Source organism: Streptomyces litmocidini (assembly GCF_014649755.1).
Classification (GTDB): Bacteria; Actinomycetota; Actinomycetes; order Streptomycetales; family Streptomycetaceae; genus Streptomyces; species Streptomyces litmocidini.
Genome location: NZ_BMTQ01000005.1, coordinates 283,034 through 340,704, shown reverse-complemented (window position 1 = coordinate 340,704; position 57,671 = coordinate 283,034). Strand labels below are relative to the sequence as shown.

Annotated in this window: 53 protein-coding genes (2 of these 53 running past the window's edge); 37 read left to right on the top strand and 16 right to left on the bottom strand. The window is 72.4% G+C overall.

All coding sequences use genetic code 11. From position 1 onward, the window contains the following. The 4 genes from IE180_RS13770 to IE180_RS13755 form a co-directional block, all read right to left on the bottom strand. Nucleotides 1-88 carry the 5' end (the start) of a transglutaminase TgpA family protein gene (locus IE180_RS13770; protein WP_190157139.1) on the bottom strand. The gene continues 2,261 nt to the left of window position 1, outside the view, so the window shows 88 of its 2,349 coding nt (coding positions 1-88); it begins with the start codon at nucleotides 86-88; its stop codon lies beyond the left edge, outside the window. Next, complete coding sequence (locus tag IE180_RS13765; RefSeq protein WP_190157138.1) at nucleotides 85-1,437, bottom strand: DUF58 domain-containing protein; 1,353 nt, start codon at nucleotides 1,435-1,437, stop codon at nucleotides 85-87. Before IE180_RS13765 ends, IE180_RS13770 begins: the two co-directional genes overlap by 4 nt. Next, nucleotides 1,437-2,453 (bottom strand): AAA family ATPase, encoded by a 1,017-nt coding sequence (locus IE180_RS13760; protein WP_190157137.1) that lies wholly within the window; start codon nucleotides 2,451-2,453, stop codon nucleotides 1,437-1,439. Before IE180_RS13760 ends, IE180_RS13765 begins: the two co-directional genes overlap by 1 nt. Before the next feature lie 111 nt (nucleotides 2,454-2,564). Next, nucleotides 2,565-3,104 (bottom strand): beta-class carbonic anhydrase, encoded by a 540-nt coding sequence (locus IE180_RS13755; RefSeq protein ID WP_190157136.1) that lies wholly within the window; start codon nucleotides 3,102-3,104, stop codon nucleotides 2,565-2,567. Between the two features lie 326 nt (nucleotides 3,105-3,430). Between IE180_RS13755 and rsmH the strand changes: the two genes are divergently transcribed. The 16 genes from rsmH (at nucleotide 3,431) to IE180_RS13675 (ending at nucleotide 21,171) form a co-directional block, all read left to right on the top strand. After that, nucleotides 3,431-4,387: a 16S rRNA (cytosine(1402)-N(4))-methyltransferase RsmH gene (rsmH, locus tag IE180_RS13750; protein WP_190157135.1), complete on the top strand. Its 957-nt coding sequence runs from the start codon at nucleotides 3,431-3,433 to the stop codon at nucleotides 4,385-4,387. Then, complete coding sequence (ftsL, locus tag IE180_RS36410; RefSeq protein WP_229860466.1) at nucleotides 4,384-5,004, top strand: cell division protein FtsL; 621 nt, start codon at nucleotides 4,384-4,386, stop codon at nucleotides 5,002-5,004. Before rsmH ends, ftsL begins: the two co-directional genes overlap by 4 nt. A gap of 6 nt (nucleotides 5,005-5,010) precedes the next feature. Beyond that, entirely contained in the window at nucleotides 5,011-6,996 is a 1,986-nt protein-coding gene (locus IE180_RS13740) for a peptidoglycan D,D-transpeptidase FtsI family protein (RefSeq protein ID WP_190157134.1), read from the top strand. A gap of 16 nt (nucleotides 6,997-7,012) precedes the next feature. Beyond that, a complete protein-coding gene (locus IE180_RS13735) occupies nucleotides 7,013-8,686 on the top strand; it encodes a UDP-N-acetylmuramoyl-L-alanyl-D-glutamate--2,6-diaminopimelate ligase (protein WP_190157133.1) in 1,674 nt (557 codons plus the stop codon). A gap of 4 nt (nucleotides 8,687-8,690) precedes the next feature. Next, nucleotides 8,691-10,115 (top strand): UDP-N-acetylmuramoyl-tripeptide--D-alanyl-D-alanine ligase, encoded by a 1,425-nt coding sequence (locus tag IE180_RS13730; protein WP_190157132.1) that lies wholly within the window; start codon nucleotides 8,691-8,693, stop codon nucleotides 10,113-10,115. Next, entirely contained in the window at nucleotides 10,112-11,182 is a 1,071-nt protein-coding gene (mraY, locus tag IE180_RS13725) for a phospho-N-acetylmuramoyl-pentapeptide-transferase (protein ID WP_030693454.1), read from the top strand. The genes IE180_RS13730 and mraY overlap by 4 nt, the downstream gene beginning before the upstream one ends. Further along, complete coding sequence (gene murD / locus IE180_RS13720) at nucleotides 11,164-12,603, top strand: UDP-N-acetylmuramoyl-L-alanine--D-glutamate ligase (protein ID WP_190157131.1); 1,440 nt, start codon at nucleotides 11,164-11,166, stop codon at nucleotides 12,601-12,603. The genes mraY and murD overlap by 19 nt, the downstream gene beginning before the upstream one ends. 55 nt (nucleotides 12,604-12,658) lie before the next feature. Then, entirely contained in the window at nucleotides 12,659-13,996 is a 1,338-nt protein-coding gene (ftsW, locus tag IE180_RS13715) for a putative lipid II flippase FtsW (protein ID WP_190157130.1), read from the top strand. A gap of 6 nt (nucleotides 13,997-14,002) precedes the next feature. Next, nucleotides 14,003-15,088 (top strand): undecaprenyldiphospho-muramoylpentapeptide beta-N-acetylglucosaminyltransferase, encoded by a 1,086-nt coding sequence (murG, locus tag IE180_RS13710; RefSeq protein WP_123451410.1) that lies wholly within the window; start codon nucleotides 14,003-14,005, stop codon nucleotides 15,086-15,088. Nucleotides 15,089-15,124: 36 nt separating this feature from the next. Beyond that, a complete protein-coding gene (locus IE180_RS13705; protein ID WP_190157129.1) occupies nucleotides 15,125-15,928 on the top strand; it encodes a cell division protein FtsQ/DivIB in 804 nt (267 codons plus the stop codon). Nucleotides 15,929-16,206: 278 nt separating this feature from the next. Continuing rightward, on the top strand, nucleotides 16,207-17,421 hold the full coding sequence (gene ftsZ, locus IE180_RS13700) for a cell division protein FtsZ (protein WP_190157128.1): 1,215 nt from the start codon (nucleotides 16,207-16,209) through the stop codon (nucleotides 17,419-17,421). Continuing rightward, nucleotides 17,418-18,158 (top strand): peptidoglycan editing factor PgeF, encoded by a 741-nt coding sequence (pgeF, locus tag IE180_RS13695; protein WP_190157127.1) that lies wholly within the window; start codon nucleotides 17,418-17,420, stop codon nucleotides 18,156-18,158. Before ftsZ ends, pgeF begins: the two co-directional genes overlap by 4 nt. Continuing rightward, complete coding sequence (locus tag IE180_RS13690; protein WP_190157126.1) at nucleotides 18,155-18,874, top strand: YggS family pyridoxal phosphate-dependent enzyme; 720 nt, start codon at nucleotides 18,155-18,157, stop codon at nucleotides 18,872-18,874. The genes pgeF and IE180_RS13690 overlap by 4 nt, the downstream gene beginning before the upstream one ends. A 122-nt stretch (nucleotides 18,875-18,996) precedes the next feature. Next, nucleotides 18,997-19,617: a cell division protein SepF gene (locus tag IE180_RS13685; protein WP_190157125.1), complete on the top strand. Its 621-nt coding sequence runs from the start codon at nucleotides 18,997-18,999 to the stop codon at nucleotides 19,615-19,617. Between the two features lie 80 nt (nucleotides 19,618-19,697). Continuing rightward, nucleotides 19,698-19,988: a YggT family protein gene (locus tag IE180_RS13680; protein ID WP_190157124.1), complete on the top strand. Its 291-nt coding sequence runs from the start codon at nucleotides 19,698-19,700 to the stop codon at nucleotides 19,986-19,988. Between the two features lie 67 nt (nucleotides 19,989-20,055). Beyond that, a complete protein-coding gene (locus IE180_RS13675; RefSeq protein WP_190157123.1) occupies nucleotides 20,056-21,171 on the top strand; it encodes a DivIVA domain-containing protein in 1,116 nt (371 codons plus the stop codon). 632 nt (nucleotides 21,172-21,803) lie between these two features. On the opposite strand, the gene ileS is transcribed toward IE180_RS13675, so the two are convergent. After that, nucleotides 21,804-24,941: an isoleucine--tRNA ligase gene (gene ileS, locus IE180_RS13670; RefSeq protein ID WP_190157122.1), complete on the bottom strand. Its 3,138-nt coding sequence runs from the start codon at nucleotides 24,939-24,941 to the stop codon at nucleotides 21,804-21,806. 541 nt (nucleotides 24,942-25,482) lie between these two features. Here ileS and IE180_RS13665 point away from each other — a divergent pair. The 6 genes from IE180_RS13665 (at nucleotide 25,483) to IE180_RS13640 (ending at nucleotide 30,816) form a co-directional block, all read left to right on the top strand. Then, complete coding sequence (locus tag IE180_RS13665; RefSeq protein WP_190157121.1) at nucleotides 25,483-26,292, top strand: TraR/DksA family transcriptional regulator; 810 nt, start codon at nucleotides 25,483-25,485, stop codon at nucleotides 26,290-26,292. Between the two features lie 80 nt (nucleotides 26,293-26,372). Continuing rightward, nucleotides 26,373-27,029, top strand: a complete 657-nt coding sequence (lspA, locus tag IE180_RS13660) for a signal peptidase II (RefSeq protein ID WP_190157120.1) — start codon at nucleotides 26,373-26,375, stop codon at nucleotides 27,027-27,029. 17 nt (nucleotides 27,030-27,046) lie between these two features. Beyond that, entirely contained in the window at nucleotides 27,047-27,988 is a 942-nt protein-coding gene (locus IE180_RS13655) for an RluA family pseudouridine synthase (RefSeq protein ID WP_123451392.1), read from the top strand. Further along, nucleotides 27,985-28,452 (top strand): GNAT family N-acetyltransferase, encoded by a 468-nt coding sequence (locus IE180_RS13650; RefSeq protein ID WP_190157119.1) that lies wholly within the window; start codon nucleotides 27,985-27,987, stop codon nucleotides 28,450-28,452. The genes IE180_RS13655 and IE180_RS13650 overlap by 4 nt, the downstream gene beginning before the upstream one ends. Before the next feature lie 169 nt (nucleotides 28,453-28,621). Further along, nucleotides 28,622-30,208 carry a Na+/H+ antiporter gene (locus IE180_RS13645; protein WP_190157118.1) on the top strand — a complete coding sequence of 529 codons (1,587 nt, stop codon included), beginning with the start codon at nucleotides 28,622-28,624 and terminating at the stop codon, nucleotides 30,206-30,208. Between the two features lie 38 nt (nucleotides 30,209-30,246). Continuing rightward, complete coding sequence (locus tag IE180_RS13640) at nucleotides 30,247-30,816, top strand: dienelactone hydrolase family protein (RefSeq protein ID WP_190157117.1); 570 nt, start codon at nucleotides 30,247-30,249, stop codon at nucleotides 30,814-30,816. 72 nt (nucleotides 30,817-30,888) lie between these two features. Here IE180_RS13640 and IE180_RS13635 read toward each other — a convergent pair whose 3' ends face one another. The 5 genes from IE180_RS13635 to IE180_RS13615 form a co-directional block, all read right to left on the bottom strand. After that, complete coding sequence (locus IE180_RS13635) at nucleotides 30,889-31,836, bottom strand: zinc metalloprotease (protein ID WP_190157116.1); 948 nt, start codon at nucleotides 31,834-31,836, stop codon at nucleotides 30,889-30,891. 338 nt (nucleotides 31,837-32,174) lie between these two features. Next, a complete protein-coding gene (locus tag IE180_RS13630) occupies nucleotides 32,175-33,824 on the bottom strand; it encodes an alkaline phosphatase D family protein (RefSeq protein ID WP_190157115.1) in 1,650 nt (549 codons plus the stop codon). Between the two features lie 189 nt (nucleotides 33,825-34,013). Then, nucleotides 34,014-34,829 (bottom strand): DsbA family protein, encoded by an 816-nt coding sequence (locus IE180_RS13625; protein ID WP_190157114.1) that lies wholly within the window; start codon nucleotides 34,827-34,829, stop codon nucleotides 34,014-34,016. Nucleotides 34,830-34,881: 52 nt separating this feature from the next. Beyond that, nucleotides 34,882-35,568: a hypothetical protein gene (locus IE180_RS13620; RefSeq protein ID WP_190157113.1), complete on the bottom strand. Its 687-nt coding sequence runs from the start codon at nucleotides 35,566-35,568 to the stop codon at nucleotides 34,882-34,884. A 37-nt stretch (nucleotides 35,569-35,605) separates the two neighbouring features. Then, entirely contained in the window at nucleotides 35,606-36,964 is a 1,359-nt protein-coding gene (locus IE180_RS13615) for a DUF2252 domain-containing protein (RefSeq protein WP_190157112.1), read from the bottom strand. 168 nt (nucleotides 36,965-37,132) lie between these two features. Between IE180_RS13615 and dnaE the strand changes: the two genes are divergently transcribed. Next, on the top strand, nucleotides 37,133-40,672 hold the full coding sequence (dnaE, locus tag IE180_RS13610; RefSeq protein WP_190157111.1) for a DNA polymerase III subunit alpha: 3,540 nt from the start codon (nucleotides 37,133-37,135) through the stop codon (nucleotides 40,670-40,672). 114 nt (nucleotides 40,673-40,786) lie between these two features. Here the strand turns inward: dnaE and IE180_RS13605 are convergent, their stop codons facing one another. Beyond that, nucleotides 40,787-40,960 carry a hypothetical protein gene (locus tag IE180_RS13605; protein WP_190157110.1) on the bottom strand — a complete coding sequence of 58 codons (174 nt, stop codon included), beginning with the start codon at nucleotides 40,958-40,960 and terminating at the stop codon, nucleotides 40,787-40,789. Between the two features lie 240 nt (nucleotides 40,961-41,200). On the opposite strand from IE180_RS13605, the gene IE180_RS13600 reads away from it, so the two are divergent. From IE180_RS13600 to IE180_RS13585, 4 genes are all read left to right on the top strand, one after another. Further along, nucleotides 41,201-42,526: an NYN domain-containing protein gene (locus tag IE180_RS13600; RefSeq protein ID WP_190157109.1), complete on the top strand. Its 1,326-nt coding sequence runs from the start codon at nucleotides 41,201-41,203 to the stop codon at nucleotides 42,524-42,526. Nucleotides 42,527-42,546: 20 nt separating this feature from the next. Next, nucleotides 42,547-43,518 (top strand): ABC transporter ATP-binding protein, encoded by a 972-nt coding sequence (locus IE180_RS13595; protein ID WP_190157377.1) that lies wholly within the window; start codon nucleotides 42,547-42,549, stop codon nucleotides 43,516-43,518. Between the two features lie 40 nt (nucleotides 43,519-43,558). Further along, nucleotides 43,559-44,386: an ABC transporter permease gene (locus IE180_RS13590; protein ID WP_373302757.1), complete on the top strand. Its 828-nt coding sequence runs from the start codon at nucleotides 43,559-43,561 to the stop codon at nucleotides 44,384-44,386. A 98-nt stretch (nucleotides 44,387-44,484) separates the two neighbouring features. After that, a complete protein-coding gene (locus IE180_RS13585) occupies nucleotides 44,485-45,123 on the top strand; it encodes a DUF2567 domain-containing protein (protein ID WP_190157108.1) in 639 nt (212 codons plus the stop codon). A gap of 34 nt (nucleotides 45,124-45,157) precedes the next feature. Here IE180_RS13585 and ybaK read toward each other — a convergent pair whose 3' ends face one another. From ybaK to IE180_RS13565, 4 genes are all read right to left on the bottom strand, one after another. Continuing rightward, nucleotides 45,158-45,655, bottom strand: coding sequence for a Cys-tRNA(Pro) deacylase (ybaK, locus tag IE180_RS13580; protein WP_093876569.1), 498 nt, complete (start codon nucleotides 45,653-45,655; stop codon nucleotides 45,158-45,160). Between the two features lie 38 nt (nucleotides 45,656-45,693). Continuing rightward, nucleotides 45,694-46,431: an LON peptidase substrate-binding domain-containing protein gene (locus IE180_RS13575; protein ID WP_190157107.1), complete on the bottom strand. Its 738-nt coding sequence runs from the start codon at nucleotides 46,429-46,431 to the stop codon at nucleotides 45,694-45,696. Between the two features lie 11 nt (nucleotides 46,432-46,442). Then, the gene (locus tag IE180_RS13570) at nucleotides 46,443-47,531 is read right to left on the bottom strand and encodes a hypothetical protein (protein ID WP_190157106.1); all 1,089 of its coding nucleotides are present in this window, start codon (nucleotides 47,529-47,531) and stop codon (nucleotides 46,443-46,445) included. Nucleotides 47,532-47,610: 79 nt separating this feature from the next. Further along, nucleotides 47,611-49,224, bottom strand: a complete 1,614-nt coding sequence (locus IE180_RS13565; RefSeq protein ID WP_190157105.1) for an oxidoreductase — start codon at nucleotides 49,222-49,224, stop codon at nucleotides 47,611-47,613. A 215-nt stretch (nucleotides 49,225-49,439) separates the two neighbouring features. On the opposite strand from IE180_RS13565, the gene hisD reads away from it, so the two are divergent. From hisD to IE180_RS13515, 10 genes are all read left to right on the top strand, one after another. Further along, nucleotides 49,440-50,783 carry a histidinol dehydrogenase gene (hisD, locus tag IE180_RS13560; protein WP_190157104.1) on the top strand — a complete coding sequence of 448 codons (1,344 nt, stop codon included), beginning with the start codon at nucleotides 49,440-49,442 and terminating at the stop codon, nucleotides 50,781-50,783. Continuing rightward, nucleotides 50,780-51,892: a histidinol-phosphate transaminase gene (locus tag IE180_RS13555; RefSeq protein ID WP_190157103.1), complete on the top strand. Its 1,113-nt coding sequence runs from the start codon at nucleotides 50,780-50,782 to the stop codon at nucleotides 51,890-51,892. The genes hisD and IE180_RS13555 overlap by 4 nt, the downstream gene beginning before the upstream one ends. Further along, a complete protein-coding gene (hisB, locus tag IE180_RS13550) occupies nucleotides 51,889-52,482 on the top strand; it encodes an imidazoleglycerol-phosphate dehydratase HisB (protein ID WP_030492957.1) in 594 nt (197 codons plus the stop codon). The genes IE180_RS13555 and hisB overlap by 4 nt, the downstream gene beginning before the upstream one ends. Before the next feature lie 2 nt (nucleotides 52,483-52,484). Next, nucleotides 52,485-52,649, top strand: coding sequence for a CG2302 family histidine operon protein (locus tag IE180_RS13545; protein WP_030693488.1), 165 nt, complete (start codon nucleotides 52,485-52,487; stop codon nucleotides 52,647-52,649). Then, nucleotides 52,646-53,293, top strand: coding sequence for an imidazole glycerol phosphate synthase subunit HisH (gene hisH / locus IE180_RS13540; protein ID WP_190157102.1), 648 nt, complete (start codon nucleotides 52,646-52,648; stop codon nucleotides 53,291-53,293). The genes IE180_RS13545 and hisH overlap by 4 nt, the downstream gene beginning before the upstream one ends. Continuing rightward, nucleotides 53,290-54,015: a bifunctional 1-(5-phosphoribosyl)-5-((5-phosphoribosylamino)methylideneamino)imidazole-4-carboxamide isomerase/phosphoribosylanthranilate isomerase PriA gene (priA, locus tag IE180_RS13535; protein ID WP_190157101.1), complete on the top strand. Its 726-nt coding sequence runs from the start codon at nucleotides 53,290-53,292 to the stop codon at nucleotides 54,013-54,015. The genes hisH and priA overlap by 4 nt, the downstream gene beginning before the upstream one ends. After that, nucleotides 54,012-54,410 (top strand): RidA family protein, encoded by a 399-nt coding sequence (locus IE180_RS13530; protein ID WP_190157100.1) that lies wholly within the window; start codon nucleotides 54,012-54,014, stop codon nucleotides 54,408-54,410. Before priA ends, IE180_RS13530 begins: the two co-directional genes overlap by 4 nt. Next, nucleotides 54,407-55,162: an imidazole glycerol phosphate synthase subunit HisF gene (hisF, locus tag IE180_RS13525; RefSeq protein WP_190157099.1), complete on the top strand. Its 756-nt coding sequence runs from the start codon at nucleotides 54,407-54,409 to the stop codon at nucleotides 55,160-55,162. The genes IE180_RS13530 and hisF overlap by 4 nt, the downstream gene beginning before the upstream one ends. Nucleotides 55,163-55,279: 117 nt before the next feature. Beyond that, on the top strand, nucleotides 55,280-55,867 hold the full coding sequence (locus IE180_RS13520; RefSeq protein WP_190157098.1) for an ArsR/SmtB family transcription factor: 588 nt from the start codon (nucleotides 55,280-55,282) through the stop codon (nucleotides 55,865-55,867). 4 nt (nucleotides 55,868-55,871) lie between these two features. Beyond that, nucleotides 55,872-57,107, top strand: a complete 1,236-nt coding sequence (locus IE180_RS13515) for an MFS transporter (protein WP_190157097.1) — start codon at nucleotides 55,872-55,874, stop codon at nucleotides 57,105-57,107. Here the strand turns inward: IE180_RS13515 and IE180_RS13510 are convergent. Continuing rightward, on the bottom strand, nucleotides 57,104-57,671 hold the 3' portion of the coding sequence (locus IE180_RS13510) for a TIGR03085 family metal-binding protein (protein WP_190157096.1). 68 nt of this gene lie beyond the right edge of the window; the window shows 568 of its 636 coding nt (coding positions 69-636); its start codon lies beyond the right edge, outside the window; the stop codon is at nucleotides 57,104-57,106. The genes IE180_RS13515 and IE180_RS13510 overlap by 4 nt on opposite strands.

Here is a 57,671-nt window from a genome sequence, read left to right as displayed (position 1 = left end):
TCGCCGGCTTCACCAGGGGGAGCAGCGCCCCGGCCGCCATCAGGGTGGCGCCCCAGGAAGCGAGCGTCAGCCGTGTGCGGCCGCTCATGACCATCCTCCGTAGGTGTCGGCGGCGGTGGTCTCCGGACGGAGCCCGGCCGCCTGCTGCCACAGGTCGGCGAGCGAGGCGCCGGGCGGTACGGCGAGCGCCGTCCAGCCCGCTTCCCGCAGTTGCCGCACCCGGTCCTCGACGGCTCCGGCGGCCGTGCCGCCGGTGAGCCAGGCGTCGGAGTCCAGGACGAAGGCGACGGCCGCGCCGGTCCGCCCGCGCATCCGGGCGGTGAGGGCGGCCTGCTCCTCGTCGAGGTCGCCGAGGAAGGCGATGAGCAGTCCGTCGCCGCCTCGCAGCACGTCGGAGGCGCGGGAGAGTCCGGCTCCCTCGGAGTGGTCGACGACCGCGAGGGTGTCCATCATCAGCCCGGCGGCCTCGGCGGAGTCCTGCGCCGAGCCGGCGAAGCCCTCGGCCCCCTCGCCGGGGATCGCGCTGCCGGTGTCGGTGAGCAGCCGGACGGCGTAGCCGCGCTCCAGCATGTGGACGAGCGCGGAGGCGGTGCCGGAGACCGCCCATTCGAAGGCGGAGTCGGGGCCGGCGCCCTGGAAGGCGATCCGGCGGGTGTCGAGGAGGACGGTGCAGCGGGCCCGCTGGGGCAGTTCCTCGCGGCGGACCATCAGCTCGCCGTAGCGGGCGGTGGAGCGCCAGTGGACCCGGCGCAGGTCGTCGCCGTGGCGGTAGGCGCGCGGGAGGACGTCGTCGTCGCCGGCGAGCGCGAGGGAGCGCGACTGCCCGTCCCCGTACCCCGAGGCCTCGCCGAAGAGCTTCACCGGCGGGAGGGCCTCGGTCCGGGGCACGACGGTGAGGGTGTCGTACGCGCTGAAGGAACGGGTCAGCTCGCACATCCCGAAGGGGTCGTCGAGCCGCAGCTGGAGGGGGCCCAGCGGGAAGCGGCCGCGCAGGTCGGAGCGGACCCGGTAGGACACCTCGCGCCGTCCGCCGGCCTCGACCCGGTCGAGGACGAAGCGGGGGCGGGGCCCCAGCACGTACGGCACGTGGTCCTGGAGCATCAGGAGGCCGGTGGGGAGTTTGGAGACGTTCTCCATCCGGAGCTGGACCCGCGCCTCGGTACCGGCCTCCGCCCGCTGGGGGGTGAGCCGGCGGGCGGTGGCGACCCGGTAGCGGGTCCGGTGCAGCGCGAGGACGCAGATCAGCGGGAGGGCGGCGAGCAGCAGTCCGACGCGCAGCAGGTCGGCCTGGCCGAGGACGTACGCGCAGGCGGCGGCGGCCACCCCGGCGGCGAGGAAGGAGCGGCCGCGGGTGGTGAGACCGCCGAAGGCGGCCCGCAGCCCGCCCCGGTCGTCCTCGTCGCCCCGCTGTCCGTCCGGCACGGCGGCGCCACTCATCACAGCCGCCGGGCGCCGGGCTGCTGGCCGTAGAGCGGTCCGGAGGGCGGGGCCGCGGTCGGGACGGGGGTGCGCTGCAGGATGTCCTGGACGACCTGTTCGGCGGTGCGGCGGTTCAGCTGGGCCTGCGCCGTCGGCAGCAGCCGGTGGGCGAGGACGGGCGAGGCGAGGGCCTGGAGGTCGTCGGGCAGCACGTACTCCCGGCCGCTGAGCGCCGCGGAGGCCTTGGCGGCCCGCAGCAGGTGGAGCGTGGCCCGGGGGGAGGCGCCGAGCCGCAGGTCGGGGTGGGTGCGGGTGGCGGCGACGATGTCGACCGCGTACCGGCGGACGGCGTCGGCGACGTGCACCCCGCGCACCGCGTCGATCAGCTTGAGGACGTCGTGGGCGTGGGCGACCGGCTGGAGGTCGTCCAGCGGGGAGACCGAGCCGTGCACGTCGAGCATCTGGAGCTCGGCCTCGGCGCTCGGGTAGCCGATGGACACCCGGGCCATGAAGCGGTCGCGCTGGGCCTCGGGCAGCGGGTAGGTGCCCTCCATCTCGACCGGGTTCTGGGTGGCGACGACCATGAACGGGCTGGGCAGCTCGTACGTCTGGCCGTCGACCGTGACCTGGCGCTCCTCCATGGACTCCAGGAGCGCGGACTGGGTCTTCGGCGAGGCGCGGTTGATCTCGTCGCCGATCACGATCTGGGCGAAGATCGCGCCCGGCTTGAACTCGAAGTCCCGCTGCTGCTGGTCGAAGATCGACACGCCGGTGACGTCCGAGGGCAGCAGGTCGGGGGTGAACTGGATGCGGCGCACCGAGCAGTCGATGGACCGGGCCAGCGTCTTGGCCAGCATGGTCTTGCCGACGCCGGGGACATCCTCGATGAGGAGGTGTCCCTCGGCGAGCAGCACGGTCAGCGAAAGCCGTACGACCTCGGGCTTGCCCTCGATCACGCTCTCCACCGATCTGCGGACTCTCTCCACGGTGGTGGTCAGATCAGCGAGGCTCGCTCGATCGTCATAGGTCGTCACCCCGGCCCTCCTCGGCCTTTCGGAACTGTCGTCCGGGCATTCTGGTTGGCGCGGCGGGGCCGTGTCACTTGGCTGCGGGCAAGTGGGAGGGAAATGCCGGGGTTTGACTGGTTACGCCGGGTCGATCTCGCGCAGCAGGCCGGTCGTGACGTCGAAGACGAAGCCGCGGACGTCGTCGGAGTGCAGCAGGAAGGGGGAGGTCCGCACCCGCTGCATCGACTGCCGGACGTCCTGGTCGACGTCACGGAAGGCCTCGACGGCCCAGGCCGGGCGCTGGCCGACCTCGTCCTCCAGCTCGTGCCGGAAGTCCTCGGTGAGCGACTCGAGACCGCAGTTCGTGTGGTGCACCAGCATCACGCTGCGGGTGCCGAGGGCGCGCTGGCTGATGGTGAGCGACCGGATCACGTCGTCGGTGACCACGCCGCCCGCGTTGCGGATGGTGTGGCAGTCGCCGAGTTCGAGGCCGAGGGCCGCGTGCAGGTCGAGACGGGCGTCCATGCAGGCGACGACGGCGACGCGCAGCACGGGCCGCGCGTCCATTCCCGGGTCGGTGAAGTCGGAGGCGTAGCGGGCGTTGGCCTCGACGAGGCGGTCGGTGACCGTGGGGGCGGCGGGTATGACGTCGGCGGAGGGGTGCGCGGAGGTCGACATGGTTCCGACGTTAATGGTCACGGGCTTTCCGGGCCTGCTGTGAGAGGGGACAAAGAACCTCAATGGGTGTTGTTGTGACCCACGTCACAGACGTGGCGGCTCCGCCCCCGAACGGGTGAGCCGTCCGGAACGTCCGGACCGGCCGCCGGTGCCGGGCGACGCGCCAGTCGGTTGATTGACCGGCGGGTCCCGTGGACTAAAGTGACGCGGAGTTCACGGAGACAACGAGCGATTTCCCGCGGTTTCTCCCCCCGTGTGTGCGGCGGTACCTCCGGCTCGGCCTCCGCCCGCGGTACGTGCCTCCGCGCCGGACCTGAGAGGGCGCATTGAGCAACGACCGACACGTCCCGGTGATGCTCCAGCGGTGCCTGGACATGTTGGCCCCCGCACTGCAGCGCCCCGGCGCGGTCGTCGTCGACTGCACCCTGGGCCTCGGCGGCCACAGCGAGGCCCTGCTGGAGCGGTTCCCCGAGGCGCGGCTCGTCGCCCTCGACCGCGACAAGGAGGCCCTGCGGCTCTCCGGCGAGCGACTCGCCCGGTACGGGGACCGGGCCACCCTCGTCCACGCCGTGTACGACGAGCTGCCCGAGGTCCTCGACCGGCTCGGCATCCCGAAGGTGGACGGCGTCCTCTTCGACCTGGGCGTCTCCTCCATGCAGCTGGACGAGGCCGACCGCGGCTTCGCCTACGCCCAGGACGCCCCGCTCGACATGCGCATGGACCAGACGGCCGGCATCAGCGCGGCCGAGGTCCTCAACACCTACCCGGCGGGCGAGCTGGTCCGGATCCTGCGCGCGTACGGCGAGGAGAAGCAGGCCAAGCGGATCGTCTCCGCGATCGTGCGCGAGCGCGAGAAGGAGCCCTTCACCCACAGCGCCCGGCTCGTCGAGCTCATCCGCGACGCCCTGCCGCAGGCCGCCAAGCGCACCGGCGGCAACCCGGCCAAGCGGACCTTCCAGGCCCTGCGCATCGAGGTCAACCACGAGCTCGAAAGCGTCGAGAAGGCCATCCCGGCGGCCGTGAAGGCCCTCGCCGTCGGCGGCCGGGTCGTCGTCCTCTCGTACCAGTCCCTGGAGGACCGGATCGTCAAGGGCGTCTTCGCGGCCGGCGCGGCGACCACCGCCCCGCCCGGACTGCCGGTCGTCCCCGAGAAGTACCAGCCCCGGCTGAAGCTGCTCACCCGGGGCGCCGAGCTGCCCACGGAGGAGGAGGTCGCCGAGAACCGGCGCGCCGCCCCCGCCCGGCTCCGGGGCGTCGAGCGCATCCGGGAAGACGTCCAGTGAGCACGGCGAAGGGGCCCCTCAAAGGGCGGGCCGCGCAGCTCGGCCGGCTCATGCCGTCGGGGCCCAGCTCGGCCGCCCGCACCCCCTTCGTCCTGCTCGTCGTCGTCCTGCTCGGCGGCGGGCTGATCACCCTGCTCCTGCTGAACTCGGCCCTCAACCAGGGCTCCTTCAAGCTGAACGAGCTCAAGGACAAGACCACCGAGCTCACCGACGAGGAGCAGGCCCTCCAGCGGGACGTCGACGACTACGCGGCCCCCGACGCCCTGGAGCGGCGGGCCCGCAAGCTCGGCATGGTCCCCGGCGGCAGCCCCGCCTTCCTCGGTCCGGACGGCAGGGTCCTGGGCGAACCCTCGGTCGCGGTCGCCCCCAAGCCGACCCCGAAGCCGTCGGCCGGCACCGGTGCCCCGGGGACCCCGTCCGCCACCCGGACCGACGCCTCGACGGCCCTCCGCACGTTCGGCGGCCCGGCGGACACCGGCACGGGTCCCACCGGCGCTTTCCCCGCCGACGGGAGCCCCGCCGGCCCGGGGCCGGACGCCCAGGACCGCCGGGCGGGGACGGGCCCGGTACCCGCGCCCCCAGTGACCGTACCCGCACCGACACAGACCGGCAGGTGACCGCGAGTGCCTCCCAAGGAGCCCCCGGGCCGCCGCGTCCCGGGCCCCGCCCGGCCCGCACGCCCCCGGCCCGCCTCCGCCGGGGCCCGGACGCCCGGAGCCCGCCCGTCCCGCCCCGCCCCGCGCCCGGCCGCGAAGCGGCGGCCCGCCGCCCGGCAGCCCCGCACCATCCGGCTGGGCAGCCCCCGGCCCCGGCTGCGCCTGATCTCCCTCGGCCTGACCCTCGTCATGCTGGTCTTCGTCGTGCGGCTGCTCCAGGTCCAGGCCGTCGACGCCGGCGCGTACGCCGCCAAGGCCGACAAGTACCGTTTCCAGGAGTACACGCTCTCCGCCGAGCGGGGCGAGATCACCGACCGCAACGGCATCGCGCTCGCCGCCAGCGTCGACGCGTACGACATCACCGCCGACCCCAAGCTCTTCACCCGCGAGGAGTCGAAGACCGCCGACGCCCCCGAGCAGGCCGCCGCCCTCCTCGCCCCCATCCTCGGCAAGGAGCCGGCCGAGCTCGCGAAGAAGCTCCGCACCCCCAAGTCCCGCTACACCCTGCTCGCCCGCAAGCAGACCCCCCAGGTCTGGAACCAGATCAAGGACCTGAAGCGGGTCTACGGGCAGAAGGCCCAGGCCGTCGGCGGGAACGGGATCAACCTCCTCGGCGGCATCCTCAGCGAGCCCAGCACCAAGCGCGTGTACCCGAACGGCGAGCTCGCCGCCGGGATACTGGGGTACGTCAACGCCGAGGGCCGCGGCGCCGGCGGCCTGGAGTCCATGCTCGACCCCGAACTCGCCGGCCGGGACGGGAAGATCCGCTTCACCGCCTCCGGCGGCCGGCAGGTCCCCACCGCCGGCTCCCAGGGCACCCCCGCCGTCCCCGGCTCCGACATCGAGCTCACCATCGACCGGGACATCCAGTGGGCCGCCCAGCAGGCCATCAGCGACCAGGTCCGCAGGTCGAAGGCCGACCGCGGCTACGTCATCGTCCAGGACACCCGCACCGGCGAGGTCCTCGCCATGGCCAACGCCCCCGGCTTCGACCCCAACGACCTCTCCGCCGCCAACGCCGCCGCCATGGGCAACGCCGCCCTCCAGGACGCCTACGAGCCCGGCTCCACCAGCAAGATCATGTCCATGGCCGCCGTCCTGGAGGAGGGCAAGGCCGCCCCCGACACCCACGTCACCGTCCCCAACCGGCTCCACCGCGGCGACCGGCTCTTCAAGGACGACGTCGACCACAAGACCTGGTACCTGACGCTCAACGGAGTCCTCGCCCGGTCCAGCAACATCGGCACCATCCTCGCCACCGGCCGGCTCGGCGCCACCCAGGCCGAGTCCAACCGGATCCTCCACTCCTACCTGCGCAAGTTCGGCATCGGCAGCCCCACCGGCCTCCACTACCCGGGGGAGACCCCCGGCATCCTCGCCAAACCGCAGGACTGGTCCACCTCGCAGCAGTACACGATCCCCTTCGGCCAGGGCCTCTCCGTCAGCGCCATGCAGGCCGCCTCCGTCTACTCGACCATCGCCAACGGAGGCGTACGGATCGAACCGACCCTCGTCCGCGGCACCAAGGGCCCCGACGGGCGCTTCACCGCGGCCCCCGCGCCCAAGGAGTCCCGGGTCGTCAGCGAGAAGACGGCCAAGTCCCTCGCGCAGATGCTGGAGTCCGTCGTCGACGACGAGGACGGCACCGGCAACAAGGCCGCGATCCCCGGCTACCGCGTCGCGGGCAAGACCGGCACCGCCAACCGCGTCGACCCCGAACTCGGCCGCTACAAGGGCTACACCGCCTCCTTCGCCGGCTTCGCCCCCGCCGACCAGCCCCGCGTCACCGTCTACTGCGCCATCCAGAACCCCACCAAGGGCAACTACTTCGGCGGCCAGATCTGCGGACCCATCTACAAGAAGGTCATGGAGTTCGCCCTCAAGACCCTCCACGTAGCACCGACGGGCAGCGCACCCGCCCGACTGCCGGTCGACTTCGAACCCACCCCGTGACACTCCGGGAGCACCAGTGACAACCATCACCCCCCATTCCGGGAACCGGAAATCGAACTCCGGCGAGGCCCCGGGCTCTTTTGGCCCCGCACAGGGTGCGCCCGGTACGCTCACCGCCGTGCCACACGCTGATCAGTACCGAAACACCCCACCCCGGCCGGAGCAGGTCCGCCCGACACCCCTGGGCGACCTGGCCGCACGGCTCGGGGTCGACGCCCCGCGGGCCGCCGAGATCTCGGGCATCACGCACGACTCGCGGGCCGTGCGCCCCGGGGACGTGTACGCGGCCCTGCCCGGCGCCCGCACGCACGGAGCGGACTTCGTCGCCCAGGCCGCCGAACTCGGCGCCGCCGCGATCCTCACCGACCCGGCGGGCGCCGAGCGCGCCGCCACGACCGGCCTCCCGGTCCTCGTCGTGGAGAACCCGCGGGGCCGGATGGGCGAACTCGCGGCCGCGATCTACGGGAGTCCCGGCGAGGACCTCCTCCAGATCGGCATCACCGGCACCTCCGGCAAGACCACCACCGCCTACCTGGTGGAGGGCGGCCTGCGCGGCTCCGGACGGAGGACCGGTCTCGTCGGCACCGTCGAGATGCGGATCGGCGACGAGCGCATCAAGTCCGAGCGCACCACGCCCGAGGCCACCGACCTCCAGGCGCTCTTCGCCGTCATGCGCGAGCGGGGCGTCGAGGCCGTCGCCATGGAGGTCTCCAGCCACGCCCTGGTCCTCGGCCGGGTCGACGGCTGCGTCTTCGACGTCGCCGTCTTCAACAACCTCAGCCCGGAACACATGGAGTTCCACTCCGACATGGAGGACTACTTCCAGGCCAAGGCCGGGCTCTTCACGCCCGAGCGCAGCCGCCTGGGCGTGGTCAACCTCGACGACGCGTACGGCCGCAGGCTGGCTTCGGAGGCCACCGTCCCGGTCGTCACCTTCTCCGCCGAGGGCCGCGCCGAGGCCGACTGGCGGGCCGAGGACCTCGTCCTCGGCTCCCACGACTCGACCTTCACCGCCGTCGGGCCCGAGGGCGAGCGGATCTCCGCCACCGCCCCGCTGCCCGGCCCGTTCAACGTCGCCAACACCCTCGCCGCGATCGCCACCCTCGCCGCCGCCGGCCTGGACCCGAAGGCCGCGGCCGAGGGCGTCGCCGCCGTCCCCGGCGTCCCGGGCCGCCTGGAGCGGGTCGACGCCGGCCAGCCGTACCTCGCGGTCGTCGACTACGCGCACAAGACGGACGCCGTCGAATCGGTCCTCCGCTCCCTGCGCGAGGTCACCGAGGGCCGGCTGCACGTGGTCATCGGCTGCGGCGGCGACCGGGACACCACCAAACGCGGCCCGATGGGCGCCGCCGCCGCCCGGCTCGCCGACACCGCCGTCCTGACCTCCGACAACCCCCGCTCCGAGGACCCCCTGGCGATCCTCGGAGCCATGCTCGCCGGTGCCGTCGAGGTGCCGGAGCAGGAGCGCGGCCACGTCCTCGTCGAACCCGACAGGGCCGCCGCCATCGCCGCCGCCGTCGCCCGCGCACGGCCCGGCGACACCGTCCTGGTCGCCGGCAAGGGCCACGAGCAGGGCCAGGAGACCGCCGGGGTCGTCCGCCCCTTCGACGACCGCGAGGTCCTGCGCGCGGCGATTCTCAGCCAGCAGAGCCAGCAGGACGCACACCGTCACGAGAACAGTCAGGGATGAAGCAGTGATCGCCCTCTCCCTCGCCGAGATCGCCGAAATCGTCGGCGGGCAGGCGCACGACATACCGGATCCGGCCACCCGGATCACCGGGCCCGTCGTCATCGACTCCCGCGAGGTGCGGGCCGGCAGCCTCTTCGTGGCCTTCGCCGGCGAGCGCGTCGACGGCCACGACTACGCGGAGCGCGCCGTCGCGGCGGGAGCGGCGGCCGTGCTCGCCGCCCGGCCCGTCGGCGTCCCCGCCATCGTCGTCGACGACGTCCAGAACGCGTTGGGGGCCCTCGCCCGCGCGGTCGTGGAACGGCTCGGCACCGATGTCGTCGCCCTCACCGGCTCGGCCGGCAAGACCTCCACGAAGGACCTGATCGCCCAGGTCCTCGACCGGCACGCGCCCACCGTGTGGACGCCCGGGTCGCTCAACAACGAGATCGGCCTGCCGCTCACGGCGCTCCGCGCGAGCGACGAGACCCGGCACCTGGTCCTGGAGATGGGTGCCCGCGGAATCGGCCACATCCGCTACCTCACGGAACTCACCCCGCCCCGCATCGGCCTCGTCCTCAACGTGGGCACCGCCCACATCGGCGAGTTCGGCGGCCGGGAGCAGATCGCCCAGGCGAAGGGCGAGCTCGTCGAGTCCCTGCCGTCCGCAGAGGAGGGAGGGATCGCGGTCCTCAACGCCGACGATCCGCTCGTCCGGGCCATGGCGAGCCGCACCGAGGCCCGCGTGACCCTGTTCGGCGAAGCGGACGAAGCGGCCGTACGGGCCGAGAACGTCCACCTCACAGAGCTCGGACAGCCTTCTTTCAGGCTTCACACACCCACCGGGTGCAGCGACGTGACCTTGCGCCTGTACGGTGAGCACCACGTGTCGAACGCGCTCGCAGCGGCCGCCGTCGCGCACGAGCTGGGCATGCCCGTCGAAGAGATCGCCACCGCGCTCTCCGAGGCCGGCACCCTGTCGCGCTGGCGCATGGAGGTCACCGAGCGTCCGGACGGCGTGACGATCGTCAACGACGCCTACAACGCGAACCCCGAGTCCATGCGAGCCGCCCTGCGCGCGCTCGCGGCCATGGGCAGGGCCGCACAGGCCCGAGGGGCTCGTACGTGGGCGGTGCTCGGCAAGATGGCCGAGCTCGGTGACGCATCGCTCGTCGAGCACGACGCGGTCGGACGGCTCGCCGTCCGGCTCAACGTCAGCAAGCTCGTCGCGGTCGGGGGCAGGGAAGCGTCCTGGCTGCAACTGGGCGCATATAACGAGGGTTCGTGGGGTGAGGAGTCGGTGCACGTGTCCGACGCGCAGGCGGCTGTCGACCTGTTGCGCAGTGAGCTGCGCCCGGGGGACGTCGTCCTTGTGAAGGCTTCCAGGTCGGTCGGTCTCGAACAGGTCGCGCTGGCGCTCCTCGACACCGAGGGCGAGGTCACCGGCCGATGAGGCAGATCCTCTTCGCGGGGGCCATCGGGCTCTTCCTGACCCTGATCGGCACGCCGCTGCTGATCAAGCTCCTTGCCCGCAAGGGGTACGGGCAGTTCATCCGGGACGACGGCCCGCGCGGTCACGCCGGGAAGAAGGGCACGCCCACCATGGGCGGCATCTCCTTCATCCTGGCCACGCTCATCGCGTACGCGCTGGCCAAGGTCATCACCGGTGAGGACCCGACGTACTCGGGCGTCCTGGTGCTGTTCCTCATGGCCGGCATGGGCCTGGTGGGCTTCCTCGACGACTACATCAAGATCGTCAAGCAGCGGTCGCTGGGTCTGCGGGCCAAGGCGAAGATGGCCGGGCAGCTGATCGTCGGCATCGCCTTCGCCGTGCTCGCGCTGCAGTTCGCGGACCTGCGCGGGCTCACCCCCGCCTCCACGAAGCTCTCCTTCATCGCGGACTTCGGCTGGGCCATCGGCCCGGTGCTCTTCGTGGTCTGGGCGCTCTTCATGATCCTGGCCATGTCCAACGGCGTGAACCTGACGGACGGTCTGGACGGTCTGGCCACCGGCGCCTCGGTGATGGTCTTCGGCGCGTACACCTTCATCGGGCTCTGGCAGTTCCAGGAGTCCTGCGCCAACGCCATCACGCTGACCAACCCCAACGCCTGCTTCGAGGTCCGCGACCCGCTCGACCTCGCGGTCGTCGCCTCCGCGCTGATGGGAGCCTGTTTCGGCTTCCTCTGGTGGAACACCTCGCCCGCCAAGATCTTCATGGGCGACACCGGCTCGCTCGCCCTCGGCGGCGCCCTCGCCGGTCTCGCCATCTGCTCCCGTACGGAGCTCCTGCTGGCCCTGCTCGGCGGCCTGTTCGTGCTGATCACGATGTCCGTGGTCATCCAGGTCGGCTCGTTCAAGATGACCGGCAAGCGCGTCTTCCGGATGGCACCCCTCCAGCACCACTTCGAACTCAAGGGGTGGTCCGAGGTCCTGGTCGTCGTCCGGTTCTGGATCATCCAGGGCATGTGCGTGATCGTGGGCCTGGGCCTCTTCTACGCGGGATGGGCATCGGAAAAGTGACAGAACAGCTCGACTGGAACGGCAAGAAGGTCACCGTCGCGGGACTCGGCGTCTCCGGCATCCCGGCCGCCCGCGTCCTGCACGCCCGCGGCGCGCTCGTGACCGTCGTCAACGACGGCGACGACGAGCGCTCCCGGGCCCAGGCCGCGGAGCTGGAGGCGGAGGGCATCACCGTCCACCTCGGCGACGGGGCCACCCTGCCGGCCGGCACCGAGCTGATCGTCACCACTCCCGGCTGGCAGCCCGACAAGCCCCTCTTCGCGGCCGCCGCCGAGGCGGGCGTGGAGGTCTGGGGCGACGTCGAGCTCGCCTGGCGCCTGCGCGGCCCCGGAGCGGCTCCCTGGCTCGCGGTCACCGGCACCAACGGCAAGACCACGACCGTGCGGATGCTCGCCTCGATCCTGGAGGCGGCGGGCCTGCGGACCGCCGCCGTCGGCAACATCGGCGTCTCGCTCCTCGACGCGGTGCTCGGCGAGGAGGAGTACGACGTCCTCGCGGTCGAGCTCTCCAGTTACCAGCTCCACTGGGCGCCCTCCGTCCGCGCCCACTCGGCCGCCGTGCTCAACCTGGCGCCCGACCACCTCGACTGGCACGGCTCCATGGAGGCGTACGCCGCCGACAAGGGCCGGATCTACGAGGGCAACCAGGTCGCCTGCGTGTACAACGTCGCCGACAAGGTCACCGAGGACCTGGTGCGCGAGGCCGACGTCGAGGAGGGCTGCCGGGCCATCGGCTTCACCCTCGGCACTCCCGGCCCCTCCCAGCTCGGCGTCGTCGAGGGCATCCTCGTCGACCGCGCCTTCGTCGAGAACCGGCAGAAGAACGCCCAGGAGCTCGCCGAGGTCTCCGACGTCCAGCCGCCGGCCCCGCACAACATCGCCAACGCCCTCGCCGCGGCCGCCCTCGCGCGCGCCTTCGGCGTCGAGGCGAAGGCCGTACGGGACGGCCTGAAGGCCTTCCGCCCCGACCCGCACCGCATCGAACTGGTCGAGGAGGTCGAGGGAGTCACGTACGTCGACGACTCCAAGGCCACCAACACCCACGCCGCCGAAGCCTCGTTGGCCGCCTACGACCCGATCGTCTGGATCGCCGGCGGCCTCGCCAAGGGCGCGACCTTCGACGAGCTCGTCCAGCGGTCGGCGAAGCGCCTGCGCGGGGCCGTCCTGATCGGCGCCGACCGCGCCCTGATCCGCGAAGCCCTGGCGCGACACGCCCCGGAGGTCCCGGTGGTGGACCTCGACCGGACCGACACTGGGGCGATGTCCGAGGCGGTCCGCGAGGCGGCCCGGCTCGCCCGTCCGGGAGACACGGTCCTGCTCGCCCCGGCCTGCGCCTCGATGGACATGTTCACCAACTACAACAAGCGGGGCGAGGCCTTCGCGGACGCCGTCCGCGCCCTCGCCGCCACCGGGGACGCCTGACCCGACCAGTGGGAGGGTCCGGCCGGACCGGGCACGACCGGAGGGGACAGCGACCATGCCGAGCAAGATCGCCGGGACACGCCGCCCCTCCGCCGCACGCGGCGGAGGGCGGGCTCCCGCGACCCCGCGGCGAGCGCGCGGCGGCGTACGGGGGGCCTACGAGCGGCTCCGCAAGGCCTGGGACCGGCCCCTGACGGCGTACTACGTGATCATCGGCGCGGGGCTGCTCATCACCACGCTCGGCCTCGTGATGGTCTACTCCGCCTCGATGATCACGGCGCTCCGCTACGACCTGGTGCCCTCCTACTTCTTCCGGAAGCAGTTCTTCGCCGCGCTCCTCGGCACCGGACTGCTCCTGGTCGCCTCGCGGATGCCGGTCAAGCTGCACCGGGCGCTCGCCTACCCGATCCTGGCCGGCGCGGTCTTCCTGATGGTCCTCGTGCAGATCCCCGGGATAGGGCACGCGGTCAACGGCAACCAGAACTGGATCTCGCTCGGCGGCCCCTTCCAGCTCCAGCCCAGCGAGTTCGGCAAGCTGGGGCTGATCCTGTGGGGGGCCGACCTGCTCGCGCGCAAGCAGGACATGCGGCTGCTGACCCAGTGGAAGCACATGCTGGTGCCGCTGGTCCCCGGGGCCTTCATGCTGCTCGGACTGATCATGCTCGGCGGCGACATGGGCACCTCGATCATCCTCGCGGCCATCCTCTTCGGCCTGTTGTGGACGGCCGGAGCGCCCACCCGGCTCTTCGTCGGCGTGCTCACGGTGGCCGGTGCGATCGGCGTGCTGCTGATCAAGACGAGTTCGAACCGGATGAAGCGCTTCGACTGCATCGGCGCGACCGATCCCGGTGGCGAGGGAGCCCCCTGCCTGCAGGCCGCGCACGGAATCTATGCTCTGGCCTCGGGCGGTTGGTTCGGTTCCGGACTCGGTGCGAGCGTCGAGAAATGGGGCCAACTCCCCGAAGCGCACACCGACTTCATCTTCGCGGTCACCGGTGAGGAACTGGGTCTCGCGGGGACGCTGTCGGTACTCGCCCTGTTCGCGGCTCTAGGCTATGCGGGTATCCGCGTGGCCGGAGGCACGGAGGACCCCTTCGTGAGGTTCGCCGCGGGAGGTGTGACCACCTGGATCACGGCTCAGGCCGTGATCAACATCGGTGCGGTGCTCGGCCTGCTGCCGATCGCCGGTGTCCCGCTCCCGCTGTTCTCCTACGGAGGGTCGGCCCTGCTGCCGACCATGTTCGCCGTCGGGCTCCTCATCGCCTTCGCGCGACAGGAACCCGCCGCGAAAGCGGCCCTGGCCATGCGTCGCCCCGGCTGGGGCAAGCGGGCCGGGAAGAGATGGAAGTCGATGCGACGGCGCGTCAAGAAGCGCCCGTCCGGAGAGCGGTGAATTTCGGTGCATGTCGTACTCGCCGGCGGGGGGACCGCCGGCCACATCGAGCCCGCGCTGGCCCTCGCGGACGCCCTGCGCAGGCAGGACCCCAGCGTGGGGATCACGGCGCTCGGCACGGAGAAGGGTCTGGAGACCCGGCTCGTGCCCGAGCGGGGCTACGAGTTGGCGCTCATCCCCGCCGTGCCGCTGCCCCGCAAGCCCACGCCCGAGCTGATCACCGTCCCCGGGCGGCTGCGCGGCACGATCAAGGCGGCCGAGCAGGTCCTGGAGCGCACCAAGGCGGACTGCGTGGTCGGCTTCGGCGGCTACGTGGCCCTGCCCGGCTATCTGGCGGCCAAGCGCCTCGGGGTGCCCATCGTGGTCCACGAGGCCAACGCCCGGCCCGGCCTGGCCAACAAGATCGGTTCGCGGTACGCGGCCGGGGTCGCCGTCGCCACCCCGGACAGCAAGCTCCGCAACGCCCGCTACATCGGCATCCCGCTGCGGCACACCATCGCGACCCTCGACCGGGCGCGGATGCGGCCCGAGGCGCGCGCCGCCTTCGGCCTCGACCCGAACCTGCCGACGCTGCTCGTCTCCGGCGGCTCCCAGGGCGCCCGGCGGCTCAACGAGGTGATCCAGCAGATCGCCCCGGTGCTCCAGCGCTCCGGCATCCAGATCCTGCACGCGGTCGGCCCGAAGAACGAGATGCCGCGTGTCGACAACATGCCCGGTATGCCGCCGTACGTGCCGGTACCGTACGTGGACCGGATGGACCTCGCGTACGCCGCGGCCGACATGATGCTCTGCCGCGCGGGCGCGATGACCGTCGCCGAGCTCTCCGCCGTCGGGCTGCCCGCCGCCTACGTCCCGCTGCCCATCGGCAACGGCGAACAGCGGCTCAACGCCCAGCCGGTGGTCAAGGCGGGCGGTGGGCTCCTCGTCGACGACGCGGAGCTGACGCCGCAGTGGGTGCAGGGCAACGTCCTGCCCGTGCTGGCGGATCCGCACCGGTTGTACGAGATGTCCCGCGCCGCCGCCGAGTTCGGCCGCCGGGACGCCGACGACCTGCTCGTCGGCATGGTGTACGAGGCGATCGCCTCCCGCTAGCGGGAACGGCGGGGGACTGAGGGCAGGAGGCGCCGGGTGGCAGCCGGACCGACGACCGCGGAGAAGAGCGGTACCAGCAAGTCGAAGGGGTCGTCGGAGCGGTCGCCCGGCGCCCGCGACCGGAATCGTCGGTTCCGGTTGCCCGCCCCCCGGGTGCTCCTCGTGGCGCTCGGCCTCGTCGCGCTCGTGGTCGGCGGGGTCTGGGCGCTCTACGGGTCGACCTGGTTCCGTGTGGAACGTGTGAAGACTTCCGGCACCCGGGTCCTGACGCCGGCCGAGGTCGAGGCGGTCGCCGCCGTCCCGATGGGCGCCCCGCTCGTCTCCGTCGACACCGACGGGATCGAGGCCCGGCTCCGGCAGCGGCTGCCGCGGATCGGGTCGATCGACGTCGTACGGTCATGGCCGCACGGAATCGGGCTGAAGGTGACGGAACGGCAGCCCGTGTTGCTCATCGAAAAGGGGCGAAAGTTCATCGAAGTGGACTCCACGGCCCTGCGGTTCGCCACCGTCGACACGGCCCCGCGCGGCGTCCCCCTGCTCGTCCTGGACAGCGCCGCCTCGCCGAGCCTCCGCCGCTTCGGCGCGGACCGGCTGCTCGGGGAGGCGGTCCGCGTCCGTGGCGAACTCCCGCCGGAAGTCGCCCGGGACACTCGTGTCGTACGCGTCACCTCGTACGATTCCGTCACCCTGGAGCTGGCCGGGGGCCGAACGGTCTTCTGGGGCAGCGGCGAGCACGGCCCGGTCAAGGCGCGGGTCCTGACCGCCCTCATGAAGGCGAGCCCCGAAGCGGGGCACTTCGATGTAAGTGCCCCCACGGCGCCCGCCTCGTCCGGGAGTTGACGGCCATCTCCGCTGGCCAACACCCTGGTTGGCCAGCGCTACGGGTGATCACATAGGGTGAAAAGAAAAACGGGAGGTTCGGCGTGTTCGTTGAACGTGCGCCACTTGTCGACTTAGTGTCCTGTTCGGAAGAGTCCAGCGAACAGAGACACTGGTAACCCTAAACTTCAACGTTAGGGTTCGGGTCGGCGTTTCGGACCGTCCCAATCGGCATCCGTCGGAGCGGCGCGACCAACCGCGCAGCGACGACACGTAACTCGAGGCGAGAGGCCTTCGACGTGGCAGCACCGCAGAACTACCTCGCAGTCATCAAGGTCATCGGTGTCGGCGGCGGTGGTGTCAATGCCATCAACCGAATGATCGAGGTCGGTCTCAAGGGCGTCGAGTTCATCGCGATCAACACCGACGCGCAAGCGCTGTTGATGAGCGACGCCGACGTCAAGCTCGACGTCGGCCGTGAACTCACCCGCGGCCTCGGGGCCGGGGCCAACCCGGCCGTCGGTCGCAAGGCGGCAGAGGACCACCGTGAGGAGATCGAGGAGGTCCTCAAGGGGGCCGACATGGTCTTCGTCACCGCCGGCGAAGGCGGCGGCACCGGCACCGGCGGCGCACCCGTCGTCGCCAACATCGCGCGCTCGCTCGGCGCCCTCACGATCGGTGTGGTCACCCGGCCGTTCACCTTCGAGGGCCGTCGGCGCGCCAACCAGGCGGAGGACGGCATCGCCGAGCTCCGCGAAGAGGTCGACACCCTCATCGTCATCCCCAACGACCGGCTGCTCTCGATCTCGGACCGCCAGGTCTCCGTGCTCGACGCCTTCAAGTCGGCCGACCAGGTCCTCCTGAGCGGCGTCCAGGGCATCACCGACCTCATCACCACCCCGGGTCTGATCAACCTCGACTTCGCCGACGTGAAGTCGGTCATGTCCGAGGCCGGTTCGGCGCTCATGGGCATCGGCTCCGCCCGCGGCGACGACCGCGCGGTGGCGGCGGCCGAGATGGCGATCTCCTCGCCGCTCCTGGAGGCCTCCATCGACGGCGCCCGCGGCGTGCTGCTCTCCATCTCCGGCGGCAGCGACCTCGGCCTCTTCGAGATCAACGAGGCCGCGCAGCTGGTCAGCGAGGCGGCCCACCCCGAGGCCAACATCATCTTCGGCGCCGTCATCGACGACGCCCTCGGCGACGAGGTCCGGGTCACCGTCATCGCGGCCGGCTTCGACGGCGGCCAGCCGCCGGCCCGCCGCGACAACATCATCGGCTCGGTCTCGGCCAAGCGCGAGGAGCCGGCCCCGGCGCCCCGCGCCACCGAGAACCCCCGCCCGCTGGGCGGCCTCGGCACGGTCCCCCCGCGCGAGGAGCCGGCCCCGGCCCCGGCCGAGCCCGCCCCGGTCGTCAACGAGACCCCGCTGGCGCCCGTCCCGCCGGTCGTCCCCCCGGCCCGTCCGTACGCGGACAGCCAGGCCGAGGAGCTGGACGTCCCGGACTTCCTGAAGTGATAGGACACCGCTTCGACGCGAACGGCGCCCACTTCGCCTTCACCGACCGGTGGGGCGGGGTGAGCGCCGTTCCGTACGAGGAGCTCAACCTCGGCGGAGCGGTGGGGGAGGAGCCGGCGGCCGTGCGCGCCAACCGGGCCGCCGCCGCCGGAGCCCTCGGGCTCGACCCGGCGCGGGTGGTCTGGATGAACCAGGTGCACGGCGCGGACGTCGTCGAGGTCGACGGCCCCTGGGGGGACGCGGACGTCCCGTCCGTCGACGCGATCGTCACCGCCCGGCCCGGACTCGCCCTCGCCGTGCTCACCGCGGACTGCGTCCCCGTCCTCCTCGCCGATCCGGTCGCCGGAGTCGCCGCCGCCGCCCACGCCGGGCGGCCCGGGATGGTCGCCGGAGTCGTCCCCGCCGCCGTCGCGGCGATGGCGGAGCTCGGCGCCGACCCCGCCCGGATCGTCGCCCGCACCGGCCCCGCCGTCTGCGGCCGGTGCTACGAGGTGCCGGAGGCGATGCGCGCCGAGGTCGCGGCGGTCGAACCCGCCGCGCACGCGGAGACCTCCTGGGGCACCCCCGCCGTCGACGTCGCCGCCGGAGTGCGCGCGCAGTTGGCGCGGCTCGGGGTCCGCGACGTCGAGGACGCCGGGGTCTGCACCCTGGAATCGCGCGACCACTACTCGTACCGCCGCGATCGCACCACAGGGCGACTCGCGGGATATGTCTGGTTGAACCGAGAAGAGACATGACGGATCGCAAGTCGGAACTCGCCGCGAACCTCACCGCGGTGGAGGAGCGGATCGCCGCCGCGTGCGCCGCCGCCGGACGCGAGCGGAAGGAGGTGACGCTGATCGTGGTCACCAAGACCTACCCCGCGAGCGACGTCAGGCTCCTGCACGAACTCGGGGTGCGGCACGTCGCCGAGAACCGGGACCAGGACGCCGCCCCCAAGGCCGCCGCCTGTGCCGACCTTGATCTGACCTGGCACTTCGTGGGCCAGTTGCAGACCAACAAGGTCAGATCCGTGGTGGGTTATGCCGATGTGGTGCAGTCCGTCGACCGCCTGAAGCTCGTTTCCTCCCTCTCCGCGGCCGCGGGGAAGGCGGACCGCGAGCTCGGCTGCCTGATCCAGGTCGCGCTCGACGCCGAGTCGGGCGAGCGGGGCGACCGCGGCGGTGTCGCCCCGGACGGGATCGAGGAGTTGGCCGCGGCCGTCGACGCCGCACCCGGGCTGCGGCTCGACGGACTGATGACCGTCGCGCCGCTGGCCGGGGAGTACGCCGGCCGGCAACGCGCGGCCTTCGACCGGCTGATGGATTTGTCGACTGTCCTGCGCACGACCCGTCCGACTGCGAACATGGTGTCGGCGGGGATGAGTGCGGACCTCGAGGAGGCCGTCGCTGCCGGGGCGACACACGTACGCGTCGGTACGGCGGTACTCGGCGTCCGCCCGAAGCTCGGGTAACGTCGCGAAGCAAGTCGGACCACAGCAGAAAATATGGTCATTCCGCAGAACGGTGGGGTGGCCCGTGGATCGCCGGCACTTGGTGACGAGGCCGATCCACCACAGAGCGGAGGACTCAGAGAATGGCCGGCGCGATGCGCAAGATGGCGGTCTACCTCGGCCTCGTGGAGGACGATGGGTACGACGGCCGGGGCTTCGACCCCGACGACGACTTCGAACCCGAGCTGGAGCCGGAGCCCGAGCGCGACCGGCGCCACACCCCCCCGCGCCAGGTGGAGCGCGAGGAGCCGGTGCGAGTGGCGCAGCCCCCGGCCCCCCGGGAGCCGATCGCCCATTCTGTCCCGGTGCTCGCCGAAAGCGGACGTCCGGCCCGAATTGCCCCCGTGGCATCCATCACACCCGAACGCCCGAGCCTGGAGAAGAACGCACCGGTGATCATGCCCAAGGTCGTGTCCGAGCGGGAGCCGTACCGCATCACCACGCTGCACCCGCGGACCTACAACGAGGCCCGTACCATCGGGGAACACTTCCGTGAGGGCACCCCGGTGATCATGAACCTCACGGAGATGGACGACACGGACGCGAAGCGACTTGTCGACTTTGCCGCCGGACTGGTCTTCGGGCTCCATGGCAGCATTGAGCGCGTGACGCAGAAGGTGTTCTTGTTGTCGCCTGCTAACGTCGATGTCACGGCGGAGGACAAGGCCCGGATCGCAGAGGGCGGATTCTTCAACCAGAGCTGAGAACACGAGAACCGGACGGACCGGTCGCGAAGCGGCCGGACAAGCGAGAGCACGAAAGCCAGGGGAGAGGGAAACGCGGGATGGGCGTCGCACTACAGGTGGTCTACATCGTGCTGATGTGCTTCCTCGTCCTCCTGATCGCCCGACTTGTCATGGACTACGTCTTCCAGTTCGCCCGTTCATGGCAACCCGGTAAGGCGATGGTGGTCGTCCTTGAGGCCACCTACACTGTCACCGATCCACCGCTCAAGCTTCTGCGGCGACTCATCCCGCCGCTGCGTCTCGGGGGCGTGGCACTCGACCTGTCCTTCTTCGTTCTGATGATCATCGTTTACATCCTGATCTCCATCGTGAGCAGCTTCGCGAGGTGATGGTGGAGGAACAAGTGGACGATACGGTCTTGCCGACTGCCGACGACTACGTAGAGGTGAAGAAGAGATGCCGCTGACCCCCGAGGACGTGCGGAACAAGCAGTTCACGACCGTCCGCCTTCGAGAAGGCTATGACGAGGACGAGGTCGATGCCTTCCTCGATGAGGTCGAAGCCGAACTGACCCGCCTGCTCCGCGAGAACGAGGACCTGCGCGCCAAGCTGGCCGCCGCCACGCGTGCCGCCGCGCAGAACCAGCAGCAGCAGGGTATGCGCAAGCCCCCGGAGCAGCAGGACCGTCCCGGCGGTCCCGGCGCCCCCGTGCCCGCCGCCATATCCGGACCGCCGCAGCAGCAGCAGCAGCCGCAGATGGGCCCGCCGCAGCTGCCGTCCGGTGCCCCCGCGCTGCCCGCCGGTCCGATGCAGGGCGGCCCCATGCAGGGCGGGCCCATGGGCCCCGGCCCGATGCAGGGCGGCCCCATGCAGGGCGGCCCCATGGGCCCCGGCCCGATGCAGGGCGGCCCCATGGGTCACCCGCAGCAGCAGCAGATGCAGCCGCCGCAGATGCAGCAGCCGCAGCAGGGCCCCGGTGGCGACAGCGCCGCGCGTGTCCTCTCGCTCGCCCAGCAGACCGCCGACCAGGCGATCGCCGAGGCGCGCTCCGAGGCCAACAAGATCGTCGGCGAGGCGCGCTCGCGCGCCGAGGGCCTGGAGCGGGACGCCCGCGCCAAGGCGGACGCTCTTGAGCGGGACGCGCAGGAGAAGCACCGCGTCGCGATGGGCTCCCTGGAGTCCGCCCGCGCCACGCTGGAGCGCAAGGTCGAGGACCTGCGCGGCTTCGAGCGCGAGTACCGCACGCGCCTGAAGTCCTACCTGGAGTCGCAGCTGCGTCAGCTGGAGACCCAGGCGGACGACTCGCTGGCTCCGCCGCGCACCCCGGCCGCGGCCTCGCTGCCGCCGGCCCCGTCGATGGCCTCGGCGGGCGCGAGCGCGCCGTCCTACGGCGGCAACGGCGGGATGGGCGGTGCGCCGTCCATGGGCGGCGCGCCCTCCTACGGCGGCCAGCAGCAGATGTCCCCCGCGATGACCCAGCCGATGGCTCCGGTCCGGCCGCAGGCCCCGCAGCCGATGCAGCAGGCGCCGGCGCCGATGCGCGGCTTCCTCATCGACGAGGACGACAACTGAGGCGGCCGGTGACCGCGCTCTGAGCGCGTAGCCGTCGGCAGCCACGAAGGGCCGGCTCCCCCTGGGGAGCCGGCCCTTCGGCGTACCGCCCCCGCCCGCAGGGCGCGGCCCCGCCCCTGCCCGTGGGCCCGCGCCTAGCGGGGCGTTGCCCCACCTGTGGGGCCCACGCCCGACCGGGAGCCCGCGCCCCCTACCGGTGCGGGGCCGCGCCCTGCGGGCGGTGCCCCGCCCGTGTGGGGCCCACGCCCTGCTGGGCGGCGCCCCTCCCGCACCCTCCCGTGTGGGCAATCGTCCCGCTGGGGCGGGACGGGTGGGCACACGGGACGGCGCCCCTCAGCGGCGCCTCCGCGTTCCGCGCCCCGACCCGCACCACGTCGTGCGGCGCACGTTTCCGGTGCGGGTCCAGGCGCGGGAGCCTCGGGCGCCGGCAAGGGGCGCCGTTCCGTTGTGCCCACCCTCCCCCAAGCTCTCGGCTTCGCTCGAGCAGGGGGACCCCCCTCGCCCCAGGGGAACGGCTGCCCACAACGGCGGGGCGGCGCCCACAACGGCGGGGGTGGGTGCCGGTGCAGTGGGTGCAGCCGTACGGCGAAGGGCCCGGCCCCCTCAGGGAGGCCGGGCCCTTCGGCGGGGGGCTACGCCTTGCGGAGGCGGAAGGCGAGGGAGAGGGACTCGTCCTCGAACGGGGCGCCGTACGAGCCGTCGCCCTCGCCCTGCGCGTAGTCCGTCGCCAGGACCTCGTCCGCGATCAGGGACGCGTGGGCCGTCAGCGCGTCCACCGTCTCCGCGGACGCGGACGTCCACCGCAGCGCGATGCGGTCCGCGACGTCCAGGCCGCTGTTCTTGCGGGCCTCCTGGATCAGCCGGATCGCGTCACGGGCCAGGCCGGCGCGCCGCAGCTCCGGGGTGATCTCCAGGTCCAGCGCCACCGTCGCGCCCGCGTCGGAGGCGACCGACCAGCCCTCGCGGGGGGTCTCCGTGATGATGATCTCCTCCGGGGTGACGGTGACGTCCTCGCCGTTCACCGAGAGCGTCGCCTCGCCGGAGCGGAGGGCCAGCGAGAGGGCCGCCGCGTCGGCCGCGGCCACGGCCTTGGCCACGTCCTGGACGCCCTTGCCGAAACGCTTGCCCAGGGCACGGAAGTTGGCCTTGGCGGTGGTGTCGACGAGGCTGCCGCCCACCTCCGACAGGGAGGCGAGCGAGGAGACGTTGAGCTCCTCCGTGATCTGGGCCTGGAGTTCCGGCGACAGGGCCGTGAAGCCGGTCGCCGCGACCAGCGCGCGGGACAGCGGCTGGCGGGTCTTCACGCCGGACTCCGCGCGCGTCGCCCGGCCCAGCTCGACCAGGCGGCGGACCAGGAGCATCTGCTCGGAGAGGGTGCCGTCGATCAGGGCGGCGTCGGCCTCGGGCCAGGTGGAGAGGTGGACCGACTCCGGGGCGTCGGGGGTCACCGGGACGATCAGGTCCTGCCAGACCCGCTCCGTGATGAAGGGGGTCAGCGGGGCCATGAGGCGGGTGACCGTCTCGATGACGTCGTGGAGCGTGCGGAGCGCGGCGGCGTCGCCCTGCCAGAAGCGGCGGCGGGAGCGGCGCACGTACCAGTTGGAGAGGTCGTCGACGAACGCCGAGATCAGCTTGCCGGTGCGCTGGGTGTCGTACGACTCCATCGCCTCGGTCGTCTCGGCGACCAGGGTGTTCAGCTCGGAGAGCAGCCAGCGGTCGAGGACCGTGCGGTCGGCCGGCGCCGGGTCGGCGGCGCCGGGTGCCCAGCCGGACGTACGGGCGTACAGCGCCTGGAAGGCGACCGTGTTCCAGTAGGTGAGGAGGGTCTTGCGCACGACCTCCTGGATCGTGCCGTGGCCCACCCGGCGCGCCGCCCACGGCGAGCCGCCGGCCGCCATGAACCAGCGGACCGCGTCGGCGCCGTGCTGGTCCATGAGCGGGATCGGCTGGAGGATGTTGCCCAGGTGCTTGGACATCTTCCGGCCGTCCTCGGCGAGGATGTGGCCGAGGCAGACCACGTTCTCGTAGGACGACTTGTCGAAGACGAGGGTGCCGACGGCCATCAGCGTGTAGAACCAGCCGCGGGTCTGGTCGATGGCCTCGGAGATGAACTGGGCGGGGTAGCGGGACTCGAAGAGTTCCTTGTTCTCGTACGGGTAGCCGTACTGCGCGAACGGCATCGAGCCCGAGTCGTACCAGGCGTCGATGACCTCCGGCACGCGGGTGGCGGTCCTGCCGCAGCCGTCGGCGGGGCACGGGAACGTGACCGCGTCGATGTAGGGGCGGTGCGGGTCGAGCTCGGACTGGTCGGTGCCCGTCAGCTCGGTGAGCTCCGCGCGCGAGCCCACGCAGGTCAGGTGGTCGTCCTCGCAGCGCCAGATCGGCAGCGGGGTGCCCCAGTAGCGGTTGCGGGAGAGCGCCCAGTCGATGTTGTTGTTCAGCCAGTCGCCGAAGCGGCCGTGCTTGACCGACTCCGGGAACCAGTTCGTCTTCTCGTTCTCCTCGAGGAGACGGTCCTTCACGGCGGTCGTACGGATGTACCAGGACGGCTGCGCGTAGTAGAGCAGGGCCGTGTGGCAGCGCCAGCAGTGCGGGTAGCTGTGCTCGTACGCGATGTGCCGGAAGAGCAGGCCGCGCGCGTCCAGGTCGGCGGTGAGCGCCTCGTCGGCCTTCTTGAAGAAGACGCCGCCGACCAGCGGCACGTCCTCCTCGAAGGTGCCGTCGGGGCGGACCGGGTTCACGACCGGGAGGCCGTACGCCTTGCAGACCTTGAGGTCGTCCTCGCCGAAGGCGGGGGACTGGTGGACCAGACCCGTGCCGTCCTCGGTCGTGACGTACTCGGCGTTGACGACGTAGTGGGCCGGGGCGTCGAAGGGGATCAGCTCGAAGGGGCGCCGGTAGGTCCAGCGCTCCATCTCCGCGCCCGTGAAGGACTCGCCCGTGGTGACCCAGCCCTCGCCGAGCGCCTTCTCGAGCAGCGGCTGGGCGACGACGACGCGCTCGTCGCCGTCCGTGGCGACCACGTACGTCACCTCGGGGTGCGCGGCGACCGCCGTGTTGGAGACCAGGGTCCAGGGGGTCGTCGTCCAGACCAGCAGCGCCGCCTTGCCCGCGAGGGGGCCGGAGGTCAGCGGGAAGCGGACGTAGACCGAGGGGTCGACGACCGTCTCGTAGCCCTGGGCCAGCTCGTGGTCGGAGAGGCCGGTGCCGCAGCGGGGGCACCAGGGGGCGACGCGGTGGTCCTGGACGAGGAGGTCCTTGTCGAAGATCTGCTTGAGGGACCACCAGACCGACTCGATGTACGAGGGGTCCATGGTCCGGTAGGCGTCGTCGAGGTCGACCCAGTAGCCCATGCGGGTCGTGAGCTCGGCGAAGGCGTCGGTGTGCCGGGTCACGGACTCGCGGCACTTGGCGTTGAACTCGGCGATGCCGTACGCCTCGATGTCCTTCTTGCCGGAGAAGCCGAGCTCCTTCTCGACGGCGAGCTCGACGGGCAGGCCGTGGCAGTCCCAGCCGGCCTTGCGGGCCACGTGGTAGCCGCGCATGGTCCGGAAGCGGGGGAAGACGTCCTTGAAGACGCGTGCCTCGATGTGGTGGGCGCCGGGCATGCCGTTGGCGGTGGGCGGGCCTTCGTAGAACACCCACTCGGGGCGTCCCTCGGACTGCTCCAGGGTCTTGGCGAAGACCTTGCTCTCGCGCCAGAAATCGAGCACGTCGTGCTCCAGCGCGGGCAGGTCGACCTGGGCGGGCACCTGGCGGTACTGCGACATCGATCTTCCTCCGGCGGACGGTTCTCTTCCGTCGGAGGGACGAGAGCACTGCTCCCGCGGTACCACCCTCCTTGGCCCCGGACGTGATCGTCCTGAGCCCCCTCATTGGGGTCGCGACGCCGGGTCTAGTCACCGCCCTGTCGTGCGGCTTTCTTCCGACGGCTCCGGGGTGATGCTTCACATCGGGCTCGCCCCCGGGCTCTCACCGTCCCCGGGTCGCTCATGGCTGCTTGCGACGCTACTCGTCCCCATCCACGCCTTTCGCTGTGGCCAGTGTACGGGGCCCGGGAGCGGGCGGCAGACCGGTTTTCCCGTGACCCGAATGGCCATACGGGGTGTGCCGGACTTCCCTTGCGGCCATGTGGGGGAGGGGCGGGACGGATAACCGGGCGGGGAGCTGGGCACAACGGAGGCAGGCCCGCCCCGCGGGGAGCGGGGGCGGGTGGGAACGGCGGCGTGCCCCGTTGCCGCGGGCCTTGGGCCGATTTATCGTCCCAGCACGATTCGCGAGCAAGATCACAAAATGTGAAGGGGCCGCGACATGGTGGCGAAGAAGACCGCCGCGAAGAAGACCTCGGCCGCCGGTTCCACCGGCGCGACCGAGGTCGCCAAGGACGTGGCCGGCAAGAAGTCGACGGTCGCCGGGAAGCCGGTCGCGGTCGACGGGAAGACGCCCGCGAAGAAGACGGTCGCGAAGAAGGCGCCGGCCGGGAAGGCCGCGGCCCGGAGGAGGGCCGCCGAGGACGCCGCTCCCGGTGGGGGCGGTGCGGCGGTCTCCGCCCCCGACGCCTCCGCCCCGAAGACGCCCGCCGAGAAGGCCGTGGCGAAGAAGGCGGCCGCCAGGAAGGCGCCCGCCGCCAAGAAGCAGACAGGAGCCAGGACGGTGGCAGCGAAGAAGACCGCGGGTGGCGTCACGACCGTCGGGGACGGGGCGCCGGTGCCTCCCGCACGGGCCGGCGAGCTCGCGGTGCGGCCCGGCGAGGACCCCTGGACGCCGGAGGAGGTCACCGAGGCCCGCAGCGTGCTCCAGGCGGAGGCGCTGCGGCTGCGCAGCGAGCTCGTCCACTCCCAGGAGGAGCTGACCGGCCTGATGCGGGACTCGGGCGACGGCGCCGGGGACGACCAGGCCGACACGGGCACCAAGAACATCACGCGCGAGCACGAGCTGGCCCTCGCCGCGAACGCCCGGGAGATGCTGGAGCAGACCGAGCACGCCCTGGAGCGGCTCGACGCGGGCACGTACGGCCTGTGCGAGGTGTGCGGGAAGCCGATCGGCAAGGCGCGGATGCAGGCCTTCCCGCGAGCCACGCTCTGCGTCGAGGACAAACAGCGACAGGAGCGGCGCGGCTGACGGTCGCGGCTGCCGGTCTCGCACGCCTGTGCCGTACCCTCGACGCACGGTCAGGCATCGAGGTCGAGGGACTCACTCACGTGGCAGAGGCGGAGCGCATCACCAGTACGCCGGATTCAGCAGGGGCCGACGGGACGGCCGCCTCCGACGATCCGGCGGCCCGGGAGGGGACCGAGGCCCGGGACGGCGCGTCGGACCACGACGGCGCGCCGGCCGCCGACGGCGCGGCCGCTCCCGGGGAGCGGCCGAGGGGCAGGCGCAGGATCGTCGCCCTCTTCGTCGTGGCCGTGCTCGCCTACCTGCTCGACCTCGGCAGCAAGATGCTGGTGGTCGCCAAGCTGGAGGGCCACGAGCCGATCGACCTGATCGGCGACCTGCTGCGGCTCGACGCCATCCGCAACCCGGGCGCCGCCTTCGGCATGGGCGAGGCCTTCACGATCATCTTCACCGTGATCGCGGCCGTGGTCATCGCGGTGATCATCCGCCTCGCGCGCAAGCTCTACAGCCTGCCCTGGGCGATCGCGCTCGGCCTGCTGCTCGGCGGCGCGCTCGGCAACCTCACGGACCGGATCTTCCGCTCGCCGGGCGTCTTCGAGGGCGCGGTCGTGGACTTCATCGCCCCCGCGCACTTCGCCGTCTTCAACCTCGCCGACTCGGCGATCGTCTGCGGCGGCATCCTGATCGTCATCCTGTCGTTCCGGGGCCTGGACCCCGACGGCACCGTCCACAAGGACTGACAAGGCATACTCGACGGGTGAGCACGAGTCCCGAGATCCGCACGCTGCCCGTTCCCGATGGCCTGGAGGGCGAGCGCGTCGACGCCGCCATCGCCCGTATGTTCGGGTTCTCCCGTACGAAGGCGGCCGAGCTGGCCGCCGCAGGGAAGGTCCAGGTCGACGGCTCCGTCGTCGGCAAGTCCGAGCGGGTCAGCGGCGGCGCTTGGCTCGAGGTCGAGATGCCGGGCGCGCCCGCGCCCGTGCAGGTCGTCGCCGAGCCCGTCGAGGGCATGGAGATCGTCCACGACGACGACGACATCGTCGTGATCATGAAGCCGATCGGCGTCGCCGCGCACCCCAGCCCCGGCTGGACCGGCACCACGGTCATCGGCGGCCTCGCCGCCGCCGGGTACCGCATCTCCACCTCCGGCGCCGCCGAGCGCCAGGGCATCGTGCACCGCCTCGACGTCGGCACCTCCGGCCTGATGGTGGTCGCCAAGTCGGAGTACGCGTACACCTCGCTCAAGCGCCAGTTCAAGGAGCGCACGGTCGACAAGCGCTACCACGCGCTGGTCCAGGGCCACCCGGACCCGATGAGCGGCACCATCGACGCGCCGATCGGCCGGCACCCGAACCACGACTACAAGTGGGCGGTCACCGCCGACGGCAAGCCCTCCGTCACGCACTACGACCTCATCGAGGCGTACCGCTCGGCCTCGCTGCTCGACATCAAGCTGGAGACGGGCCGCACCCACCAGATCCGGGTGCACATGTCCGCCCACCGCCACCCCTGCGTCGGAGACCTCACCTACGGCGCCGACCCGACGCTCGCCAAGCGCCTCGGCCTGACCCGGCAGTGGCTGCACGCCGTCCGCCTCGGCTTCGAGCACCCGGGCGACGGGTCCTGGGTCGAGTTCGCCAGCACCTACCCCGAGGACCTGCAGAAGGCCCTCGACCGGATCGCGGCGGAGAGCCGGTGACCGTCCCGTACAGCGTCCGCGAGGCGCTCGGGGACGAGGACCGGGAGGCCTGCTTCGCGGTGCGCCGCGAGGTCTTCGTCGAGGAGCAGGGCGTCCCGCAGGAGATCGAGTACGACGCGTACGACGCGACCGCGGCGCACGTGCTGGCGGTGGGCGCGGACGGGCTGCCGCTGGGCACCGGCCGCCTGCTGCACGGGGCGGACGCGGTCGGCAGGACCGGCGCGGACGCCTCGGTCGGCTCCCTCGGCCGGCTCGCCGTCGCCAGGGCGGCGCGTGGTCTCGGGGTCGGCGCGGCGCTCGTGCGGGGCATCGAGGACATGGCGCGGGAGCGCGGACTGAGCGCCGTCGACCTGCACGCGCAGACCCACGCGCTCGGCTTCTACGAGCGGCTCGGCTACGTGGCGTACGGGCCCGAGTTCCCGGACGCGGGGATGCCGCACCGGGCCATGAGGCGGGCCCTGTAGGAACCCGGCGGCCTGCCCGCCCCGGGCCCCGTGGCGGACCCGGCGGCCTGCCCGCCCCGGGCCCCGTGGCGGGCCGGGCGGTCCTCCGCCTCCTGTGGCGTTCGTCGCTTCCCGGCGTACGCAGGGGGGCAATCGGCGCCAAAAAGGACGTACGTGACAGGGTGGGGCCGTGGATCAATTGGCCCTGCTCTTCCTGCTGCTCCTCGGCGCCCTGCTCACCGTGCCCCTCGGTGAGCGGCTCGGACTGCCCGCGCCGGTCCTGATGACCCTCGTCGGGATCGTGCTGGCCTTCCTGCCCTTCGTGCCGAACGTCGAGATCCCGCCGGAGTTCATCCTCCCGCTGGTGCTGCCGCCCCTGCTGTACGCCTCCGTGCAGCGGACCTCCTGGCGGCAGTTCGCGGCCAACAGACGGCCCATCTTCCTGCTCGCGGTCGCCCTGGTCTTCGTCACCACCGCCGCCGTCGGCGCGGTCGCGCACTCCCTCGTGCCCGGCCTCCCCCTGGCCGCCGCCCTCGCGCTCGGCGCCCTCGTCGCGCCGCCGGACCCGGTCGCCGCGACCGCCGTGGCCGGCTCGCTCGGGCTGCCCCGCCGGCTGGTGTCGATCCTGGAGGGCGAGGGGCTCTTCAACGACGTCACCGCCATCGTGCTCTACCACGTGGCGATCTCCGCCGTCGTCAGCGGCTCCTTCTCCTGGCCCCGGGCGCTCGGCGAGTTCGTGCTCTCCGCCGTGGTCGCCGTGGCCGTCGGCCTGGCGCTCGGCTGGCTCGCCAACAAGCTCATCGGACTCCTCGGCGACGCCACCCTGCAGACCGGCCTCACCCTCCTCGTCCCCTTCGTGAGCTACGTCGTCGCCGAGGAGCTGCACGGCTCCGGCGTCCTCGCCGTCCTGCTCACCGCGCTCTTCCTGGCCGAGCACGCGGCCGACGCCGACGACGTCATGGGCCGGCTCGCCGGACAGACCTTCTGGCAGATCGTCGACACCCTCGTCACCGGCATCGCCTTCGGCCTGATCGGCCTGGAGCTCATCCACGTCTTCGGAGTCGCGAAGGGACACGGCTGGCAGATGCTCGGCTGGGGCGCCGTCGTCGTCGGCGTGGTCGTCGGCGTCCGGCTGCTGTGGCTGCTCCCCGCCACCTGGCTGGCGAAGCGGCTGCACACGCTCCGGGACGTCGACGAGGAGATCCCGATGAGCTGGCGGGAGACCGTCGTCATGTGGTGGGCGGGGATGCGCGGGGTGGCCTCGGTCGCGCTGGCGCTCGCCATCCCGCTCCGCACCGACGACGGTGCCCCCTTCCCCGGCCGCGACCAGATCGTCTTCATCGCCTTCTGCGTGATCATCACCACCCTCGTCTTCCAGGGCCTCACCCTGCCCTGGCTGGTCCGGCGGCTCGGGGTGCGGGCCGACGCGGACGCCGAGCGCGCCCTGGAGCGCGAGCTGGCGATCCGGGCCGCGAAGGCCGCCAGGCGCAGGCTCAAGGAGATCGAGGAGGTCGAGGAGCTGCCCGAGGAGGTCCAGGAGCGGCTGATGCGCGGGGCGTACGACATCGGGGCGCGGATCAGCCCCGACATGGTGGACGACGAGCGGCGGGCGGCCTTCGTGGAGCGGACGAAGCGGTTCAAGGCGGTGCAGCGGATCCAGCGGGAGCTGATGTCGGCCGCCCGGCACGAGATCCTCGCGGCCCGCAGCGAACCCGGCGCCGATCCCGAGGTGGTGGACCGGGTGCTGCGCCACCTCGACGTGCGCAGCATGCGCTGACGGCCGGGGATGTCCTGTCGGGTGGCAGGATGGGACGCATGGACATCATGCTCTTCCACTCGGCCTACGGGCTGACCCCTTCCGTCGAGGCGGCCGCCGAGCGGCTTCGGGCCGCCGGTCACCAGGTCCGGACGCCGGACCTCTACGACGGCCGGACGGTCGGGACCGTCGAGGAGGGCGTGAAGCTCCGGGACGAGATCGGCAAGGACGAACTGCTGAAGCGCGCGGTCCTGGCCGCCGCCCCCTACTCCGAGCGGGGCCTGGTCTACATGGGCTTCTCCCTCGGGGCCTCGATCGCGCAGACCCTGGCGCTCGGGGACGAGAAGGCGCGCGGGCTGCTGCTGTTCCACGGCACCTCGGACCTCGCGGAGTCCGCCTCGGTGGACGAGCTGCCGGTCCAGCTGCACGTGGCCGAGCCCGACCCCTTCGAGACGGACGACTGGCTGTCCTCCTGGTACCTCCAGATGCGCAGGGCGGGGGCGGAGGTGGAGATCCACCGCTACCGGGGCGCGGGGCACATCTACACGGACCCGGAGCTGCCCGACTGGGACGAGGAGGCGGCGGAGCGCACCTGGTCGGTGGCGCTCGCCTTCCTCGACGAGCTGTAGGACGGTACGGAAAAGGGGTGTGGCCCCCGGGGAGTTCCCCGGGGGCCACACCCGTGTTCCGCCGACGGTTCGTCAGGCGCGGTACGCGACCCAGGAGTCGTTCATGCGGGTCACCTGGCCCGAGGTGAACTGGTACATGCAGGAGTCGTACGTGTAGTCCATGAAGTTGTGGATCGGGTCCACACCGGCCTTCGAGGTGCAGGAGTCACGGCCGGTCGGGCACTCGTACGCGGGGCTCTTCTCGGCCGGGGTGTCGGCGACGTAGTCGCCGTTGCCCGTGCAGCCGCCCTGGAAGGTGTGGTACAGGCCCATCCAGTGGCCCACCTCGTGGGTGGCGGTGTCGCCCTCGTTGTAGTTGGCGGCGGAGCCGCCCGGGAGCGAGGTGTCGAGGATGACGACGCCGTCCATCTTCGGCTGGGACGCGTAGGAGCTGGGGAAGGTCGCCCAGCCGAGCAGTCCGCCGCCGAGGTTGGCGGTGTAGATGTTCAGGGCGTTGGCGCCGCCCTTGCGCAGGGTGTTCTTCATGTCCTTCTCGGCCTGGGAGCCGGAGGACAGGTTGTACCAGGTGGCGTTGTCCGTGTAGTCGGTCGCGGCCAGCGAGAACTGGAAGCCCGTGTTCACGTTGCCGGTGCCCTGGCCCGCGTAGGCGGCGTTGAGGACGGCCATCTGGTTGCTGACGGCGGTGGCGGAGAGCTTGCCCGTCGTGCCGCTGTGGATCACGTGGAAGTAGACGGGGATGGTGGCGCCGGCGGCGGCGGTGGCGGCGCTGAGGCGGCCGGCGTTCCGGGCGGCGGCGACCTTCTTCTTCAGGTCCTCGTCCATGGCCTTGGCCTGGGCGGCGGTGACGTCGTTGGGCTCGGCCTTGGTGGCGTCGCCCTTCGCCTTGCGGGCGCCGGAGAGGGCGGTGGTGCCGTCCGCGCACTTCTCGGCCGACGCCAGCGTGGTGGTCGACGGGGTGGCCGCCGGGGCGGACAGCGGGGCCAGGGCCAGGGTTCCGGCCATGACGGCGGTGCCGATCATACGACGTGACATACGCGGTGATATGCGGACGAGAGCACGCACGGTGACTCCTTGCGGGGGGTTGTGAAGAGGGACTTCCTCGCCACCGCCCGGAGATTACGCGTCCATGTCAGAGGTCGTTGAGCATTGATCAAGCCCAATCATTCGTGGGGCAATTCGGGGCATCGGGAAGAAAAACTTGCGTCGCTTCCAGGGTTTGAGACGTGGACGTAACGAAGGGGGTGACAGAGGCGGGTGGTGTGTCCGGATTCGGTCTCCGGAACCCACCACCCGCCGTAGCGATGTGATCTCCCGTTAACACAAGAGATCATGACTGAAAATCGCCGTTCAGTCGGAGGTCACAGCACCGGCTGGTACACCCGCTCGACACGCTGCGTTCCGCTCGGCGTCCGGTACGAGCGCGCCCAGGCCGCCGTCGCGGCCGGATCCGTCTTGTCGGAGACCGTGTAGTAGTCCATCTGCGAGCGCGCGGCGGTCACGTCGAGCACGCCGTACCCGTGGTGGTCCATGTCCACCCACTTCACATGGCGGTTGGCGGCCTTCACGGCTCCCGCGGCCACCACCGAGAGCGTGCCCGGAGCCACGTGCAGCAGGTCGTCCAGGTTGTCCGAGGTCACCGAGGTGACCACGAACTCGGTCGCCGCCGACTCCGAGAGCGGGTACGTCGCGGCCTTCACCGGCACGTCGTTGGCCCAGGCCATGTGGATGTCGCCGGTCAGGAAGACCGTGTTCCGGATCGCCCGCGCGGTCAGGTGCGCGAGCAGCTCCTTGCGGTCGTCGGTGTAGCCGTCCCACTGGTCGACGTTGACCGCGAGCCCCTCCTTCGGCAGGCCGAGGAGCCCGGCGAGCGGCTCCAGGAGGTACGCCGGCAGCGAGCCGAAGGCGACCGGCGAGATCATCACCGAGGTGCCGACCAGCTGCCAGGTCGCGTCCGAACCGGCCAGCCCGGCCTTGAGCCAGTCCAGCTGCGCGCGGCCGGTGATGGACCGCTCCGGGTCGTCGACCGTGCCGCTGCCCGTCTTCGCCGGCGCGGACCGGAACGAACGCAGGTCGAGCAGATGCAGATCGGCCAGCCTGCCGAAGCGCAGACGGCGGAAGACCGTGCCCTCCGTGGAGGCGCGGACCGGCATCCACTCGAAGTAGGCCTGCTTCGCGGCGGCCACCCGGGCCGCCCACTCGCCCTCGGCACCCGGCGTGTGGTTCTCGGCCCCGCCCGACCAGGCGTCGTTGGCGAACTCGTGGTCGTCCCAGATGGCGATCACCGGGTGCGCCGCGTGCAGCGCCTGGAGGTCGGCGTCCGTCTTGTACTTCCCGTGCCGGGTGCGGTAGTCGGCCAGCGAGACGATCTCGTGGCGCGGCTCGTGCTGCCGGACGACGTACTTCGCCTCGGGGTAGGCGCCGGTGGCGTACTCGTACAGGTAGTCGCCGAGGTGGAGGACCGCGTCCAGGTCGGCGCGGGCCGCGAGGTGGCGGTACGCGGAGAAATGGCCGGACTCCCAGTTGGCGCAGGAGACCACGCCGAAGCGCACGCCGGGCGTGGCGGCGTCGGCCGCGGGCGCGGTGCGGGTGCGGGCGGCCGGGGAGACGACGGTGCCGACGGTGAAGCGGAACCAGTAGGCGGTGGCCGGGCGCAGGCCCCGGACGTCGGCCTTCACGGTGTGGTCGGAGGCGGCGCTCGCCGTGGTGGTGCCGGAGGCGACGACCCGGGCGAAGGAGCGGTCCTCGGCGAGCTCCCAGCCGACCTGGACGTCGGGGCCGAGGCCGGATCCGGGCACGGCCTCGGGGGTGGGGGTGACGCGCGTCCAGAGCAGGACGCCGTCGGGCAGCGGGTCGCCGGAGGCGACGCCGTGGAGGAAGGCGGGTGCCCCGGTGTCCGCGAGCGCCGGGGAGGCCGCGCCCAGGAGGGCGGGCGCGACGGCGGCGGTGGCGGCGGCGGCCTTGACGACCGAGCGCCGGGTGGGGGCAGGTGATATGAAACGACTGGTCACGGGCAGTCAGATTACTGACGGGTACGTCCGAGGGGCAGGCGAATTCCGGAAGTTCGCCCACTCGTCGCCCGGAGGACGCGCGGGTCGCATGACGCGCGGGTCGTACGACGCCCGGGTCGTACGACGCCCGGACGCGCGAGGGCCCCGGACCAGGAGGTCCGGGGCCCTCGCGCGTCCGGGGACGCGGCGTCAGGCCTTGAGGGCCGCGTCGATCGCCGTGTCGAACTCGGCCACCGTCATCGGCGGGTTGTCCGTGCCCTGGACCGTGACGGGCTTGCCGTCCATCTTCAGCGTCGGGGTGCCCTGCACCCCGCTGGCGTCGAAGGCCTCCGACATCTTCATCGCCCACGCGTCGAAGGTGCCGTCCTCGACGTTCTTCCTGAACCCGGCGTTGCCCTTGAGGGCCGGGACCGAGTCCGCCACCTTCAGGAGGTAGGAGTCCTCGGCGAACTTGTCGTCCTTCTCCTCCGGGTGGAACTCCGTGGAGTACAGGGCGGACTTGTACTTCAGGAAGGCCTCCGGGCCGACGTCGAGCGCGGCGCCCAGCGCCGAGAGGGCGTTCTTCGAGCCCTCGCCCGGGATGCCGTTGTCGATGAAGGTGGCGCCGACGTACCGGATCTTGTACTTGCCGGCCTCGACGTCCTTCTCGACCGTGGAGCCCACGGTCTGCTCGAAGGTCGCGCAGACCGGGCAGCGCGGGTCCTCGTACAGCTCCAGGGTCTTCTTCGCGGAGTCCTTGCCGATGACGACGGTCGTGCCGTCGGTGCCCGAGGTGTTCTTCGGGGCCGTCACGGTCTTCGCCTCGGCCGCCGACTCCCAGTGGGAGGGCTTGTTCGACTGGACCACCGCGAAGCCGATGCCGCCGGCGGCGGCCAGGACGGCCACGGCCGAGACGCCGACGATCAGCTGTCGGCGGGCCCGGTCCTTCTTCGCCTGGCGCTCGCGCTCCTCGCGCAGTCGCTCGCGGGCGGCGGCCTTGTTGGCGTGGCTGTTGCGTGCACTCATGATCGTGATCTCCGTGAAGGGTGGGAGGGCAGGGGGGCGCGTCGGGGCCCGCTCAGACGAGAGCGAGCACCGGACGCGGCGGCCCCCGCCGCCCGACGGAGTGCACGAGGAGCCGGGCACGGGAGGTCCGGGGCCGCCCCACGGGCCGCCCGGCCCGCCGCGGCGCCGGACCGGCGGCCCGGAAGAAGGCCGCCACCAGCAGCAGCGGCCGGAACGCGAAGCCCTCCACCGCACGGAGCAGCCGGGCGAGCGCCCGCTCGCCGCCGCGCAGCCAGCAGGCCGCCGAGAGCCCCACGCCCACATGGGCCAGGAGCAGCAGCCAGGGCAGCACCGGGTCGGGGGAGTCGACCAGGGCGGCCGCGCCCCCTCCCTCCGGGGTCACCACGCCGGGCAGCGGCGTCCCGACGGCGCCGCCGCAGAAGACCTCCACGCCCACCGAGCGCAGCGAACCGGCGACCGGCCCGCCGGCGGGGCCGTAACAGACCGCCTGACCGCTGGTGAAGAAGGTGTCGGCGGCCAGCTCCAGCGGGACGAGGAGCCCGGCGATCGGACCGAGGCCGCGCTCGCGGCCGGCCAGCGCGTACGCCACGGCGAAGACGCCGACCGCGACCGGGACGACCGTCCCGAGCGGCAGCGGCACGCGGGAGAGCAGCACGTGGGACGCCACGGACAGCGTCACGACCAGTGCCGTGAAGAACGCCGCCCGCAGCGCCCTCAGCTGCGTCCCTGCCATGTCCATCGTGGTGGAGTGTCCCATGAGGGCCGGTAAGAGGCCCTTAAACAGAACCTGTGAACGGCCCCACCGGCCCCTGCAGTCCCGGGATCCGGCCGTTGCGGAAGAGGTCCACGAAGATCTGGTGGTCCGCCCGCGCCCGCGCGCCGTAGGAGTGCGCGAAGTCGACCAGCAGGTCGGCGAAGCCCTCCTCGTCGGCGGCGATCGCCGCGTCGATGGCCCGCTCCGTGGAGAACGGCACGAGCGACTGGTCGCTGGAGTCGTCGGCCGCGGCGTGCATCGCCGCCGTCGCCCGGCCCAGGTCGGCGACGGTGGCCGCGATGTCCCGCGGGTCGTCGATGTCCGACCAGTCCAGGTCCACGGCGTACGGCGACACCTCGGCGACCAGCTGGCCGGAGCCGTCCAGCTCCGTCCAGCCCAGCCACGGGTCGGCGTGCGCCTGGAGGGCCCGCTGCGAGATGACGGTGCGGTGGCCCTCGTGCCGGAAGTACCCCCGTACCGCCGCGTCCGTGACGTGCCGCGAGACCGCCGGGGTCTGCGCCTGCTTGAGATAGATCACGACGTCGTTCTCCAGGGCGTCGGTGTGACCCTCCAGGAGGATGTTGTACGAGGGGAGGCCGGCCGAGCCGATGCCGATCCCGCGCCGCCCGACGACGTCCTTCACGCGGTACGAGTCGGGGCGGACGAGCGAGGACTCGGGCAGCGTCTCCAGGTACCCGTCGAAGGCCGCCAGGACCTTGTACCGGGTGGCCGCGTCCAGCTCGATCGCCCCGCCGCCGGCCGAGAAGCGGCGCTCGAAGTCGCGGATCTCGGTCATGGAGTCGAGCAGGCCGAACCGGGTCATGGCACGGGCCTGGCGCAGTGCGTCGAGCAGCGCGCCCTCGGCGGTGTGCAGCGTGAACGGCGGCAGCTCGTCGTCCTTGGCGCCGGTCGCGAGGGAGTGGATCCGCTCCCGGTACGCGCCCGCGCAGATCCGGACGAGCTCGGTGATCTGCTCGTCGCCGAGCGCCTTGGCGTAGCCGATCAGGGCGAGCGAGGCCGCGAGCCGCTTCAGGTCCCAGGTGAAGGGGCCGACGTACGCCTCGTCGAAGTCGTTGACGTTGAAGACGAGGCGGCCGTTGGCGTCCATGTACGTGCCGAAGTTCTCGGCGTGGAGATCGCCGTGGATCCAGACCCGGCTCGTCCGTTCGTCCAGGTAGGGGCCGCCGTGGGCCTCCTGCTCCAGGTCCGCGTAGAAGAGGCACGCGGTGCCGCGGTAGAAGGCGAAGGCGGAGCCGGCCATCTTCCGGAACTTGACGCGGAAGGCCGCGGGATCGGCGGCGAGGAGCTCGCCGAAGGCGGTGTCGAAGACGGTGAGGATGTGCTCACCGCGTTCGGCTGCGGCGGGCTGCTGGACCGACATTCGAGGTGCCTCCTGGTGCGGGGTGTGGCGCAAAATTGGTCATGACAATACGGACAGATGTTCTGTCTCTCCCAACGCGCGACCGTACCCCCCAGTGCCCGTCTTCTGTCACTCGCGCGACGTAGACTTCCACGCTGTCCCCCCAGAAATTCATCGGAGGCCTCCCCCGTGACCAAGCCGCCCTTCACGCACCTCCACGTCCACACCCAGTACTCGCTGCTGGACGGTGCCGCGCGGCTGAAGGACATGTTCAACGCGTGCAACGAGATGGGCATGACCCACATCGCCATGTCCGACCACGGCAACCTGCACGGGGCGTACGACTTCTTCCACTCGGCGAAGAAGGCCGGCGTCACGCCGATCATCGGCATCGAGGCGTACGTCGCCCCGGAGTCCCGGCGCAACAAGCGGAAGATCCAGTGGGGCCAGCCGCACCAGAAGAGGGACGACGTCTCCGGTTCCGGCGGTTACACCCACAAGACCATCTGGGCGGCGAACGCCACCGGCCTGCACAACCTCTTCAAGCTCTCCTCCGACGCCTACGCCGAGGGCTGGCTGCAGAAGTGGCCCCGGATGGACAAGGAGACCATCTCCCAGTGGTCCGAGGGCCTGATCGCCTCCACCGGCTGCCCCTCCGGCGAGCTCCAGACCCGACTGCGCCTCGGCCAGTTCGACGAGGCCCTGAAGTCCGCCTCCGAGTACCAGGACATCTTCGGGAAGGACCGCTACTTCCTGGAGCTGATGGACCACGGCATCGAGATCGAGCACCGGGTCCGCGAGGACCTCCTGCGGATCGGCAAGAAGCTCGGCATCCCGCCGCTGGTCACGAACGACTCGCACTACACGTACGCGCACGAGGCCGGCGCGCACGACGCCCTGCTCTGCATCCAGACCGGCAAGAACCTCTCGGACCCGGACCGCTTCAAGTTCGACGGCACCGGCTACTACCTGAAGTCCACGGACGAGATGTACGCCGTCGACTCCTCGGACGCCTGGCAGGAGGGCTGCGCGAACACCCTGCTCGTCGCGGAGCAGGTCGACACCGCCGGCATGTTCGAGGCCAAGAACCTCATGCCGAAGTTCGACATCCCCGAGGGCTACACCGAGGTCACCTGGTTCCGCGAGGAGACCATGCGGGGCATGCACCGCCGCTTCCCGAACGGGATCCCGGAGGACCGCATGAAGCAGGTCGAGTACGAGATGGACACCATCATCTCGATGGGCTTCCCCGGCTACTTCCTCGTCGTCGCCGACTTCATCATGTGGGCGAAGAAGCAGGGCATCGCCGTCGGACCCGGCCGGGGCTCCGCGGCCGGTTCGATCGTCGCGTACGCCATGGGCATCACCGACCTCGACCCGATCCCGCACGGCCTGATCTTCGAGCGCTTCCTCAACCCCGAGCGCATCTCGATGCCCGACGTCGACATCGACTTCGACGAGCGCCGGCGCGTCGAGGTGATCCGGTACGTGACGGAGAAGTACGGCTCCGACAAGGTCGCCATGATCGGCACGTACGGAAAGATCAAGGCGAAGAACGCCATCAAGGACTCCGCGCGCGTCCTCGGCTACCCGTACGCCATGGGCGACCGGCTCACCAAGGCCATGCCCGCCGACGTCCTCGGCAAGGGCATCGACCTCAACGGCATCACCGACCCCTCGCACCCGCGCTACAGCGAGGCCGCCGAGATCCGCGCGATGTACGAGAACGAGCCGGACGTCAAGAAGGTCATCGACACCGCCCGGGGCGTCGAGGGCCTGGTCCGCCAGATGGGCGTGCACGCCGCCGGCGTGATCATGTCCAGCGAGCCGATCGTCGACCACGCCCCGATCTGGGTGCGGCACACCGACGGCGTCACCATCACGCAGTGGGACTACCCGCAGTGCGAGTCGCTCGGCCTGCTGAAGATGGACTTCCTCGGCCTGCGCAACCTGACGATCATGGACGACGCCGTCAAGATGGTGAAGTCCAACAAGGGGATCGACATCGATCTCCTGGCGCTGCCGCTCGACGACCCCAAGACCTTCGAACTGCTCCAGCGCGGCGACACCCTCGGCGTCTTCCAGTTCGACGGCGGCCCGATGCGCTCGCTGCTCCGGCTGATGAAGCCCGACAACTTCGAAGACATCTCCGCCGTGTCCGCGCTCTACCGGCCGGGCCCGATGGGCATGAACTCGCACACGAACTACGCCCTGCGCAAGAACGGCCAGCAGGAGATCACCCCGATCCACCCCGAGCTGGAGGCGCCGCTCAAGGAGGTCCTGGACGTCACCTACGGCCTCATCGTGTACCAGGAGCAGGTGCAGAAGGCCGCCCAGATCATCGCCGGGTACTCGCTCGGCGAGGCCGACATCCTCCGCCGCGTCATGGGCAAGAAGAAGCCCGAGGAGCTGGCGAAGAACTTCACCATCTTCCAGGCCGGCGCCAAGAAGAACGGCTACAGCGACGAGGCCATCCAGGCACTCTGGGACGTCCTGGTCCCCTTCGCCGGCTACGCCTTCAACAAGGCGCACTCCGCCGCGTACGGCCTGGTCTCCTACTGGACCGCCTACCTCAAGGCGAACCACCCCGCCGAGTACATGGCGGGACTCCTCACCTCGGTCAAGGACGACAAGGACAAGTCCGCGGTCTACCTCAACGAGTGCCGCCGCATGGGCATCAAGGTCCTGCCGCCCAACGTGAACGAGTCCGAGTCGAACTTCGCCGCCCAGGGCGACGACGTGATCCTCTTCGGCCTCTCCGCCATCCGGAACGTCGGCACCAACGTCGTCGAGTCGATCATCAAGACGCGCAAGGCCAAGGGGAAGTACTCCTCCTTCCCCGACTTCCTCGACAAGGTCGAGGCCGTCGTCTGCAACAAGCGGACGGTCGAGTCGCTGATCAAGGCCGGCGCCTTCGACGAGATGGGCCACACCCGCAAGGGCCTGGTCGCCCACCACGAACCCATGATCGACAACGTGGTGGCGGTCAAGCGCAAGGAGGCCGAGGGACAGTTCGACCTCTTCGGCGGGATGGGCGAGGAGGCGAGCGACGAGCCCGGTTTCGGCCTCGACGTCGAGTTCTCCGACGTCGAGTGGGAGAAGTCGTACCTGCTCGCCCAGGAGCGCGAGATGCTCGGCCTCTACGTCTCCGACCACCCGCTCTTCGGCATCGAGCACGTCCTGTCCGACAAGACGGACGCGGCGATCTCCCAGCTGACCGGCGGCGAGCACGGCGACGGCGCGGTCGTCACCATCGGCGGCATCATCTCCGGCCTCCAGCGCAAGATGACCAAGCAGGGCAACGCCTGGGCGATCGCCACCGTCGAGGACCTGGCCGGCTCCATCGAGTGCATGTTCTTCCCGGCCACGTACCAGCTGGTCTCCACCCAGCTGGTCGAGGACACCGTCGTCTTCGTGAAGGGACGGCTGGACAAGCGCGAGGACGTGCCCCGGCTCGTCGCCATGGAACTCCAGGTGCCCGACCTGTCGAACGCCGGGACCAACGCGCCGGTGGTCCTCACCATCCCGACGGTGAAGGTGACCCCCCCGATGGTCAGCAGGCTCGGAGAGATCCTCAAGCACCACAAGGGCAACACCGAGGTGCGGATCAAGCTCCAGGGCCCCCGGAAGACGACCGTCCTCCGGCTCGACCGGCACCGGGTGCAGCCCGACCCGGCGCTCTTCGGAGACCTGAAGGTGCTGCTCGGCCCGTCCTGCCTGGCCGGCTGAGCCCACCTGCCCCGGCCGGTCGAGCCCACCCGCCCCGACCGGCCGGGGACACCCCGTACACGCGCAAGGGGCGCGCCCGTCGTCACGGGCGCGCCCCTTTGCCGTCGGACCGCGTCAGTTGTGACCGAAGCGCTTCTGGCGACCCTTGCGGGCCATGTCACCGGGGGTGACCTGGCTCGCGCGCGACTCGGACTGCGATTCCATCGCGGACTGCTGCGCCTGCTGCACGCCGCGCTCGGCGGACGACTGCTGCTTCTGGCCGCGGTTCTGGTTGCGGTTCTTGGCCATGGGGATGCCTCCTCAAAGGCTCCTAGGGGTCAGGGCCGCTGTCAGACTCACATACGGCAGGAAGCGCCGCATGTTGGATCATTACGGACCGTAAAGGCCCACCCGGGCGTGACATCCGCCACGCCGATGATCCAGTTCCGACGGTCAACCCCCCGGCGGTCGGGCAGACTCGAAGAAAACCCGGAGCACCTTCCGATCCCGATTCCGAGCCCGAGCCGACCCCGAGGCTCACGAAAGAGGGTGGAACACGTGGACCGCTGCGTCGTCCTGGTGGACGCCGGCTATCTGCTGGGCGCCGCCGCCAGTCTCCTCGCCGGGGAACCGGCCCGTTCCAGGATCACCGTCGACCACGCCGGCCTCATCCAGCAGCTGCGGCAGCGCGCCGAGGCCGAGACCGCCCTGCCCCTCCTGCGGATCTACTGGTTCGACGGCGCGCCCGACCGGGTGCCCCAGCCCGAGCACCGCAGACTGCGCGTGATGCCCCGCGTCACCGTCCGGCTCGGCGCTCTGACCAGGAGCGACGGGCGCTGGGCGCAGAAGGGCGTCGACGCGGCCATGCACACCGAACTGACCGAGCTCGCCAGGAACAGGGCCTGCTCCGACATCGTGCTCGTCACCGGCGACGGCGACCTGCTGCCCGGCCTCATGTCGGCCAAGGAGCACGGCGTCGCCGTCCACCTGTGGGCCGTCCAGGCCGCCGACGGCGACTACAACCAGTCCGAGGACCTCGTCGCCGAGGCCGACGAGCGGCGGGTCCTCGACCGCGCCTGGATCACCCGCGCCGTCCGCGCCAAGGACCTCGCCGGCCTCTGCCCGCCACCGCCGGCCCCGCGCCCGGAGATCGCCGCCATCCTCTCCGCGCCGCTGCCCGAGGCGGCCCTCGCCGCCTCCGCCGAACGGGCCGCCGGGCCGGACCTCGCCGCGGCCGCACAGGACGGGGCGCCGGCCCCCGCCGGCGCGAGCCGCGACGGCGGCCACGAGCACACCCGCACCGACGGCCACGGCCGCGACGACGAGCACGCCCACGGCACGTCCGGGCCCTCCCCGGTGAACGGCAAGGGCGTCCCCACCCCCAAGGACCTCGCGGGACTGCGCGGCCCGGGCGCCCCGGCGCCGCAGGGCGCGAGCGCACTCCGCTGGTCCTCCGACCGGGGCTGGATCGAGCGCCCCGCCCCCTCCTTCGGCGAGCCGGCCGAGACCGCCACCCTGCCCACCCTCGCCACGCTCACCAGCGCGGAGCAGCGCTGGGCCGACCGCGAGGAGGACATCACCACCGTCGGTGGCGACCCGTTCGAGGTCGGACAGGTGTTCGCCCGCCGGTGGATGGAGCGGCTCCCCGAACAGAGCCACGTCCAGAAGCTCTCCGCCCTCTACCCGCGCATCCCGCACCGCATCGACGGCGAACTCCTCCGCTACGCCGCCCGATTCGGACTTCTCGCCCACAAGGACGACCAGATCGACGAGCACGACCGCTACGCCATCCGGGCCGGGTTCTGGCGCGAGATCGACGTCCGGGCCGCCGCCGAACCCGCCCCCGCGCCCGGAGCGGGCCCGGCGACCCCGTAGGCTCTTCCCCCGTGAGAACGGTGTGCGTGGTGCGGGATCTGGTCAAGACGTACCCCGCCACGCGCGGCAGGCGCGGTGCGCCCGCGACCCCCGAGGTGCGCGCCACCGACGGGATCAGCCTCGACGTGCGCGGCGGCGAGGTCTTCGGCCTGCTCGGCCCCAACGGCGCGGGCAAGTCCACCCTCGTCCGCCAGCTCACCGGGCTCATGCGCCCCGACTCCGGCACCGTCGAACTCCTCGGCCACGATCTCGTGCGCCACCCCGAGCGGGCGGCCCGGCTCCTCGCCTACCTCGGCCAGGAGTCCACCGCCCTCGACGAGCTGACCGTCTCCCTCGCCGCCGAGACCACCGGACGCCTGCGCGGCCTCACCGCCCGCGACGCCCGCGCCGGGCGCGACGCCGTCCTGGACGAGCTCGGGCTCGGCGAGATCGCCGACCGCCCCCTCAAGAAGCTCTCCGGCGGACAGCGGCGACTCGCCTGCTTCGCCGCCGCGCTCGTCGGCCACCGGCCCGTGCTCGTCCTCGACGAACCCACCACCGGCATGGACCCCGTCGCCCGGCGCGCCGTCTGGGCCGCCGTCGACCGGCGCCGCGCCGAGCACGGCACCACCGTGCTGCTCGTCACCCACAACGTCATCGAGGCCGAGACCGTCCTCGACCGGGTCGCCGTCATCGACCGCGGCCGGGTCATCGCCTGCGACACCCCCGCCGGCCTCAAGGAACGCGTCGCCGGCGAGGTCCGCGTCGAACTGGTGTGGCGCGACGCGCCGCCGCTCCACCTGCCCGAGGTCGCCGCCCTGCGCGGGCGCGCCCAGGAGACCGGACGCCGCTGGCACCTCCGGCTCGCCCCCGACGAGGCCCGCGCGGCCGTCGCCACCGTCACCGGCGGCGCCGCGTTCGCCGCGCTCGACGACTTCACCCTGGCCACGCCCAGCCTGGAGGACGTGTACCTCGCGCTGGGCGGCGCGACCGAGGGACTGGTGAAGGCGTGATCCGCCACGAACCGCCCGTGACCGTCAGGAGCTGTACGCAGTGAGCACCGTGCCCGCCGAGGCCCTGCCGACCGGCGCGCTCCCCGCCACGGGCCGGGACGCGCAGCACACCGCCGCGCCCCTCGCCCCGCGCGCCCGGCTCCTCCCGGCCCTGGCCGCCGTCTACCGGGCGCAGCTCTCCCGCGCCCGCGTCGCCCGCATCCCGCTGCTCTTCGTCGCCACCTTCCAGTCGATCGGGATCATGGTCCTGATGCGCGGGGTCGTCGACGGCGGCTCCGAGGCGCGCGCCGTCGTGGCCGGCTCCACCGTCCTCGTCGTCGCCTTCGTCGCGCTCAACCTGCTCGCCCAGTACTTCGGGCAGCTGCGGGCCGGCGGCGGCCTCGACCACTACGCCACGCTGCCCGTGCCGCCCGCCGCCGTCGTCCTCGGCGCGGCCGGGGCGTACGCCTCCTTCACCGTGCCCGGCACGGTGGTCACCGCCGTCGCCGGCTCCGTCCTCTTCGGACTGCCCCTCGGCCACCTGTGGATCCTCGGCGCCGTCGTCCCGCTCGCCGGCGCGGCGCTCGCCGGGCTCGGCGCGGCCCTCGGACTCCTCGCCCCCCGGCAGGAGCTGGCCACCCTCCTCGGCCAGCTCGGCATGTCGGCGGCCCTGCTCCTCGGTGTCCTCCCGGCCGAGCGGCTGCCCGGGCCGATCGGCTGGGCGCGGGACCTGCTGCCGTCGACGTACGGCGTGGAAGCCCTCGCCCGCACCTTCGGCCCGCACCCCGACTGGGCGGCCGTCGCCGTCGACCTCGCCGTGTGCGGGGCGGTCGGCCTCGGCTCGCTCGCCGTCGCCACCTGGGCCTACCGGCGGGCCGCCGTCCGCTGAGGCGGGCGCGTACGGGAGCCGGCGTCGGCTGAGGCGGGCGCGCGCGGGGCCGGCCGTCCGCTGAGGCGGGCCACAGGGACACCTGGCACGATGGCGGGGTGACCGCACCTCTGACTCCGCCTCACCAGCCGCCGAACGACCCCGACCAGCCCCCGCCGCCCCCGCCGCCGTTCGGACCGGCCGGGGACCCGATCACGGCGGCCGAGGTCGTGCAGGGCGTGGTGGTGACCCTCCTCTCCGCGGTCGCGGGGGCGCTGCTCGGGGTGCTGTGGCTGAACCTGGCCCCGCGCGTCCTGCTCATCTCGGACGGCAAGGGCGTCTACCTCCGGAACTCCGAGGGGGAGCAGGCGATCGGCGCCGACGGGACGTTCGTGCTCCTCGCGCTGGCCTTCGGCGCGGCCGCCGCGCTCGTCGTCTTCCTGCTGCGCCGCAGGGGCGGGGTCCCGCTCGTCCTCGGCCTGGCGCTCGGCGGCGGCCTGGGCTCGCTGATCGCGTGGGGGATCGGAACGCACTTCGGCCCCACCGACGACGTGGTCGCCCACGCGAAGGCGGTCGGCCCGAACGTCGCCTTCGAGGCGCCGCTCGAACTGCACCTGGGGGCCGCCGCGATGCTGGCCTGGCCGCTCGCCGCGATGATCGTCCACCTGGCCCTGACGGCGGCCTTCGGCCCCCGCGACCCGGAACCGGAGCCCTGGGGACAGCCGAAGGCGTACGCGCAGGGTCCCGGCTCGTACTGACGGCGCGGGACCTTCCGGAGGCCGCGCCCGTCCGTCAGGCGCGGCCGATCGGGGCCAGCACCGCCGAGGTGAGGGCGGCCAGGTCCGCGGGGGAGAGCTCCACCTCCAGGCCCCGGCGGCCCGCCGAGACGCAGACGGTCGCGTGCTCCGAGGCCGAGGCGTCGAGGACGGTACGGAGCCGCTTGCGCTGGCCCAGCGGGGAGATGCCGCCCCGGACGTAACCCGTGGTGCGCTCCGCCGCCGCCGGGTCGGCCATCACGGCCCGCTTCCCGCCGACCGCCGAGGCCAGCGCCTTCAGGTCCAGCTGGCCCGCCACCGGGACCACCGCGACCGTCAGCTCGCCGTCGACGTCCGCGACCAGCGTCTTGAAGACCCGGTCGGGGGAGACGCCGAGCGCCTCCGCCGCCTCCTCGCCGTACGAGGGGGAGGCCGGGTCGTGCTCGTACGCGTGCAGCGTGAACGGCGTGCCGGCCGCCGTCAGGGCCACCGTCGCCGGAGTGCCTCCGCCGTTCTTCTTCTGCTTCTTCGCCACGCGTTCTTCCTCGGCTCGGTCCGTCCGGCGGGGCCGGCTCAGTTCGGGTACGTCGGGGCCTGCGTCAGGTCCACCGCCGGCAGCGACGGCAGGTGCCGCAGCACCGCGGTCTCCGCCCGCAGCAGCGTCAGCTCCTCGCGCAGCCGGGTCGCCGTGTCCGGTGCCTGGAGCAGCCGCTGCTTGGCCGGGGTGTCGAGGATCGCCGCCGCCGCGACCAGGTACGACACCACGGAGGGCTCGTCCGGCAGCTCGCTCGTCGTCAGCGAGCGCTCCCGGGCGCCCGCGAGGCGCTTCTGGTAGCTCCGGAAGGCCCGCAGCACCCCTTCGGCGAGCGTGCCCGCCTCCTCGCCCTGCTCCTCCGGGATCTCCTCGACCTCGGCCGTCAGGAACGGCCCGCTCGCGTCGACCGACAGCAGCTTCACCCGGGTCGTGCCGGTGGCCATCACCTCGAAGCTGCCGTCGGCGCGCTCCCGGATCGACGCCGCGTCGGCGACGCAGCCGACCCGGTGGAAGGCCTGGACGGGGTCGGAGCCGAAGCCCGCCGCCGGGCCCTTCTCCGGCAGCGCCGTCTGGTCCGGCATGCCGGGGGCCGTCGGCGCGACCTCGCGGCCGTCGCGGATGGCGACGACGGCGAAGCGGCGGGGCTGGGCGTCGTCGATCGCGAGCAGCTCGCGCATCATGGCGCGATAACGCTCCTCGAAGACGTTCAGGGGCAGTACGAGGCCCGGGAACAGCACCGTGTTGAGCGGGAAGAGAGGCAGACGGGCGGTGGTCACAGCGGCCAAGCCTAATGGCCGCCGGGCCCGCCCCGTCCGGCCCGTCCACGACCGGTGCCCCGCAGCGGCGTCCGGCGGGCCAGCTCGCCCCGCGCCCGGTCCCGCGCGGCCAGGAAGTGGAGGAGGGGGTCCCCCCTGCCCGGGCGAAGCCGAGGGCCCGGGGGAGGGTCCGCCGGTACGGCACCCCGCGCGCCCCAGGGGAACGAGGTCGCGTACGGGCCGATCCGTTCGAACTCCCCCCACGCCTCCGTCCAGCGCCCCCGCTCGACCAGCACGTACGCCAGCAGGTTGCGGACCTCGGCGGGCCACGGGTCGCCCGCCGGGAACGCCGCCGACAGGGCCAGGGCGCGGTCCACCGCCCGGTCGACCCGGCCGGCGGGCACGGATCCGTCGGGACCCGGCGGCACCCGGAGCCCGTCGTAGGCCGCGCGGACCGGCAGCGCCCCGACGAGCGAGTCCGGCGCGGCGTCGTCGGCGGCCTGCTCGGCGAAGTCGAAGGCGGCGCGGTGCGAGCCGTACCACTGCGCGGAAAGGTACTTCAGCGCGGCGACGTGGCAGCCGTAGTGGTGCGGGGAACGGCGCACGGCCTGCTCCCACAGCGACTCGAAGACCGCGTGGCCGGCGTGCGCCCCGCGCGCGTGGTCCAGGGCCAGCCGCCACGGCACCGGGTCGTGCGGGGCCTCGTCGGCGACCTCCCGCACCAGCGGGGCGAGCTCGCGCAGCCGCTCGGCCCGCGCCGGGGACTCCCAGGCCCTGCGGACGGCCAGCTGGGCCGTGACGAGGAGGGCGTCGGGATCGCCGGGCGCGGCGGCGAGCCACCCGGTGAGCCAGTCGCCCCTGTTGTACGCGAAGGTGGCGAGCCGGGTGACGTACCGGTCGCGGTCCTCCCACTCCCCGGCGTCCCGGGTGGTGGCGAGCAGCTTCGCCGCGGGCTCCGGATCGCCGAGGGCGGCGGCGACCAGGGCGGGGGAGAGCCGCTCGTCCGGGGCGTCGAGCAGCATGTCGGCGTCCGGCACGAGCGCGGCGGCGAGCCGCGGTGCGTGCCGGGCCGAGCGGGCGGTGCCGAGCAGGGCGCGGAGCAAGGACATGGTGCTGTGCATTCTCCCCCGCCCCCACCCGTCACGGCAGCCGCGTCACGGGGTCACGACAGCACCCTCACCTGGTGGTGACACCACCCCCTCACCCCCTCCGCAGCAGCCGGGTCGCGCCCGCCGCCACCGTCGTCGCGAGGATCCAGCCGAGGAGGATCAGGGCCGTCGTCACCCACTGCCAGATGCCTTCGAGCCGCCAGTAGCCGTCCTGGCCGAGGTTGATCACGGGCAGCAGCAGGTCGAGCGCGTACAGCGTGGCGTTCCACTCGGGCGCCTCGTCCGCCTTCAGAGCGACCGGGCGGTAGTGGGAGAAGGCCACCGTGCCCGCCGCCCACAGCACGGCCATCCACAGCGCGGCCCGGCCCGGCCGGTAGCCGTACGCCACGGTCCAGTCCTGGAGGTAGCCCCACAGCTTCCCCGCGATCGGCAGGGTCTCCCGCCGGCGCCGCTGCTTGGCGAGCAGCACCTCGCGGGCGTCCGCGTCCTCGCCGCTGCTCCGCAGGACCGCCGCCAGCCGCTCGTACGGCTCGGGGGCGTACTCCGGGGTCGCCGCCGCCACCCACTCCAGACGCCGGGCCAGCGGGAAGTGGCCGTACGGAACCAGGTTCTCGTAGGCGAAGCCGCCCATCGCGAGCCCGCCGGGCCCCGGCCAGCTGGTCGACAGGTCGATCAGGGTGACGACCTTGGCGCCGTTGAGCACCACGCGCCCCTCCTCCGGGCGCTCGCCGTTGAACCGCAGCTCCGGGGTCACGATCCGGCGCAGCGACACCTCTTCCCGCCGGGCGCCGTCCAGCAGGAAGCGGGCGTGGTGCAGGTCCACCGCGTCACCGAACCGGCCGTCGTCGAGCCGCACCCCGCCGTGGCACTCCACCGGCTTGCGCCGGGTGCCCTGGAGGGGCGTCACCCCGTACGGCGGGGTGGCCGTGGTGTTCCCCGTCCGGCCCGCGCCCCCCGTCTCCTCGTACACCCAGGCCGCGTTCAGATAGAGCGAGCGCTCCACGGTCAGCTGCGGCGCGTTCAGCGCGCGGCGGCCCTGCGCCCCGCGCAGGACGCTGCCCCGCAGGCTGAGCGAGACCCCCACGTTCGCCCCGCGCAGGCTCAGCTCCCCGTAGGTCTCGATCAGCTCGGCCTGGAGGTCCTGGGCGACCACCATCCCGTCCGCCGTGATCGCCCGCCCCCGCCGGTCCGGCCACACCTGGATCTGGTTGATCAGCAGGTCCGTGCCGATCTGCGCGTCCGTCAACCGGATGCCGCGCCGCACCCGGCAGCGCGGCAGGTGCAGGTCCCCCTCCGTGTGCAGCCGGGCCGCCTCCAGGCGCGGCAGCGCGCACTCGACCATCCGCAGGGTGCCGAACCGGGCCTCGGGCAGCACCACCTCGTCGTCGAACCGGCAGCCGTGCAGCTCCACGTACGGCCCTATCGTCCCGCCCGCCAGGTTCAGCACGCCGGCGATCCTGACCCCGCGCAGCTTCAGCGCGGCCACCCGCCCGGACCAGGCCTGCGGGCCGTCGAGCAGCAGCAGCGCCACCACGTCGGCGCGGACGCTCCGCTCCTCCCCCCACTGCCACGCCCCGAAGGGGTCGTCCCGCTCCGCGATCCCCTCCGTCAGATCGCAGGTCCTGCCGATCCGGAACGCCCGCCACATGACCCGCTCCGGGCCCGTGAGACCGTCCGGCATTCCGTCCTCGTGCGGCTCGGTCACTGCCGCCCCCTCGCTTTCCACGATCCGCTCCCACGATTCCGCTCACCGGGATTCGTGGATTCGTACAGCCGTTCTTCCCGCTGGGTGACGGGCTGAACGCTAACGGTCAGCTGTGGCGACAAGACGCCAGTGGGACGCGTATCGGTCACTGATTGGCATGTATCAGCTGTTGATACGGCCGATCGGTGTTCCGGGCCGTCTGCGAGAATTGACCCGTGATCTCTCGAATCGATCTGCGCGGTGAGACCCTCCCCGAGGGTTCCGCCCTGCGCGACCTGCTGCCCCGTGCCGAGTTCGACGTGGAAGCCGCCCTGGAGAAGGTGCGGCCGATCTGCGAGGACGTCCGGCATCACGGCGCGGCCGCGGTGATCGACTACGGGGAGAAGTTCGACGGCGTCCGCGTCCCGGGCCTCCGCGTCCCCGCCGGGGCGATCACCCGCGCCCTCGACGAGCTCGACCCGGCCGTCCGCGCCGCCCTCGAGGAGTCCATCCGGCGCGCCCGGCTCGTCCACCGCGAGCAGCGCCGCACCACCCACACCACCCAGGTCGTCCCCGGCGGCACGGTCACCGAGAAGTGGATCCCGGTCGAGCGCGTCGGCCTGTACGTGCCGGGCGGCCGCTCCGTCTACCCCTCCTCCGTCGTGATGAACGTCGTCCCGGCCCAGGAGGCCGGCGTCGAGGGCGTGGCCATCGCCTCGCCCCCGCAGAAGGAGTTCGGCGGACTGCCGCACCCGACGATCCTGGCCGCCTGCGCCCTGCTCGGGGTGGACGAGGTCTACGCCGCCGGCGGAGCCCAGGCCATCGCCATGTTCGCCTACGGCACCGGGTCCACCGCGGACGAGCCCGGCTGCGCCCCCGTCAACCTGGTCACCGGCCCCGGCAACATCTACGTGGCCGCCGCCAAGCGCCTCCTCAAGGGCCGCATCGGCATCGACGCCGAGGCCGGCCCGACGGAGATCGCGATCCTCGCGGACTCCACCGCCGACCCGGTGCACGTCGCCGCCGACCTCATCAGCCAGGCCGAGCACGACCCGATGGCCGCCTCCGTCCTCGTCACCGACTCGGACGAGCTGGCCGCCGCCACCGAGGCCGAGCTGAAGACCCAGGTCGCCGCCTCCAAGCACGTCGACGACCGGATCGCCCCGGCCCTGGCCGGCCGCCAGTCGGCGATCGTCCTCGTCCGCGACCTCGCCGACGGCCTCAAGGTCGTCGACGCGTACGGCGCCGAGCACCTGGAGATCCAGACCGCCGACGCCGCCGCCGTCGCCGACCGGGTCCGCAACGCGGGCGCGATCTTCGTCGGCCCCTGGGCCCCGGTCTCGCTCGGCGACTACTGCGCCGGCTCCAACCACGTCCTGCCCACCGGCGGCTGCGCCTGCCACTCCTCGGGCCTCTCCGTGCAGTCCTTCCTGCGCGGCGTGCACATCGTGGACTACACGCGCGACGCCCTCGCGGACGTCGCCCACCACGTCGTCACCCTCGCCGAGGCCGAGGACCTCCCGGCCCACGGCGCCGCCGTCAAGGCCCGTTTCGGTTGGAAGGTGCCGCAGAGCAAGTGAGCCAGATCGAGATCGACGACCTGCCCGTCCGGGACGAGCTGCGCGGCAAGTCCCCCTACGGGGCGCCCCAGCTCGACGTCCCCGTCCAGCTGAACACCAACGAGAACCCCTACCCGCTGCCCGAGCCCCTGGTGGCCCGGATCGCGGAGCGGGTCGCCGAGGCCGCCCGTGGCCTCAACCGCTACCCCGACCGGGACGCGGTCGAGCTCCGCACCGAGCTCGCCGCCTACCTCACCCGCACCGGCGGGCACCGCGTCGGCGTCGAGAACGTGTGGGCGGCCAACGGCTCCAACGAGGTCCTCCAGCAGCTGCTGCAGACCTTCGGCGGTCCCGGCCGCACCGCGATCGGCTTCGAGCCCTCGTACTCGATGCACGCCCTGATCGCCCGCGGCACCGGCACCGGCTGGATCTCGGGCCCGCGCAACGAGGACTTCACGATCGACGTCGAGGCGGCCGTCCGGGCCATCGCCGAGAACGGGCCGGACGTCGTCTTCGTCACCTCGCCCAACAACCCCACCGGCACCGCGGTCGAGGCCGACACGGTCCTCGCCCTGTACGAGGCGGCCCAGGCGGCCAAGCCCTCGATGGTGGTCGTGGACGAGGCGTACGTGGAGTTCAGCCACCGCGACTCGCTGCTGCCGCTCCTGGAGGGCCGCCCGCACCTGGTGGTCTCCCGGACCATGTCCAAGGCCTTCGGCGCCGCCGGGCTCCGCCTCGGCTACCTCGCCGCCGACCCGGCCGTGGTCGACGCCGTGCAGCTGGTCCGCCTGCCGTACCACCTCTCGGCCGTCACCCAGGCCACCGCGCTCGCCGCCCTGGAGCACACCGACACCCTCCTCGGGTACGTCGAGCAGCTCAAGGCCGAGCGCGACCGGCTCGTCGCCGAACTGCGGGCGACCGGGTGCGAGGTCACCCCCTCCGACGCCAACTTCGTGCAGTTCGGGAAGTTCCCCGACACGCACGCGGCCTGGCAGAAGATCCTCGACCGGGGCGTCCTGGTCCGGGACAACGGCGTACCGGGCTGGCTGCGGGTCACCGCCGGCACCCCCGAAGAGAACGACGCGTTCCTCGACGCGGTCCGTGAATTGATGAAGGAGCAGGAACGATGAGCCGCGTAGGCCGCGTTGAGCGCACCACCAAGGAGACCTCCGTCGTCGTCGAGATCGACCTCGACGGCACCGGAAAGGTCGACGTGTCGACCGGGGTCGGCTTCTACGACCACATGCTCGACCAGCTCGGCCGGCACGGCCTCTTCGACCTGACGGTCAAGACCGACGGCGACCTGCACATCGACTCGCACCACACCATCGAGGACACCGCCCTCGCCCTCGGCGCCGCCTTCAAGCAGGCCCTCGGCGACAAGGTCGGCATCTACCGCTTCGGCAACTGCACCGTCCCGCTGGACGAGTCGCTCGCCCAGGTCACCGTCGACCTCTCCGGCCGCCCGTACCTCGTGCACACCGAGCCCGAGAACATGGCGCCGATGATCGGCTCGTACGACACGACGATGACCCGGCACATCCTGGAGTCCTTCGTCGCCCAGGCCCAGATCGCGCTGCACGTCCACGTGCCGTACGGCCGCAACGCCCACCACATCGTGGAGTGCCAGTTCAAGGCCCTGGCCCGCGCGCTGCGCTACGCCTCCGAGCGCGACCCGCGCGCCGCCGGCATCCTCCCCTCCACGAAGGGCGCGCTCTAGTCGTGAACGGCCTCTCCAGCGTCCTCATCCTCGTCGGGCTCTTCCTGCTCGGCGGCATCTACTCCTTCGTCAAGCAGCAGATGCCCAAGAGCCTGATCGTGCTCCTCTCCATCGGTGCCGCGATGTGCCTCTCCGCCGGCGTGCTGCGCCTGGAGGTGTGGGCATGAGCACGGCCTCCCCGAAGAAGGTCGTCGTCTTCGACTACGGCTTCGGCAACGTGCGCTCCGCCGAGCGCGCGCTCGCCCGGGTCGGCGCCGACGTCGAGATCACCCGCGACTACGACAGGGCGATGAACGCCGACGGACTGCTCGTCCCCGGCGTCGGCGCCTTCTCCGCCTGCATGCAGGGCCTCAAGGAGGCCCGCGGCGACTGGATCGTGGGCCGCAGGCTCGCCGGCGGCCGCCCGGTCATGGGCATCTGCGTCGGCATGCAGATCCTCTTCTCCCAGGGCATCGAGCACGGCGTGGAGACCGAGGGCCTCGACGAGTGGCCCGGCACGGTCGGGCCGCTGAACGCCCCCGTCGTCCCCCACATGGGCTGGAACACGGTCGACGCGCCCGCCGACACGCAGCTGTTCGCGGGACTCGACGCCGACGCCCGGTACTACTTCGTGCACTCCTACGCGGTGCGCGAGTGGACCCTGGAGGTCGGCAACCCCAACATCCGCGCCCCCAAGGTCACCTGGGCCACCCACGGCGAGCCCTTCGTCGCGGCCGTGGAGAACGGCGCCCTGTGGGCGACCCAGTTCCACCCCGAGAAGTCCGGCGACGCCGGAGCCCAGCTCCTCACCAACTGGATCGGAACCCTGTGAGCACTCTCGAACTCCTCCCCGCCGTCGACGTCCGCGACGGCCAGGCCGTCCGGCTCGTCCACGGCGAGTCCGGCAGCGAGACCTCCTACGGCTCTCCGCTGGAGGCCGCCCTGGCCTGGCAGCGCGCAGGTGCCGAGTGGCTCCACCTGGTCGACCTGGACGCCGCCTTCGGCACCGGTGACAACCGCGACCTGGTCCGTCAGGTCACCGAGGCCATGGACATCAAGGTCGAGCTCTCCGGCGGCATCCGCGACGACGCCACGCTCGCCGCCGCCCTCGCCACCGGCTGCACCCGCGTCAACCTCGGCACCGCCGCCCTGGAGACCCCCGAGTGGGTCGCCAAGGTCATCGCCGAGCACGGCGACAGGATCGCCGTCGGCCTCGACGTGCGCGGCACGACCCTGCGCGGCCGCGGCTGGACCCGCGACGGCGGCGACCTGTACGAGACGCTGGCCCGCCTCGACTCCGAGGGCTGCTCCCGGTACGTCGTCACCGACATCGCCAAGGACGGCACCCTCCAGGGCCCCAACCTGGAACTCCTGAAGAACGTCTGCGCGGCCACCGACAAGCCCGTCGTCGCCTCCGGCGGCGTGTCCTCCCTGGACGACCTGCGGGCCCTGTCCGGCCTCGTCCCGCTGGGCGTCGAGGGCGCGATCGTCGGCAAGGCGCTGTACGCCAAGGCCTTCACCCTCGAAGAGGCGCTCGCGGCGGTGGCGTCGTGAGCTCCGAGGTCCGCAAGGTCGTCACCGGCGCGCCCTGGGAGGAGCAGTTCGGCTACTCCCGCGCGGTCGAGCTCCCGAACGGCACGGTCCTCGTCTCCGGCTGCACGTCGGTGGTCGGCGGCCAGATCGCCGGGGGCGGCCCGTACGAGCAGGCGGTCAACTCCTTCCACGTGGCCTTCGACGCGCTGAAGCAGCTGGGCCTGGGCGCCGAGCACGTCGTCCGCACCCGGATGTACATCACGCACGCCCGGGACGTGGACGAGGTCGGCCGCGCCCACAAGGAGCTGTTCGACGAGGTCCGCCCGGCCGCGTCGATGATCATCGTCTCCGGCTTCGTCGACCCGAGCCTGGTCGTCGAGGTCGAGGTCGAGGCCTACCGGGGTGATGCGGCATGAGCCTCGCCGTACGAGTGATCCCCTGCCTGGACGTGGACAACGGCCGGGTCGTCAAGGGCGTCAACTTCCAGAACCTGCGGGACGCGGGCGACCCCGTCGAGATGGCCAAGCTGTACGACGCCGAGGGCGCCGACGAGCTGACCTTCCTCGACATCACCGCCTCCTCCGGCAACCGGGAGACCACCTACGACGTGGTGCGCCGCACCGCCGAGCAGGTCTTCATCCCGCTCACGGTCGGCGGCGGCGTCCGCTCGGCCGAGGACGTCGACAAGCTGCTGCGGGCCGGCGCCGACAAGGTGGGCGTCAACACCGCCGCCATCGAGCGCCCCGAGCTGATCCGGGAGATCGCGGAGCGCTTCGGCCGGCAGGTGCTCGTCCTGTCCGTGGACGCGCGCCGCACCGCCTCCGGATCCTTCGAGGTGACGACGCACGGCGGCCGCAAGGGCACCGGCATCGACGCCGTCGAGTGGGCGCACCGGGCCGCCGAGCTGGGCGCGGGCGAGATCCTGCTCAACTCGATGGACGCCGACGGCACGAAGGACGGCTACGACACCGAGATGATCGCGGCCGTGCGCAAGCACGTGACGGTGCCGGTGATCGCCTCCGGCGGTGCCGGCAAGCTCGCCGACTTCCCGCCGGCCGTGGCGGCGGGCGCGGACGCGGTGCTCGCGGCCTCCGTCTTCCACTTCGGCGACCTGCGGATCTCGCAGGTCAAGGAGACGCTGCGGGAGGCGGGGCACCCGGTCCGCTGACCGGAGGTTCCGCCTGCTGAAGGGCCCCTTCGGGGGCCCTTCCCCTTTCCCGGATGCGCAGGAATACTTGTGCAATTTTCGTTGCGCAAGTTTCCTTTCGTATCTACGGTCGTGGACATGACCTCGTCGGAGAACCGCCGGATCACCGATCTCGGCACCCTCAAAGCCGTCTCGCACCCCCTGCGGATGCGCCTCTACCGCGCCCTCTTCGTGGCCCGCACCGCCACCGCCTCCCAGCTCGCCGACCAGGTGGACGAGGCCGTCTCCCTCGTCAGCTACCACCTGCGCAAGCTCGCCGAGCACGGCCTCATCGAGGAGGCCGAGGCCCAGTCCGCCGACGGCCGCGAGCGCTGGTGGCAGCCGAGCTCGTACGGCTTCAGCATCCACGACGAGGACCTCCGCGACGCCCCCGAACTCGCCGCCGCGAGCGCCGCCTTCGGCCGTACGGTCGACCAGCAGCGCACCGAGATGCACCGTCGTTTCCTCGACGAGTGCCACACCTGGCCCGACGCCTGGCGCAGCGCCTCGATCAGCTCGGAGTGGCTGCCCCGGCTCACCGCGGCCGAACTCGCCTCGCTCGGGAAGGAACTCGACGCGCTCGTCCGGACGTACGACGAGCGGGCCCGCGCCGCCGAGGCCGCCGGCGACACCGAGGGCCGCGAGAACGTCGCCGTCCACCTCTTCGGCTTCCCGTACCGGGGCTGATCCCGTGACCGCGACCGCCGAAGCCCCCGCGCGCCCCGCCCACCGCGACCCCCAGGTCCTGCGCTGGCTCGGCGCCTACACCGCCTCCACGCTCGGCGACAGCGTCTACTACCTCGCCCTCTCCTGGGCCGCCGTCAGCGACGGCACCCCCGCCCAGGCCGGGCTCGTCATGGCCGTCTCCGCCGTGCCCCGCGCGCTGCTCATGCTCGGCGGGGGAGTCGTCGCGGACCGCCTCGGCCCCCGCCGGGTCGTCATCGCCTCCGACACCGTCCGCGCCCTGGTCGTCCTGGGCCTCGCCGCGACCCTGTTCCTCGCCTCGCCCGGCCTGTGGGCGCTCGCCGCCGTCGCCCTCGTCTTCGGCGCGGTCGACGCCCTCTTCCTGCCCGCCGTGGGTGCCCTGCCGCCCCGGATCGCCGACCGCGACCAGCTCGCCCGCGTCCAGGGCATGCGCGGCATCGGCCACCGCGCGGGCGCCGTCCTCGGCGCCCCGCTCGGCGGCCTCGCGGTCGCCGTCGGCGGCCCCGCCACCGCCTTCGGCGTCGCCGGAGCGCTCTTCGCCCTCTCGCTGCCCCTGCTGGGCGCGCTCCGGCTCCGCCCGCTCCCCACCCCCGACGAGGCCCGCGACGGCACGGCCCTGCGCGACCTCGCCGACGGACTGCGCTACCTGCGCGGGCACCGCGTCCTCGGCCCGCTGATGATCGTCGTGCTCCTCGGCGACCTCGGCTTCGTCGGCCCCCTCAACGTCGGCCTCGCCGTCCTGTCCGAGCAGCGCGGCTGGGGCGCCTCCGGCATCGGCTGGATCCTCGCCGGCTTCGGCGCGGGCGCGGGCGCCGCCTCCCTGCTCCTGGCCGTGCGCGGGCGCGTCCCGCGCGCCGGAGCCGTCAGCGGCTGGACCCTGACGGCCGGCGCCGTCGCGATCGGCGCCCTCGCCTTCACCCCGCACCTGCCCGTGGCCGCCGCCGTCGCCCTGGCCGTCGGCCTGCTCGCCGGACTCTCCGGGGCACTGTGCAACGCCCTCGTCCAGACCGAGTGCGACCCCGCCTACCTCGGCCGGGTGACCGCCGTCTCCAGCCTCGCCAGCCTGGGCGTGGCCCCGCTGTCCTTCCCCGTCACCGGCGCGGCGATCGGCCTGTGGGGCGCCGGCCCGGTCTTCGCCGTGAGCGCGTCGGTCTGCGCCCTGGCCGGCGTCCACGCCCTCGCCACCCCGGCCCTCCGCCGCGCCGAACTGCCCCCGTACTAGATCCCCAGCTGCTTCGTCTCCCGCAGCCGCTCGATCGCCTCCGGCTCGCCCTCCAGCGCCACCTTCGCCGCGTCCTGGCGGCCGTACAGGTACATGATCAGCTCGCCCGGCTCCCCGGAGGCCGTCACCACCGGGGTGCCGCGGTGCGCCACCGCCGTCTGCCCGTTCGGACGGCGCAGCACCAGGCCCACCGGGGCCTTGCGGCCCAGGATCCGGGCCATCCGCTCCAGACGGGACCAGAGGGCGTCCGCGAAGACCGGGTCCGGCTCACGGGCCGACCAGTCGGGCTGGGCACGGCGCACGTCCTCCGCGTGCACGTAGAACTCGACGACGTTCGCCCCCTCGTCCACCTGTTTGATGGTGAACGGCGAGAACCGCGGCGGGCCCGTGCGGACGAGGCGGATCAGCTCCTCGTACGGCTTGTCGGCGAACTCCGCCTGCACCCGGTCGAGCCGCTCCTTCAGCACCGGTACGAGCGTCCCCGCCGCCGCGTCCGGACGCCGCTCCCGCACCACCACATGGGCCGCGAGGTCGCGGGTCCGCCAGCCCTCGCAGAGCGTCGGG

What these genes read in the sequence shown, in the direction of transcription:
- IE180_RS13765 (WP_190157138.1), bottom strand. Translation starts at nt 1,437, where the DNA reads ATGAGTGGCGCCGCCGTGCCGGACGGACAGCGGGGCGACGAGGACGAC.
- IE180_RS13755 (WP_190157136.1), bottom strand. Translation starts at nt 3,104, where the DNA reads ATGTCGACCTCCGCGCACCCCTCCGCCGACGTCATACCCGCCGCCCCC.
- mraY (WP_030693454.1), top strand. Translation starts at nt 10,112, where the DNA reads ATGAGGCAGATCCTCTTCGCGGGGGCCATCGGGCTCTTCCTGACCCTG.
- murD (WP_190157131.1), top strand. Translation starts at nt 11,164, where the DNA reads ATGGGCATCGGAAAAGTGACAGAACAGCTCGACTGGAACGGCAAGAAG.
- ftsW (WP_190157130.1), top strand. Translation starts at nt 12,659, where the DNA reads ATGCCGAGCAAGATCGCCGGGACACGCCGCCCCTCCGCCGCACGCGGC.
- IE180_RS13690 (WP_190157126.1), top strand. Translation starts at nt 18,155, where the DNA reads ATGACGGATCGCAAGTCGGAACTCGCCGCGAACCTCACCGCGGTGGAG.
- IE180_RS13685 (WP_190157125.1), top strand. Translation starts at nt 18,997, where the DNA reads ATGGCCGGCGCGATGCGCAAGATGGCGGTCTACCTCGGCCTCGTGGAG.
- IE180_RS13680 (WP_190157124.1), top strand. Translation starts at nt 19,698, where the DNA reads ATGGGCGTCGCACTACAGGTGGTCTACATCGTGCTGATGTGCTTCCTC.
- IE180_RS13675 (WP_190157123.1), top strand. Translation starts at nt 20,056, where the DNA reads ATGCCGCTGACCCCCGAGGACGTGCGGAACAAGCAGTTCACGACCGTC.
- ileS (WP_190157122.1), bottom strand. Translation starts at nt 24,941, where the DNA reads ATGTCGCAGTACCGCCAGGTGCCCGCCCAGGTCGACCTGCCCGCGCTG.
- IE180_RS13665 (WP_190157121.1), top strand. Translation starts at nt 25,483, where the DNA reads ATGGTGGCGAAGAAGACCGCCGCGAAGAAGACCTCGGCCGCCGGTTCC.
- IE180_RS13640 (WP_190157117.1), top strand. Translation starts at nt 30,247, where the DNA reads ATGGACATCATGCTCTTCCACTCGGCCTACGGGCTGACCCCTTCCGTC.
- IE180_RS13635 (WP_190157116.1), bottom strand. Translation starts at nt 31,836, where the DNA reads ATGATCGGCACCGCCGTCATGGCCGGAACCCTGGCCCTGGCCCCGCTG.
- IE180_RS13625 (WP_190157114.1), bottom strand. Translation starts at nt 34,829, where the DNA reads ATGAGTGCACGCAACAGCCACGCCAACAAGGCCGCCGCCCGCGAGCGA.
- IE180_RS13620 (WP_190157113.1), bottom strand. Translation starts at nt 35,568, where the DNA reads ATGGACATGGCAGGGACGCAGCTGAGGGCGCTGCGGGCGGCGTTCTTC.
- IE180_RS13615 (WP_190157112.1), bottom strand. Translation starts at nt 36,964, where the DNA reads ATGTCGGTCCAGCAGCCCGCCGCAGCCGAACGCGGTGAGCACATCCTC.
- IE180_RS13605 (WP_190157110.1), bottom strand. Translation starts at nt 40,960, where the DNA reads ATGGCCAAGAACCGCAACCAGAACCGCGGCCAGAAGCAGCAGTCGTCC.
- IE180_RS13570 (WP_190157106.1), bottom strand. Translation starts at nt 47,531, where the DNA reads ATGCACAGCACCATGTCCTTGCTCCGCGCCCTGCTCGGCACCGCCCGC.
- hisB (WP_030492957.1), top strand. Translation starts at nt 51,889, where the DNA reads ATGAGCCGCGTAGGCCGCGTTGAGCGCACCACCAAGGAGACCTCCGTC.
- hisH (WP_190157102.1), top strand. Translation starts at nt 52,646, where the DNA reads ATGAGCACGGCCTCCCCGAAGAAGGTCGTCGTCTTCGACTACGGCTTC.
- hisF (WP_190157099.1), top strand. Translation starts at nt 54,407, where the DNA reads ATGAGCCTCGCCGTACGAGTGATCCCCTGCCTGGACGTGGACAACGGC.
- IE180_RS13520 (WP_190157098.1), top strand. Translation starts at nt 55,280, where the DNA reads ATGACCTCGTCGGAGAACCGCCGGATCACCGATCTCGGCACCCTCAAA.